This is a genomic window from Pseudomonas sp. 1L-E-NC-VB-C3, from assembly GCF_057291535.1.
Window position 1 is genome coordinate 284,706 of record NZ_JBXAWD010000001.1, and the last position, 56,287, is coordinate 340,992.

The following is a 56,287-nucleotide window of genomic DNA, read 5'->3' on the forward strand; positions in this document are numbered from 1 at the left end:
AGGAATGAAAACGGGCCCGGCCCACGAGCACCATAGACGCCCTGCCAGCGTTCGACCACTTGCACTTGGCATCCCAGCGTCTGCTCGGCGAGTTCGAGCATCCAGTTATCGACCTGCTCGGCGTTGAACGGTGACGCATCGCTGCCGTAATGATGCGAATCGCCGATGATCAGTTCGCCATACGGTGTCGGGCTGATCAGCAAGTGAATGCCGTTGGCGTGCAGGTGCGGTTGTTCACGGAGGATCTGCGCCTGCACCGCTGCGGCTTGCGGCAAATCGGCGAAAGCGCCGTAGTGCACGCAGCTCAGTCCGGTGAGCACGGCGTGTTGCAGATCGAGATCGACCTGCGGTTTGGCCCGCAGCATTTGCAGACGACAGATCTGCGGATTGAGCGCGGCAATCGGCTCGGCCAGTAGGGTCTGATAGTCGTGGCCGGAGCAGACGATGATCTGCTTGCCGGTAAAACTGCCAGCGGTGCTGTGCAGATGCCCCGGCTCGACACCGCGCACCAGCGTGGAAAAGTGAAACTCGACGCCGAGGTCACGGCGCAAATAATCGATCAGCGCCGGAATCGCTTCGCGCGAATACAACTGCTGATCATCGATACCGTGCAACACAGCACGGTGATGGCTGAACTGGCCGCCGTAGAGATCACGCAACGCCGCGCCGCGCAGCAGCTCGACGTTGTAGCCGTGCTCGATCGCGCGGCCGGCGCAGAAGACTTCGAGCAGGTGTTCTTCGGCCTCGTTACGGGCGAACAGGTATGAGCCGTTGCGTTTGATCTGCAGGCCGGCAAGTTGCGCCCAGTCGCCCCAGATTTCGCGGCTGGCCCTGGCCAGGTCGAGCATGGTGCCGGGCGGCTGACCGGTGACCAGTGCCTGGCCGAAATTGCGCACCGAAGCGCCAAGGGGCGTGGCTGTGCGTTCGAATACCGCGACTTTCAGGCCGCGTTTGGCGGCGGCATAGGCGTGGGACAGACCGAGAATGCCGGCGCCGATGATGAGCAGGTCTTGGTGTTGTGTCATGTAGAGGTGCTCTGAATGAGAAACCGCTTTCGCGAGCAGGCTCGCTCCCACAGGGGACAGCATTGCAACTGTGGGAGCGAGCCTGCTCGCGAAGGGGCCTTGTCAGTCGATAAAGATCTTACTTGGCGACAACTTTCTCGGACTTGCCGTCATACCGCTTGCGCCATTCAGCCAGGATCTCGTCGCGATTCTTCGAGGCCCAGGCAAAGTCGTTCTTGATCAGGCGCTGCTCATAGTCGGCTGGCAATTCGGTCTGCGGCTTGGCAATCCCCGGCTGGGCGAGCACGGCGAAGTTCTCCTTGTAAAGATCCATCGCCTCGGCGCTGGCGGAGAAGTCGGCGAGTTTTTTCGCTGCCTCTTCATGCGGCGTGCCCTTGATCACCGCCGTCGCTTCGATCTCCCAGCCCAGACCTTCCTTCGGCAGGATGATGTCCAGTGGCGCGCCCTGGCGTTTCAACTGTACGGCTGGATATTCAAAGGAAATCCCGATCGGAAACTCCCCCGCCGCCGCCAGTTTGCACGGCTTGGAACCGGAGTGAACGTACTGGCCGATGTTCTGGTGCAAGCCGTCCATGTAGGCCCAGCCCTGCTTCTCGCCGAAGGTTTGCAGCCAGGCGCTGACGTCGAGGAAACCGGTGCCGGAAGACGCCGGGTTGGGCATGACGATCTTGCCCTTGTACTCAGGCTTGGTCAGGTCCTGCCAACTGACCGGTTTGCTCAGCCCCTGCTTCTCGGCTTCGACGGTGTTGAAGCAAATGGTCGCGGCCCACACATCCATGCCTACCCAGGCTGGCGGGTTGGCGGCGTCGCGGTAATTCGCGCCGATCTTGGCCAGATCCTTCGGTGCATAGCTTTGCAGCATGCCTTGCTGATCGAGAATCGCCAGGCTCGACGCGGCCAGGCCCCACACCGCGTCAGCCTGCGGACGAGCCTTTTCGGCGAGCAGTTTGGCGGTGATGATCCCGGTGGAATCGCGCACCCATTTGATCTCGACGTCCGGGTTGGCTTTTTCGAACGCGTCCTTGTAGGACTTCAGTTGCTCGGCTTCGAGTGCGGTGTACACCGTCAACTCGGTTTTTGCCGCGAAGGCATTCAGGCTGAAAGTCGCGAGCACAGCAGCGGCCAGGGCCATAGGCTTGAACATGAGCGTTTTCCTGTAGATGAGTTGAACGGAGTTGCAATCAGTGACCGGGCGCGGTTTGCCGCCAGGCCTGGGAACGGCGCAGCAAACCGCGCGAAGCCCACGCCAGCAGCAAGGACACGCCGGCCGAAGTGAACAGAATCAGGGTCGACATCGCCGCCGCGCCGCCGACGTTGCCGGCATCGTCCATGTTCAGCACCGCCACCGCCGCGAGGATGGTGTCGGGGCTGTAGAGGAAGATCGCGGCGGAAACCGTGGTCATTGCCGAGACGAACAGGTAGCGCACGATGTCCAGCAGCGCCGGCAGGCAGATCGGCACGGTCACGCGCAGGTAATGCCGGTACAGCGGCGCCTTCAGCGACAGCGCCGCAGCCTCGAACTCAGCATCGAGCTGGCGCAGCGCGGTGGTCGCGGTCATTTGTGCGGTGGTCAGGTAGTGCGCAATGGTGCAGACGATCAGCAGCGTCATCGTCCCGTAGAGCACGTGCAGCGGATTGCCGCTGAGGTTGAAGAAGAAGACATAGCCGAGACCCAGCACCAATCCCGGCACCGCCATCGGCACGAAGCTGAGCATGCGCAAAGCCAGGTTCAGCCCGCGCTGAGTGCGGGTTTTCTCCATCAGATAGGCGCCGGTAAAAATCAGCACGCTGCCAATCAGCGCCGTGCCCAGCGCCATCTTCAGACTGTTGCCGTAGGCGAGCCAGCCACCGCCAGCGGTTTCGTTGAACTGATAGTGGTTGAGCGACAGCGACAGGTTGTACGGCCAGAACTTCACCAGCGACGAAAACACCGCCATGCCGAACACCAGCATCAACGCCGCGCTGATCAGCAAAACAATGGCCAGATAGCAGCCGTCGCGCAGCTTGCACGGTAGCGGTTTGAACACCTGCGCGCGCCCGCTCATGGAGTCACCATGGCGGCGACGCAACCAGGCATCGACACCGAAACTGAACAGCGCCGGCAGCAACAGCACCATGCCGATCAACGCGCCGCGACCGAATTGCTGCTGACCGACCACGGCTTTGTAGGCCTCCAGCGCCAGCACTTGATAGTCGCCACCGACCACCACCGGCACACCAAAATCGGTAATGGTCAGGGTGAACACCAGACAGAACGCGGCGAACACCGCCTGGCGGGTCGCCGGCCAGGTAATGCTGCGAAACGCCTTGGCCGGACTGGCGCCCATGCTCGATGCGGCATCGAACAGCCGCGCATCGGCCAGCGACAATGCCGAGAGCAAAATCATCAGCGCATGGGGAAAGGTGTAGATCACCTCACCCAGCACAATGCCCCAGAACCCGTAGATATTGTCCGAGAGCAGCCCACGCAGCATGCCCTGATTGCCGAACAGATAGACCAGCGCAATTCCCGGCAGCATCGACGGCGCCATCAGCGGCAGCAGGGAGATCCCGCGCCAGATGCCTTTGCCCGGAATCAGCGTGCGTTGCAGCGCGTAGGCAAACAGGTAGGCCAGCGGTACGACAATGGCCGCCACGCTGAGGGACACTTTCAGGCTGTTGCCGAGCAACCAGTGGAAATTGGCGCTGGTCACCAACTCCTTCGCCGCGAGCCAGCCACCGCCCTGCCCGGCGTCATTGCTGAAGCCGCGCCAGAAGATCGCCAGCAAGGGCAGCAGCACTGCAAGGCCGAGCAACACCAGCAGGAGGATTTTCCCGCCGACCACGAACAGGCGATCACCGATCTCGGCTTCCGAGGACTGTCGCACCTGCTTGTGCGGTAGCGGCAGCGCGAGGTTGCTGTTCATCAGGCGAACACCTGCAAACTGCGCGGCGGCAAGGCGACCATGATCTGCTGGGCGCCGAGGCGCGGCATGGCTTCTGGCGCGATTTCGGCGAGCAGTGCGTGGCCCGGCAATTGATCAAGTTCGAAGCTCATCCGGCAGCGATTGCCGAGGAAAGTGATTTCGCGAACCCTGGCCGGGAAAAGGTTCTCTTCGTGCACCAGCGGATTGACGTTGATCGCCTCCGGGCGGCAGAACAGTCGACCCGAAGCGCCGTGTACGCTGCCCTCGGCCAGGCGCAGATTCATCCCGCCGACCCGGGCGTGACTGTCGCTGCTGCGCTGAAACGGCAGCCAGTTGCCCTGGCCGACAAACTCGGCCACGAACGGCGTGGCCGGACGGTTGTAAATTTCCTGCGGCGTGGCGTACTGCTCGACGCGGCCGTTGTTCATCACGGCGATGCGATCGGCCATCAACATCGCTTCGTCCTGATTGTGCGTGACCATCAGCGTGGTGATGCCGAGGTTGCGTTGCAGCTGACGCAGCTCGGTGCACAGATGCTCGCGCACCCGCGCGTCGAGGGCCGACATCGGTTCGTCGAGCAACAGCAGCGACGGGGCCGGCGCCAATGCGCGAGCCAGCGCGACCCGCTGTTGCTGACCGCCGGACAGTTGGCCGGGGTATTTTTTCTCACTGCCAGTGAGGCCGACCAGTTCCAGCATCTGGCCGACACGACGACGCACTTCATCGCGACCGCTGCCGGCGAGGCCGTAGGCAATGTTCGCCTCGACCGTCAGGTTGGGGAACAGCGCGTAGGACTGGAACAGAATCCCGTAATCCCGCGCTTGCGGGGCGAGGTGCGAGACATCGCGATCGCCCAGGTACAGCTCGCCACTGTCCTGCTGCTCCAGCCCGGCGATGCAGCGCAACAACGTGGTCTTGCCACAGCCCGACGGGCCGAGCAGACACACCAGTTCGCCGGCGGCGACGTCGAGGGAGACGTTGTCCAGCGCAGTGAACGCACCGAAACGCTTGTGCACGCCGCGCACTTTCATTGGCGCGCCGGGGTTGGTCAGGGCAGTTGCGATGGCAGGATTCATGGACAGGCCTCATCAAACGGATGAGGCCAATCCTAGAGTTGTAATGCGTCCGTCATGTGGCAGCGAGGCAAAAACGGCTGATAGTGGTATTCGGGGATTTTGGTTCAGATTGTGTTTTGCCTGGGCTGACGCCTTCGCGAGCAGGCTCGCTCCCACAGGGGATCGTGTTCACAACCCAAATCCAATGTGGGAGCGAGCCTGCTCGCGAAGAGGCCTTCTCAGACATTGAAGGTCTCATGCCGGAGACATCTCTTGTGCCAAGCCGAGGAACGCCGCCGGCAGACGCGCACCCTTGCGCTCTTTGAGGCAATACAGATACTCCGGAATCTGCGGCGCATTCTCGATGGTCAGCACGCGCAACTGCGGATCATGCGGCACTTCCTGGCGGGCGATGATGCTGATGCCGATATTGCGCAGCACCGCTTCGCGGATCGACTCGCGGCTGCCGATCTCCAGCAACGGCCCGAAACTGACCCCGGCGCTGGCCAGCAACTCTTCGGTCAACCGCCGCGTGGTCGAACCCGGCTCGCGCATCAACAACGTATGCCCGGCCAGCGCGTTCAGCGTCACATGTTCCTGCGCCGCCAACGGATGACTGCGATGCACCGCCAGCACCAGCGGATCGGTGCCGAGCACCCGGCGAATCAACCGTGCATCGTCGAGCAACTGCGACGATGCCGCGACATCCACGCGGTAATCCTCCAGCGCTTCGAGCACTTGCTGCGAATTGCCGATCTCCACCGACACTTCCACCTGCGGCAAACGCTCGCGGAAGGTCTTCACCAGATCGAGGATGTAATACGGCGCCGTCGCGGCAACGCGCAGCGTGCCCTGCACCTGGCCGCTGTTGCGCAGGAAAAACTCGATGTCCGCCTCTTGCTGCAACAGGGTCTTGACCATCGGCAGCAAGCGCGCGCCTTCGTCACTGACGCTTAAGCGGCGCCCGCCACGGTAGAACAGTTCCACCGAATACTGACTCTCCAGATTGCGGATCTGCGTGGTCACGGTCGGTTGGCTGAGGCCGAGTTTTTTCGCCGCCAGCGTGATGCTGCCCAGGCGGGCGACCATGTAAAACGCTTTCAGCTCGGCACTCAGCACAACCATCCCTCACGTTTATTTGCGCAGCAGGCGCAAACCGTTGAACACCACCAGCAGGCTCACGCCCATATCGGCAAACACCGCCATCCACATGGTGGCAAGCCCGGCAAAGGTTACCGCAAGAAAGATCGCCTTGATCACCAGCGCCAGTGCGATGTTCTGTTTCAGGATGCTCGCGGTATTGCGCGACAGGCTGATGAACGCAGGGATCTTGCGCAGATCGTCGTCCATCAGGGCGACATCGGCGGTTTCGATCGCGGTGTCGGTGCCGGCGGCGGCCATGGCGAACCCGATCTCGGCGCGGGCCAGTGCCGGCGCGTCGTTGATGCCATCGCCGACCATACCGACCCGGTGGCCCTGCTTGTACAGATCTTCAATGGCTTGCAGCTTGTCGGTCGGCAGCAAATCGCCGCGCGCCTCGTCGATGCCGACCTGGGCGGCAATCGCTTGCGCGGTGTGGACGTTGTCGCCGGTCAGCATCAGGGTTTTCACGCCGAGTTCATGCAACTGACGAATCGCTTCGCGGCTGGTTTCCTTGACCGTGTCGGCCACGGCGAACAGCGCCAGCGGGCCTGATTTGTCGAGCAGCAACACCACGGATTTGCCCTGTTTTTCCAGCGCGAACAGCTTTTCTTCCAGCTGCGGCGAGCACAGGCCCAAATCTTCAACCAGACGATGATTGCCCAGGTGATAGGTCTTGCCGTTGATATCACCTTTGACGCCCCGCCCGCCCAGCGCGGCGAAGTTATCCACAGTCAGCGCGGCGAAGTTTTTATCCACAGCGGCGTTGGCAATCGCCAGCGACACCGGGTGATCGGAGCGCCCGGCCAGCGCGGCGGCGATTGCCGGTGCGCTGGCATCGGCCGTCGGGTCGAGTGACAGGTAATCGGTCTGCACCGGTTTGCCGTGGGTGATCGTGCCGGTCTTGTCCAGCGCCAGATAATCAAGCTTGAAGCCGCCCTCCAGATACACGCCGCCCTTGACCAGAATGCCCTTGCGCGCGGCTGCCGCGAGGCCGCTGACGATGGTCACCGGGGTGGAAATCACCAGTGCGCACGGACAAGCCACCACCAGCAGCACCAGCGCGCGGTAGATCCAGTCGAACCACGCCGCGCCCATGAACAATGGCGGGATGATCGCCACGGCCAAGGCGAAGACGAAGACCGCCGGGGTGTAGATTTTCGAGAATTGGTCAACGAAACGCTGCGTCGGCGCCCGCGCGCCCTGGGCCTGTTCGACGGCGTGAATGATCCGCGCCAGGGTCGAATTGTTCGCCGCAGCGGTCACCGTATATTCCAGCGAACCGGCCTGATTGATGGTGCCAGCGAAGACCTTGTCACCGACGGTTTTTTCCACCGGCAGGCTTTCGCCGGTGATCGGCGCCTGGTCGATGGTCGAGCTGCCGCTGACCACCGCGCCGTCCAGCGCGATGCGCTCGCCGGGTTTCACCCGCACGCGGGCGCCCAGTTCGACGCTTTTCACCTCTTGTTCGCGCCAGTTGCCGTCGGCCTGCAAGACCGTGGCTTGCTCGGGGGTCATCTGCATCAAGCCGCTGATCGCATTGCGTGCACGATCCAGCGAGCGTGCCTCAATCAGCTCGGCGACGGTGAAGAGGAACATCACCATCGCCGCTTCCGGCCACTGGCCGATGAGGATCGCGCCGGTTACGGCGATGCTCATCAGCGCATTGATGTTGAGGTTGCGGTTCTTCAGGGCGATCCAGCCCTTTTTATAAGTGCCGAGGCCGCCGCTGAGGATCGACACCAGCGCAACGACTGCCACCACCCAGTCCGGCGCGGCGCTGGTGAAATGAATGACTTCGGCGCCCAGCGCGGTCAAGCCGGACAGCGCCAATGGCCACCAGTGTTTTTTTACCGCTGCCGGTGCCGGCGCGTCGACACCCGCCTCGAGCGGCTCGGCGTGCATGCCGAGGGACTTGATCGCCTCAGTAATCGGCTCGGTGCCCGGCAGATTGTGGGTCACGCCAAGCACGCGGTTGATCAGATTGAATTCCAGTTGCTGCACCCCGGCCAGTTTGCCGAGTTTGTTCTGGATCAGCGTCTGCTCGGTCGGGCAGTCCATTGCCTCGATGCGGAAGCTGCTCAGGCGCGCGTCGGCGCTGGTCTTTTCGCTCAGTTGCACCCGCGCAGGTGCGGCGGCTTTTGACGAGCAGCAGGAATCGCCGCCATGCGCATGTTTATGCACGGGCTGCAATTTATGACTGTGATCGTGACCGTCGCCGGGCTTCTGGGTGTGCAGGGAATCGCTCATTGGTCGCGTCCATGAAGGTGCCTGTTGCCAAGTAAAGACCCTGTAGCCACTATAGGGTCAAGCACCCTTTTGGAGATGGCGGTCATGAAGATCGGCGAACTGGCGAAACTCACCGACTGTGCGGTTGAAACCATCCGCTACTACGAGCGCGAAAACCTCCTGCCGGAACCGGCGCGCAGCGACGGCAACTACCGCGTCTACACCCAGGCCCACGCCGAGCGCCTGACCTTCATCCGCAACTGCCGCACCCTCGACATGACCCTCGAAGAAATCCGCAGCCTCCTCGCCCTGCGCGACAGCCCGCAGGATCAGTGCGAGAGCGTCAATGCGCTGATCGACGAACATATTCAGCATGTGAAGGCGCGGATTGATGGCTTGCTGGCCTTGCAGACACAACTGCTCGACCTGCGCCAACGCTGTGGCGAAGGGCCGGAGGCGGATCAATGCGGGATCTTGCAGCGGCTGGAGGTGAGTGGCGGGGTTGTCGCGACCGAAGTTGAGCATTCCCACGTCGGCCGTAGCCACGGCCACTAAGCACACCGCAAAAACAAATGTGGGAGCGAGCCTGCTCGCGAAAGCGGTGTATCAGTCGACACATCTGTGACTGACACGCCCTCTTCGCGAGCAGGCTCGCTCCCACAGGGATATTGCGGTGTGGTTTAGACCGCCATCGGCGCGGTCATCGGCGGGTGGTGCTCATAGCCTTCCAGCGAGAAATCACCCGGTTCCACCAGTTCCAGCCACTCCGGCTGATACATACCGGTCTTGGCAAACTCCGGCACGCGGTCGGAGATTTTCAGTTTCGGCATGGCAAACGGCTCGCGCTTGAGCTGTTCGTTGAGCATGTCCAGGTGGTTTTCGTAGACGTGCGCATCGCCGATGAAATAGGTGAACCAGCGCGGCGTGTAACCGGTCAGGCGACCGATCAGGCTCAGCAGTGCGGCGCCTTCGGTAAGGTTGAACGGCGTGCCCAGGCCCAGATCGTTGGAACGGATGTAGAGGGTCAGAGAAATCTCTTTGGTCTCGACATTCGGGTGGAACTGGTACAGCAGATGGCATGGCGGCAGGGCCATTTCATCGAGCTGGGCGACGTTCCAGCCGTGGAACAGAATGCGGCGGCTGCCCGGATCGTTGATGATCGTGTCGACGCACTGGCGCACCTGATCGATCGCCTTGTACAGCACGACGTAGGCCTGGCCGTCTTCTTCGCCCTGGGCGATCTGCTTGTAGCCGTTGCTCAGGGTTTGTTCGATGGCGGCGGTATTGCTCAGCGGGATCTGCTTGTACGCCGGCCACTTGCGCCATTGCACGCCGTAGATTTCACCGAGGTCGTCGTCGCCCTGACGGAACGGGTTGGCCAGCCACTGCGCGTTTTCGTTGGCGTTCTGGTCCCAGACCTTGCAGCCCAGCGCGCGGAATTCAGCGGCGTTGTTCACGCCACGCAGAAAGCCGCACATCTCGCCGATGGCCGATTTGAAGGCCATTTTGCGCGTGGTGATCGCCGGGAAGCCTTCCTGCAGATCGAAACGCAGCATCGCTCCCGGGAAACTGATGGTGTTGATACCGGTGCGGTTGGCCTGTTTGGTGCCGTTCTGAATGACGTGCGAGACCAGTTCGAGATATTGCTTCATGAGTTACCTGTGTCCTTGGAGCCCCGGCGTCGCGCGCCGGGGTTCGTAGTTTAAGCCGTCGGCGCGAGCGGCGCTGCCGGGGCGCGACGATAGGCCAGCCAGATCAGCAACAGCCCGCCGACAATCATCGGCACGCAGAGCACCTGGCCCATGGTCAGCCAGTTCCACGCCAAGTAGCCGAGCTGAGCATCCGGGACGCGGACGAACTCGACGATGAAACGGAAGATGCCGTAGAACAGCGCGAACATGCCGGAGACCGCCATGGTCGGACGCGGTTTGCGCGAGAAGATCCACAGGATCAGGAACAGCGCCACGCCTTCGAGGGCGAACTGATACAGCTGCGACGGGTGGCGCGGCAACTGCGCCGGATCGCTGAACGGCGGGAACACCATCGCCCACGGCACGTCGGTGGCCTTACCCCACAACTCGGCGTTGATGAAGTTGCCGATGCGCCCGGCGCCCAGGCCGATCGGCACCATCGGCGCGACGAAGTCCATCAGCTGGAAGAACGACTTGCCATTGCGCTTGCCGAACCACAAGGCCGCGAGCATCACGCCGATGAATCCGCCGTGGAACGACATGCCGCCCTTCCACACTTCGAAAATCAGCGTCGGGTTGGCCAGGTACGCGCTCAGATCATAGAACAGCACGTAACCCAGACGGCCGCCAACGATCACGCCCATCGATAGCCAGAACACCAGATCGGAGAGTTTCTCCTTGGTCCAGGTCGGGTCGAAGCGGTTGAGCCGGCGCGACGCCAACAGCCACGCGCCGCCGATGCCGATCAGGTACATCAGACCGTACCAGTGGATTTTCAGCGGACCGATGGCCAGGGCCACCGGGTCGATCTGCGGGTAAGGCAGCATTGCGACTCCTTGTTAGAGTTGAAAGCAAAATTCCCGGGTGACGCTGCCACCTCAGGATTAAGCCAGGATTGCCACGCGGTCAGAGCAGAAAGCTCAAACCCACGCAGAACAGCAAAGCGGCGAACAGCCTTTTCAGCAAGCGCGGCGACAACCTGTGCGCCAGACGCGCACCGAGCCGAGCGAAGACCATGCTGGTCAGGGCGATGCCCAACAATGCCGGCAGATAAACAAAACCGAGACTATGGGCCGGCAACAACGGATCGTGCCACCCCAGAATCATGAAACTTGCTGCACTGGCCAGAGCGATCGGGAGGCCACAGGCCGATGAGGTCGCCACGGCCTGCTGCATCGGCACGCTGCGCCAGGTCAGAAACGGCACGGTCAGCGAGCCGCCGCCAATACCGAAAATCGCCGAGGCCCAGCCAATCACCGTACCGGCAGCGGTCAGACCGAGTTTGCCCGGTACCGTTCGGCTGGCCTTGGGTTTGACGTCCAGCGCCAGTTGCACGGCGATCACCAGGGCAAATACGCCGATGATCTTTTGCAGGTTCGGCCCGGAGATGGCTTCGGCGGTCAGCGCACCGAAACCGGCGCCGAGCAGAATGCCCACGGTCATCCAGCGAAAAATCGCCCAGCGCACCGCGCCGCGACGGTGATGTTCACGCACGGCGTTGACCGAGGTGAATATGATCGTCGCCAGCGATGTGCCCACCGCCAGGTGCGTAAGAATCGACTGATCGAAGCCCTGCAAAGTGAAGCTGAACACCAGCACCGGGACGATGATGATCCCGCCGCCAACGCCAAACAGCCCGGCGAGCACGCCCGCACAGGCACCGAGCGCCAGGTAGAGCAGAAATTCCATGACCGTCTCCAGCACGCATCGGCAAAACAGGAGCGGCATGTTAACGGATGCGCAGCCTTCTGCTCCACTGGCGATGGATGCACGGACGCCGGATGCGTAGAGTGGGCAAAAAACACACAAGGACCACCTTATGTGCCTGATTGTTTTCGCCTGGCGCCCGGGCCATGCCCAGCCGCTGGTCGTCGCGGCCAACCGCGACGAGTTCTACGCCCGCCCCAGCCTGCCATTGGCACCTTGGCCAGAAGCGCCGCAGGTGCATGCCGGGCGCGACCTTGAAGCCGGCGGCACCTGGCTGGGGATAGGCAGCAACGGACGCTTCGCAGCGCTGACCAATATCCGCGATCCGCAACAGCCGCCCGCGACCAAATCCCGGGGCGAGCTGGTGGCGCGGTTTCTTGCGGGCGATCTGTCGATTGATGATTATTTGAGCGATGTGGTGGGTCGTGCCGCCGAATATGCCGGGTTCAATCTGCTGCTGGGCAATGCCCATGAGTTGTGGCACTTCAATGCGCGGGCGTCAGAGCCGGTGATGTTGCAGCCGGGGGTTTATGGGTTATCCAACGCGGGGCTGGATACGCCGTGGCCGAAACTGCTCAAGGCCAGGGCGGCGTTGAGCGCGGTGCTGGACGATCCGCAGCCTGAGCGCTTGCTGGCCTTGCTGAGCGATGCGCAGACCGCACCCGAGGCGGAGTTGCCGGATACCGGGGTGGGCATGGCAACGGAGTCGTTGCTGTCGAGCGTGTTTATTGCCAGCCAAAGTTACGGAACGCGGGCGAGTACAGCGTTGGTTGTGCAGGCGGACGGAACGCGGCGGATGGTGGAGCGCAGCTTTGGGCCGTATGGCGGGCATTTGGGCGAGGTGGAGATTGTGGTTTAGCGGTGCCTGAACTGGCGCCTTCGCGAGCAGGCTCGCTCCCACCTGGGTTTCGTGATCGATACGAATCCCTGTGGGAGCGAGCCTGCTCCGGGCGGCGTTCCGACGAAGAGGGCATCAGCCTTTTAGAGAGCCTTGGTCACCACCGGCGAATTCATCTTGGCCAACCCGAGATTCTTCAGCGCCAGTTGCAGCGAGCTGTGGATAACCTGCGGGTTATCGATCTTCATCAGTTCCGCCAGCATCTCCTGGGCCTTGCTCAGGTTCACCTGACGCAACATCCACTTCACCTTCGGCAGGTTGGTGGCGTTCATCGACAGGCTGTCGAAACCCATCGCCATCAACAGCACCGCCGCCGCCGGATCACCGGCCATCTCGCCGCAGATGCTCACCGGTTTGCCTTCGGCGTGGGCGTCAGTGACCACGGTTTGCAGGGCTTGCAGCACCGCCGGGTGCAGATAGTCGTAGAGGTCGGCGACGCGCGGGTTGTTGCGGTCTACCGCCAGCAGGTACTGGGTCAGGTCGTTGGAGCCGACCGAAAGGAAATCGACCATCCGCGCCAGTTCCTTGGTCTGGTACACCGCTGCCGGGATCTCGATCATCACGCCGATCGGCGGCATCGGCACGTCGGTGCCTTCGTCGCGCACTTCGCCCCAGGCACGGTGGATCAGGTGCAGGGCCTCTTCGAGTTCGTGAGTGCCGGAGATCATCGGCAGCAGAATCCGCAGGTTGTTCAGGCCTTCGCTGGCCTTGAGCATCGCGCGCGTCTGCACCAGGAAGATTTCCGGGTGGTCGAGGGTGACGCGGATACCGCGCCAGCCGAGGAACGGGTTGTCTTCCTTGATCGGGAAGTACGACAGCGATTTGTCACCGCCGATGTCGAGGCTGCGCATGGTCACCGGTTGCGGGTGGAACGCGGCGAGCTGTTCGCGGTAAATCGCCAGCTGTTCCTTCTCGCTCGGGAAGCGCTGGTTGATCATGAACGGCACTTCGGTGCGGTACAGGCCGACCCCTTCGGCGCCACGCTTCTGCGCCCGCGCCACATCGGCGAGCAGGCCGGTGTTGACCCACAGCGGCATGCGGTGACCATCGAGGGTCACGCACGGCAGGTCGCGCAGGGTGTCGAGGCCCAGCGCCAGTTGTTTCTCTTCTTCGACGACTTCGGCGAACTGCTTGCGCAGCACTTCGCTCGGGTTGGTGTAGACCTCGCCACGGGTGCCGTCGACGATCATTTCGATGCCGTCGACCTTGGCGTACGGCAGATCGACCAGGCCCATCACCGTCGGAATGCCCATGGCCCGGGCGAGAATCGCGACGTGAGAGTTACCCGAACCGAGCACCGAGACCAGACCGACCAGCGTGCCTTCCGGCACCTCGCCGAGCATCGCCGGCGTCAGCTCTTCGCTGACCAGAATGGTTTTTTCCGGGTAGACCAGATTCTGCTGGCGCTCTTCCTGCAGATAGGCGAGCAGACGGCGGCCAAGGTCTTTGACGTCCGAGGCGCGTTCGCGCAGGTAGGCGTCGTCCATCAGTTCGAAACGGTTGACGTGCTCAGTGACCACCTGACGCAGCGCGCCCTGAGCCCACTGCCCCGTCTTGATCACGGTGGTGATTTCGCTGCCCAGCGAGGCATCGTCGAGCATCATCAGGTAGACGTCGAACAACGCGCGCTCTTCCGGGCGCAGTTGGGTCGCGAGTTTGGCGGACAAGGCGCGCATGTCGGCGCGCACGCCTTCGATGGCAGTCTTGAACAGCGCCAGCTCAGCGTCGATGTCGGTGATGGTCTTGTCCGGCACCACGTCCAGGTCCGCCGGCGGCAGCATCACCACGGCGGTACCGACGGCAGCACCCGGCGAACCCGGTACGCCGACGAACTTGGCTTCCTGAATGCCCTTGCCCTGCCGGCCCAGACCACGGATCGAACCGGTGGCCTCGGCGTGGGCGATTACACCAGCAAGCTGCGCGCTCATAGTCACGAGGAAGGCTTCTTCACCTTCGTCGAACTGGCGGCGTTCTTTCTGCTGGATGACCAACACGCCGACGACGCGGCGGTGGTGAATGATCGGTGCACCGAGGAACGAGGCGTAACGCTCTTCACCGGTTTCGGCGAAGTAGCGATAACGCGGGTGAACCGAAGCGTTTTCCAGGTTCAGGGGTTCTTCACGCGTGCCGACCAGACCGACCAGACCCTCGTTGGGGGCCATGCTGACCTTGCCGATCGAGCGCTTGTTCAAGCCCTCGGTGGCCATCAGGACGAAGCGATTGGTTTCCGGATCAAGCAGGTAGACCGAGCAGACCTGGCTGCCCATGGCCTCTTTGACGCGCAACACAATAATCCCCAACGCCGCCTTGAGATCCTTGGCGGAGTTAACTTCCTGGACGATCTTGCGCAGCGTATTGAGCATGGCTCGGGGTCGAACTCCGTCGTCAGTCGCGCGCTAAAAGGCGCGGGGCAAGCTCTTTGAGAGCGCGTCGATACACCTCGCGCTTGAATGTCACCACCTGGCCCAACGGATACCAATAGCTGACCCAGCGCCAGCCATCGAACTCCGGTTTACCGGTCAGATCCATCCGCACCCGCTGCTCGTTGGAGATCAGGCGCAGGAGGAACCATTTCTGTTTCTGGCCGATGCACAGCGGTTGGCTGTGGGTACGCACCAGGCGTTGCGGCAAACGATAGCGCAACCAGCCTCGGGTACAGGCCAGTATTTCAACATCTTCACGTTCCAGGCCAACTTCTTCGTTCAGCTCGCGGTACAAGGCGTCTTCCGGCGTCTCCTCGGGGTTGATCCCCCCTTGCGGAAACTGCCAGGCGTCCTGATTGATACGGCGAGCCCATAGCACCTGGCCGGCGTCATTCGTCAGAATGATCCCGACATTGGGGCGGAAACCATCGGGGTCGATCACGGCAACAACCTCGCAAACGCATGTCGCCGCATTGTTCCACAAAGCTTGATCAGGCGGCAACGAAGGTTCCTACCTTATGTGCACTCTTGTGAAAAGACCGTATTCTTGTCGCCTTTTTACTGACTTTTCAGCGGGTAACTGCAATGCGCCTGGCTTTATTCGATTTGGACAACACCCTTCTGGGCGGCGACAGCGATCACGCTTGGGGCGATTATCTGTGCGAGCGCGGCTTCCTCGACCCGATCGCCTACAAGGCGCGTAACGACGAGTTCTATCAGGATTACCTGGCCGGCAAGCTGGACAACGCCGCCTACCTGAACTTCTGCCTGGAAATTCTCGGCCGCACGGAAATGGCCGTGCTTGAGCAATGGCACAGCGATTACATGCGCGACTGCATCGAGCCGATCGTGCTGCCCAAGGCACTGGAGCTGCTGAAGAAGCACCGCGATGCCGGCGACAAACTGGTGATCATCACCGCCACCAACCGTTTCGTGACGGCACCGATCGCCGTGCGCCTGGGCGTGGAAACCCTGATTGCCACCGAATGCGAAATGATCGACGGCCGCTACAGCGGGCGCAGCACCGACATCCCGTGCTTCCGCGAAGGCAAGGTCACGCGCCTCAATCGCTGGCTGGAAGAGACCGGCTATTCGCTCGAGGACAGCTATTTCTATAGCGATTCGATGAATGATCTGCCGCTGCTGGAGCAGGTGGCGAATCCGGTGGCGGTGGACCCGGATCCGAATCTGCGGGCCGAGGCCGAGAAGCGTGGCTGGCCGGTGATTTCGTTGCGCGACTGATATCGCCTTCGCGAGCAGGCTCGCTCCCACATTGGACCTGTGTCATTCACAAATCCCCTGTGGGAGCGAGCCTGCTCGCGAATGGCCGCAACCGGGCCTCAAGCCTTAAACCGGCTTGGCCCCCATCAACGCCGCGATGGCGACAAATCCGACGCCGCTGACAATCGCCAGCGCCAGATTGAACTTGCGATTGCCCACCCCGCTTGTCCACAGCCGATCCAGCCGGACCAGCAGCCAGACCGCACTGAACGTGGCCACGGCGTAGATCACGCTGGAACCCAGAATCCAAAACTGGCCCAACGGCCAGCCAACCAGATGCACCAACCACCAGCCGGTGAAGGGCATGCTGAGCATGCCGATCAGCATCAGACACCAGATGAACAGCCAGGGACGGCGCATCGTACTGGCCGGCCCTTCACTGCGATTTCGCCAGGTCAGGGCGGCGAGCACCAGCCCGCTCGCGAGGATCACCACGGTCGCCGCGACGTGAAGGACTTTCAGGGTGGTCAGGGTTTCCATGTCGTTCTCATCCGTAGATCCATGCCCATCAGCGTAGCCGCTCAGCCAAGAAACAGCTGATAGGCCGGGTTATCGCTTTCATCCCAGTATGGATAGCCGATTTCCGCCAGCGCCGCCGGCACCAGATGACGCTCGTCATGCGGCACTTGCAAGCCGGCGACCACACGCCCGTCCGCCGCGCCGTGGTTGCGGTAGTGGAACATCGAGATGTTCCAGCGCCCGCCGAGCTTGTTGAGGAAGTTGAACAGCGCGCCCGGGCGCTCCGGGAATTCGAAGCGCAGCACCACTTCATCGACCACCTGCGCGGCGCGGCCACCGACCATGTGGCGAATGTGCAGCTTGGCCAGCTCGTTGTCGGTCAGGTCGAGCACCGGAAACCCCTGCTCGGTCAGGCTCGCCAGCAAGGCGCTGCGCGGATCGTTGTCCGGGTGGGTCTGCACGCCAACAAAGATGTGCGCTTCGCTGCCGGTGTTGTAGCGGTAATTGAATTCAGTGATCTGGCGCTTGCCGATGGCTTCGCAGAACGCCTTGAAGCTGCCGGCCTTTTCCGGAATGGTCACGGCGATGATCGCCTCGCGACCTTCGCCCAGTTCGGCGCGCTCGGCGACGTGGCGCAGGCGGTCAAAATTGACGTTGGCGCCGGAGTCGATGGCGACGAAAGTCTGCCCGCTGACGCCACGTTGCTCGACGTACTTCTTGATTCCGGCCACGCCCAGCGCGCCGGCAGGTTCGGTGATCGAGCGGGTATCGTCGTAGATATCCTTGATTGCTGCGCAGATCTCGTCGGTGCTGACGGTAATCACTTCGTCGACGTAATCCTTGCAGATCTCGAAGGTGTACTGGCCGATCTGCGCCACCGCCACGCCGTCGGCGAAAATGCCCACGGCCGGCAGAACCACGCGCTCGCCCGCTGCCATTGCCGCTTGCAGGCAGTTGGAGTCGTCCGGCTCGACGCCAATTACCTTGATGTCCGGACGCAGGTATTTCACGTAGGCCGCGATACCGGCGATCAGGCCGCCACCGCCGACCGGGACGAAAATCGCATCCAGCGGCTGCGGGTGCTGACGCAGGATTTCCATGGCCACGGTGCCCTGCCCGGCAATGGTGTGCGGATCGTCGTACGGGTGGATGTAGACGTAGCCTTTTTCATCGACCAGTTTCAGCGAATAGGCCAGCGCTTCCGGAAACGAGTCACCGTGCAGCACCACTTTGCCGCCGCGCGAACGCACGCCTTCGACTTTGATTTCCGGGGTGGTCTTGGGCATGACGATGGTGGCTTTGACGCCCAACACTTTCGCCGCCAGAGCCAGACCCTGCGCATGATTGCCCGCCGACGCGGTGACCACGCCACGAGCGCGCTCTTCGTCGCTCAATTGCGTCAGCTTGTTGTAGGCGCCGCGAATCTTGAACGAGAACACTGGCTGCAAGTCTTCGCGCTTGAGCCAGATGTCATTGCCCAGCCGCTCGGAGAGCTGGCGGGCGTTCTGCAGCGGGGTTTCTACGGCAACGTCATAAACGCGCGAGGTGAGGATCTTTTTGACGTACTGTTCGAGCATCGGAAAGCATCACTGGCGATTGGGCGGGACCAGCGAGTCTAACCCGCCTTTTGCCGAGGCGACCACACTAAACAGGTGGTTTTAAGGTCTGGAAACCCAATCTTGAGTGAGCACCGTTGTGGTGAGGGGATCTATCCCCGCTGGAGTGCGAAGCGCTCCCCTGCTTTTTTTCAGTCACACCGCGTTCCTGGGTTTTACGACGACTGCGTCGCCGAACGGGGATAAATCCCCTCGCCACAGCTTGTTTCCCCCTGTACCACCGCGAGGCCTATAATGCCGGCCTTTCTGCCCAACCCTTGCCCGCTTCCGGAGCCCGCATGACCCAGGATCAACTCAAACAGGCCGTGGCCCAGGCCGCCGTCGACTTCATCCTGCCGAAACTCGACGACAAGAGCATCGTCGGCGTCGGCACCGGCTCCACCGCCAATTGCTTCATCGACGCCCTGGCCCAGCACAAGGGCGCGTTCGATGGCGCGGTCGCCAGCTCCGAAGCCACCGCCGCGCGCCTCAAGGGCCATGGGATTCCGGTGTATGAGCTGAATACCGTCAGCGATCTGGAGTTCTACGTCGACGGCGCCGATGAGAGCGATGCGCACCTGAACCTGATCAAGGGCGGCGGCGCGGCCCTGACCCGCGAGAAGATTGTCGCCGCCGTGGCCAAGACTTTCATTTGCATCGCTGACGCCAGCAAACTGGTGCCGGTACTCGGCGAGTTCCCGCTGCCGGTGGAAGTCATCCCGATGGCCCGCAGCCACGTAGCCCGCCAACTGGTGAAACTGGGCGGCGACCCGGTGTACCGCGAAGGCGTGCTGACCGACAACGGCAACATCATCCTCGACGTGTTCAACCTGCAGATCACCAACCCGGTGGAGCTGGAAGCACAGATCAATGCCATCGTCGGCGTGGTCACCAACGGCCTGTTCGCCGCGCGTCCGGCGGATCTGTTGTTGCTGGGCACCAGTGAAGGCGTGAAAACCCTGAAGGCTGAGTAACAGACTGCCCACTTGCCATGGGCTGATAAGTAACCTGTGGGAGCGAGCCTGCTCGCGAAAGCGTCGGGTCAGTCAACATATTCAGAGACTGATCAACCGCCTTCGCGAGCAGGCTCGCTCCCACAGTGTTTTGTGATGTCAGTTAGTTTGGTGTGGGTTTTTTGAAGACGTAAAACAGATTCGGCTCGCTCACCAGGTACAACGTGCCGTCATCATCCATTGCAATTCCCTCCGCCTGCGGCACGGTTTTCTGCAAACCCTGGCGCCCGCCGCTGATCGACATGGTGCTCAACGGGCGCCCGTCGACATCCAGTTCGATGATCAAGCGCGACTCGTCCGACAGCGCCAGCAAGTGCCCGCTGCGCTCGTCGTACTGCAGACTCGAAAGATCACGCACAAACATTCCGGCATCGCGCTTGGGGTTGTTGATCACGTGCACCGCGTAGGTCTTGTCCGGTTTGAAATGCGGGAAGCCGTGGACTTCGTAGATCAGCATCGGGTCGCGTTCTTTCGCCACGAACAGCCGCTTGCCCACAGAATCATAAGCAAGCCCTTCGAAACCCTTGTTGCCGGACATGTGCACGCCAAGGGTCATTTGCTCGGCATCTTCGGCATCGAGAAAAGTGGTGTCGGCCTCGAGGTGGATCTTGATGAGGCGTTGCTGACGCTCGTCGGTGATCACGTAGGTGTCGGCACTGATGTACTCGACGGCTTCCGGATCGCCAAACCCCACCAGAGCGATGCGCCGCAAAATCTTGCCTTCCAGGGACAATTCGACCAGTTCGGAATTCTTGTTGGTCACGGTGAACAGGCTTTTACGCACCGGATCGTAGGTCAGCGCCGAGACGTCATCGTCGAGCCCCTCGATCGGCCGCGCCTCGATCGTCACCCGATACTGGTCGAGCCCGATCGCCTCGCTGCTCACCGGTTGCCACAGCGTGTGCAGGTTGAACCAGGCGCGCTCGAACAGACGCAGGTATTGGCCGATCGCGATCAACGCAATCAGGACAATCATCAACAGGACGAGAATCAGCGGTTTGGGGCGGGCAAGTCGACGCATTCAGGCAGGCTCGGATTCATGACAGGCCGATGAAATATCACGCCCGTCTGAATTGAAGCTTAATGGCCACTTGCCTCAGATCACAAGCCAAGCGCCGTAGGAGCTGCCGAAGGCTGCGATTTTTTGACTTTCATAAGCAAGATCAAAAGATCGCAGCCTGCGGCAGCTCCAGGGAAGGCATCACCGGTGTTTTTCGAATCGGTAGAACAGGTTCGGCTCGCTGACCATGTACAGCGTGCCGTCCGCATCCATGGTCATGCCTTCGGCGCGGGGGATGGTGTCTTTCAGACCGTTGAAATTCCCAAGCAACGTCATGAAGCTGACTTGCTTGCCATCCTCGTCGAGTTCAAGCAACAGGTGTGAATCCGCCGACAGCACCAGCAGATGGCCAGTGCGCGGATCGACAGCCAGCGCCGACAGGTTGCGCAGATCCAGCTGATCGCTGGCCAGCTTCTGCTTGTCGCCCTGCAGGGTCTGGCCGCCATCGCTTTTCCAGGTGAACAGCGCCGGTGGGCGTTCCTCCCCCAGAATCAATCGCTGATTGCGCGGATCCCACGTGATGGCCTCAAACGCCTTGTTCTGATCTTTCGACGGCCCGAGGTCGTATTTCGGGAAATCGGCGATGTTCAGCTCACGAGTCGCGGCGTCGATCTTGACGATCGACAAGGTATGCTCACGCTCATCGACAATGGCCAGCAAGCCGTTTTCCATGACCGTCAGGCCTTCCGGATTGCTCCAGCCTACCAGCGGCATCTTGCGCAACACGTCGCCCTCGAGCGTCAGCTCGACCAGGAAGGCATTCTTGCCCATCACCGCAAACAGGGTCTTGGTCTGCGGGTTATAGGCCAGATCCGAAGCTTCGTCCTTTTCCATACCCGGCAGCGGCTTGGCATCGATGACCACCTGATAATCCGGCAGCCACACACTCTCCTTTTGCTCGGCCTTGCTCTCGAAGCGCTCCAGCACCCACAGCACGCCGCGATCATCCCAATGCATGGCGAACGCCAGTCCATAGGCTGCGGCGATGACCAGCAACAGCCAGACATACCAGCGCAGGACGAAGCGCGAACGGGAGGGGGATTTCTGCTGAGTTCGAGATGCCATCGAGGGATGCGTTCCGTTAATTCAGGCCAAGGGTAATAGCACAAAGAGGCCGGCTGAGACGCCAGAATCGCGGGAATTATCCAGAGAGGATGTGAAAAAAACGGGAAATGGCGGGATTGGCGTGTGCATTTGCCAGCAGCACACTTGTGGCGAGGGGATTCATCCCCGTTGGCGCGCGAAGCGCGCCCCTCTTGATCTTGAAGAGGGGCCTGCTGCGCAGTCCAACGGGGATAAATCCCCTCACCACAAAGCTCACCCCCTGCAAGGGCTTCTGCGGTTAGCGCACGCTGCTGCTGAAGCTGCTCGCCCCCGGCAGTTCGAGGACGATTTCATCGCCGACATTCAGCGGGCCGACGCCCACTGGCGTGCCGGTGAGGATCACGTCGCCGGCCTGCAGCGAGAAGCAGCCGGCCATGTGCTGGATCATCGGCACGATCGGGTTGAGCATCGCGCTGCTGTTGCCGTCCTGGCGCACTTCGCCGTTGATGGTCAGGCGGATGCCGATGTCGGTCAGGTCAGCGAAGGTGCTGCCGACCACGAACGGCGCGATCACCGCCGCGCCGTCGAACGACTTGGCGATTTCCCACGGTAGGCCCTTGGATTTGAGCTCGGCCTGCTTGTCGCGCAGGGTCAGGTCCAGCGCCGGGGCGAAACCGGAGATCGCATCGAGGACTTCTTCGCGGCTTGGTTTGGTCGACAGCGGTTTGCCGATCAACACAGCGATTTCCGCTTCGTAGTGCACCGAACCGCGCTCGGTCGGAATGCTGAAACCGCCTTCCAGCGGCACCACGCAACTGCCCGGCTTGATGAACAGCAGCGGCTCGGTCGGCACCGGGTTATCCAGTTCCTTGGCGTGCTCGGCGTAATTGCGGCCAATGCACACGACTTTCCCGATCGGGAAGTGAATGCGCGTGCCGTCGACGTACTGGTGCTGATAGCTCATTTACCGACTCCTGCCTTTATTGATTCAACAGAGATTACCGATCAAACCGGGAAAATCTTGCCCGGGTTCATGATGCCGTTCGGGTCGAACACTGCCTTGACCGCTTTCATGTACTCGATCTCGGCCGGCGAGCGGCTGTAGGTCAGGTAATCACGCTTGGTCATACCGACGCCGTGCTCGGCCGAGATCGAGCCGTTGTATTTCTCGACGGTTTCGAACACCCACTTGTTGACGGTGGCGCACTTGGCGAAGAACTCGTCCTTGCTCAGATTTTCCGGCTTGAGGATGTTCAGGTGCAGATTGCCGTCGCCGATGTGGCCGAACCAGACGATTTCGAAATCCGGGTAGTGCTCGCCAACGATCGCGTCGATTTCGCGCAGGAACGCCGGCACTTTCGAGACGGTAACCGAAATGTCGTTCTTGTACGGCGTCCAGTGGGAGATGGTTTCGGAGATGTACTCGCGCAGCTTCCACAGATTGTGCAGCTGGGTTTCGCTCTGGCTCATCACGCCGTCGAGCACCCAGCCCTGTTCAACGCAGTGTTCGAAGGTTTCCAGCGCGCTGTTCGCCACTTCTTCGGTGGTCGCTTCGAATTCCAGCAGGGCGTAGAACGGGCACTCGGTGTCGAATGGCGCCGGCACGTCGCCACGGCCCATGACCTTGGCCAGGGCCTTGTCGGAGAAGAATTCGAACGCGGTCAGGTCGAGCTTGCCCTGGAAGGCATGCAGCACCGGCATGATCGAATCGAAATCGGCGGTACCGAGGACCATCGCCGTGAGGTTTTTCGGCGCGCGATCAAGGCGCATGGTCGCTTCGACGACGAAACCGAGGGTGCCTTCGGCGCCGATGAACAGCTGACGCAGGTCGTAACCGGTGGCGTTCTTGATCAGGTCCTTGTTCAGTTCCAGCACATCGCCCTTGCCGGTGACGACCTTCATGCCGGCCACCCAGTTGCGGGTCATGCCGTAGCGAATCACTTTGATCCCGCCGGCATTGGTGCCGATATTGCCGCCAATCTGGCTGGAACCTGCCGAGGCGAAATCGACCGGATAGTACAGGCCGTTTTCTTCGGCGACGTTCTGCAGATGCTCAGTGACCACGCCCGGTTGGCACACGGCAGTGCGGTCGGTGAGGTTGACGTCGAGAATCTGGTTCATGTAATCGAACGAAACCACCACTTCGCCATTGGCCGCCACCGCAGCGGCGGACAACCCGGTGCGCCCGCCGGATGGCACCAGCGCAACCTTGTGAGTGTTGGCCCAACGCACCACGGCCTGCACTTGCTCGATGGTCTTGGGAAACACGATGGCGCTCGGTGCCGGGGCAAAGTGTTTGGTCCAATCCTTGCCGTAAGTGTTCAGGGAGTCGGCGTCAGTGAGGACTTTGCCAGGCTCAACCAGGGTCTTCAGTTCATCAATCAGCGCAGGATTGGTCATCGACAGAACTCTCGAACAATTCATGGTCATCCTGAGAACGCTTCACGTCGCAGGAATGAGTGTTTAGCGGGGTGGCTATGCTAGCATACCGACCCCGCAGGACAGTGCCCAAGGCCAGATCCGCGGTGACGGCTTTGTTGCCGTGCGGGTCAGCTCCAGGCTGCTCCCTCCCTGCCATTTTTCTCCGGGATACAGGTTTACGCAGATGAGCAAGACTTCTCTCGATAAGAGCAAGATCAAGTTCCTTCTTCTCGAAGGCGTCCACCAATCGGCTGTCGACGTCCTCAAGGCGGCGGGCTACACCAGCATCGAATACCTGACTGGTTCCTTGCCGGAAGCCCAGCTCAAGGAAAAGATTGCTGACGCTCACTTCATCGGCATCCGCTCGCGCACGCAACTGACCGAAGAGATCTTCGATCACGCGAAGAAACTGGTCGCGGTCGGCTGTTTCTGCATCGGCACGAACCAGGTTGACCTCAGTGCGGCCCGCGAGCGCGGTATTGCCGTGTTCAACGCGCCGTACTCCAACACCCGTTCCGTAGCGGAACTGGTACTGGCCGAAGCGATCCTGCTGCTGCGCGGCATCCCTGAGAAAAATGCCTCCTGCCACCGTGGCGGCTGGATCAAGTCCGCTGCCAACTCGTTCGAGATCCGTGGCAAGAAACTGGGCATCGTCGGTTACGGCTCGATCGGCACGCAGCTGTCGGTGCTGGCTGAAGGTCTGGGCATGCAAGTGTTCTTCTATGACACCGTGACCAAGCTGCCGCTGGGCAACGCCACACAGGTCAACAACCTGCACGAGCTGCTGGGCATGTCCGACATCGTCACCCTGCACGTACCGGAAACCGCCGCCACTCAGTGGATGATCGGCGAGAAGGAAATCCGCGCCATCAAGAAGGGCGGCATCCTGATCAACGCTGCACGTGGCACCGTGGTCGAGCTCGACGCCCTGGCGGACGCGATCAAGGACAAGCACCTGATCGGCGCGGCCATCGACGTGTTCCCGGTGGAGCCCCGCTCCAACGACGAAGAGTTCGAAAGCCCGCTGCGTGGCCTCGACAACGTGATCCTGACCCCGCACATCGGCGGCTCGACCGCCGAAGCGCAAGCCAACATCGGTCTGGAAGTGGCGGAGAAACTGGTCAAGTACAGCGACAACGGTACTTCGGTGTCGTCGGTCAACTTCCCGGAAGTGGCCCTGCCGGCTCACCCTGGCAAGCACCGCCTGCTGCACATCCACGAGAACATCCCGGGTGTGATGAGCGAGATCAACAAGGTCTTCGCCGAAAACGGCATCAACATCTCCGGTCAGTTCCTACAGACCAACGAGAAGGTCGGTTACGTGGTGATCGACGTCGATGCCGAATACTCGGAGCTGGCGCAAGAGAAGCTGCAACACGTCAACGGTACTATCCGTAGTCGGGTGCTTTTCTAAAAGCCTACAAGCGGCAAGTGAAAGCGCTTTGCCTTTACTTGCCGCTTGCAGCTAGCCACTTGAAGCTGAATAAAAAAGGGAGCCCCGAAAGGCTCCCTTTTTTTATTTCACGTTGACCGTGATTTTTTCCGAAACGATCGATGGGTCGAACGGCATGTGGCCGCTGTCGCCGAGGATCAGTTGCAAGGTGTGCTTGCCCGGGGCCAGTTTGATCGTGGCTTCGGTCTGCGCCTTGCCGAAATGCATGTGGTGAGCGTCAGTCGGAATCGGCGCGCCTTCGGCCGGCAGGTCGTCGACGTCGATCAGCAGGTGATGGTGGCCGGTGTTCTTGGTGGTGTCACCCGCCGGGGCCAGCGCGATGTTCTTGACGCCGAACTTGACCTTGAATTCCTGCGAGACGGTGGCGCCGTCCTCGGGAGAAACGATGAACACTTCAGCATCCTTCGGCGCCGGTGTCGCCGCACTGGCCAGCACCGAAACACCCATCAGCACACCGGCCAACGCTGCACGAGACATAAAGCTTTTCATTTTCTTCTCCAGTTTTTCCGTAAAATCCGCACGGTCATGACAACTTCATGACCATTCGTTGTCGAAGGCACTCGACAACCATAGCAAAGCGAGCCTGAATCAGAGCGTCGCGATAATGATTTCAAAGGAGTGACCATGCGCTTGCTGCCTGGCCTGATCTGCCTGCTACCCCTTCTGAGCCCGCTGGCTCACGCCGAACTGATTGATGACGTCAACGACCGTGGCGAGCTGCGCATAGCCCTTGAGGCTAATACACCGCCCTTCAATTACAAGGAAGGCGACACCCTCACGGGGTTCGAGGTCGAGCTTGGGCAACTTCTGGCCCAGGAGCTGGATGTACGCGCCGACTTCATCGTCACCGACGAGGGCGACCTGCTCCAGGGCGTTGAAAGCGGCAAATACGATGTCGCGCTCAACCACATAGCACTGACACCCGAACTCAAGGATCGTTTCGACTTCAGCGAGCCGTACGGCGAGGTCGACGGGCAGTTGCTGGCAAAGAAGGACGAGACGCCGCGGCCGCTGGTGCTGGTGCAGGCGTTGACCGAAGCGAAGCCGAAAGCGGCAGCGCCGGTCGAGTTGGCGATCCCGTTTCAGAAGGGTAATCCGGCATTTCAGGCCAGCCTCAAGAGCGCGCTGGAACGGATCAAGGCGGATGGGCGGTTGGCGGCGCTGTCCGAGAAGTGGTTGAAACCGTAAGAGCCCCTCACCCTAACCCTCTCCCGGAGGGAGAGGGAACTGATCCGGGGATGCTTTAGAGGTACGCCGACTTGGGATTGCTATAACGAATCCGAAATCGACTGATCATGGCTTTGTCGAATCTCTGGTCGCCAAGGTCTTTCAGGTCGATGGACAGCGCCAGACACCTCGGTCGGCCCCCTCTCCCCCCGGGAGAGGGCTGGGGTGAGGGCAACGATGGCGGATCAGTCCAAAGCCGCCAGAGTCACCGCCGCCTCAACCAGCTCAAGTTCACTGAAAACCCGAACCCCATGACGCTTGAGCAACGCCGCCGTCACCCCTTCGCCACTGACTTTGACCCCACTGAACGTGCCGTCATACGTCAACAGATTCCCGCAAGAGGGGCTGTTGGCCTTGAGCACCGCCACCCGAATGCCGTGCTTTTGCACCAGTTCCAGCGCTTGCCGCGCCCCCTCGAGAAATTGCGCACTGACATCCTCGCCATCGGTAGTGATCACAGCAGCAGTGCCATCCAGCACCTCACCGCCCTGCCCGCCAGGAATCTCCGCCGCCGCCCGCGGCGTCGGCAATCCACCGGCCACCTCCGGACACAACGGCACTATCCGCCCTTCTTCGATCCACTGCTCAAGCAGATCAAACGGCCCGCTCGCGCCACCGTCATAACGCACGCGATGGCCCAGCAGGCAGCGGCTGACCAGGATCTTTTCCATGTTCAGAACGGCTCGTTGCCACGGCGGCGGAACCAGCCGGTCAGCGACAGCCGTTCGCGCTGGGCCGGCAATACTTCGTGAGGCACTTCGCCGGAGAGAAACACCACCAGGCAGCCGCCGGTAGGCTGCACGTCGTGCACGCGCTCATCGCCCAGGTACATGCGCAACTGTCCGCCGTCCTCCGGCAGCCAGGCGTCGTTGAGGTAGATCACCGCCGACACCATGCGCCGGTCATCATCGCGAAAACGGTCGAGGTGCTTGAGGTAGAACGCGCCGGGCGGGTACAGGGCGAAATGGCATTCGAAATCCTCAAGTCCCAGAAACAAGCCGCGATTGAGCGCCTCGCGCAGACTGTCCATCAGGCTCAGGTAGCGGTCAGTGGCGTCGGCCTGACCCGGGTCGATCCACTGGATGTGATCGCCGCGAATACCCTCGCGAATCTCGGAAAACGGCCCGCGTCCGACCGCCGCCGGCGCCAGCTCACCCTCGGCTTCACGTTTACGGCACTCGGCCGCCAGCGCCCGGGTCAGATCGGCGGGCAGGAAGATGTTCTGCTGCGACCAGCCGTGTTCGGCCAGGTCGTCGACAATGCGTAACAGCAGCGGGTGTTCAGAGGATATCGGCATGGCGCGCATAGTATGCCGACGGCAACAAATCCGACAGAGCCACGCAGCGCCTTGCTACGAATTCTCGACAAGTACCGGCACCGCACGGACAATAGTCCGCTGCTGACAGGAGTCCCTATGCGCCGTTTGCTTTTTTCACTGTTGATGTTCTGCGTATTGCCCACCTGGGCGGACGGCCACGATCAGTTGTACAAGGTCGCCGGCTGGCCAGAACAACGCGCGCATTTCAACGATGCCCTGAGCGCCGCCCAGCAGCGCTATCAGAACAGCCTGCCGCCTGCGGTATTTCAGGCGCTGGTCAACAACAGCAATCAGCGCTTCGCCGCGCAGGCCATGGATCAGCGTGCCGAAGCGCAACTGCGGCAGAAACTCGCCGACCCGAAACCGGCGCTGACCTTCTTCCAGTCGCCACTGGGCAAGAAAATCGTCGCCGCCGAATTGCTCGCAACCCGTCGCGATCAACTGGCAAAAAACGCCCAGGGCCTGCCGAAGATGCAGGCCAGCGACAGTCGCTTGCTGATCATCGGCCATCTCGCCCAGGCCCTGCCGGCCCGTGAGGCTGGCGCCGAGGTCAGTCTGGCGATTGCCGGCGTAGCGGCGGACAGCTTGAGTTCGATGATCCCGGGATTGCTCGGCGGCGGACAGGCACAGGGCATGTTGAACGGTCAGCGCCAGCGGCTGATGGATCAGATCGGCGCCGATCTGAACAACACGCTGCTCTATGTCTATCGCGACTTGTCGGATGAAGAGCTGGAAGAGTTTGCGACATTTGCCGAGTCGACCGAGGGCAAGGCTTACTACCAGGCGGCACTGGCGGCGATTCGGGCGGGGTTGGCGGTCGGCCAGTGATGTTCGTTACCTGAAAGATCGCATTCGCGAGCAGGCTCGCTCCCACAGTTGTAACGCATTCCCCTGTGGGAGCGAGCCTGCTCGCGAAGAGGCCCTCCCAGGCACTAGAGATTCCGGCCCCTGATCCGCTTGCTCAAGAATTCGAAATACTCCTCACGCATCTCCGCCGTTTCATTGGCCAGGTGATGCCGTGCCTCGGCCAACAGCAGAATCTGCGGCCGGTCGAACTTCCATTTCAACACCTGCAGATTGTGCTGCCAGTCGACAGTCATGTCCGCCTGCCCCTGAATGATCAGCGGCCGTCGCGGACTTTTTTTCGCGTGCTCGACGCGGATGATCCAGCGCGACAGCGCGCCCACCCATTTCGTCGGCAGACGTCTTGGCTGCAACGGATCGGCCAGCAGAAACGGCAGAAAATCCGGATCGTTGGAGTTCTCGCTGAAGCGTCGCGCCACACCGCGTACAAACGGCCGCAGCAGGTTATAACTCAGCTGCGACCAGCCCCACGCCCTTGGTCGCACCAACGGCGCCAGCAGAATCACCTGCCCCTGCGCCGGGCTGTTCTCGCCATGATTGAGCAGATGATCGACGACAATCGCGCCACCGGTGCTTTGCCCGCACAAATGCCAAGGCTGCGGCAGCGCGATCGAGTTCGCTTCAGCGAACAGCGCCTGCAACACGTCCTGGTATTCAGAGAAATCACGAATGCTTGCCCGTGGCCCGCTCGACAGACCATGGCCCGGCAAGTCGCAGGCGATCACGGCGAAATCCTGATCCAGCGCCCACTCGATCACATGCCGGTACAGGCCGATGTGATCGTAGTAACCGTGGAGCAGAAACAGCGTCGCCTTGACCTTCTCCGGCCACCAGCAATGGCTGACCAGCTCGTAGCCATCGACTTCGAAACGACCCATGCCGCGCCAGACATCGCGCTCGGCGAAGTCGGTCTTGTAGAAGCGCTGATAAGCCTTCGCCTCATCCGATAACGGCTGCCACTCGGCCAATGGCTTGAGGCTCGCGCGTAAATGATCGGGGTCGAAAGTATCAGGCATGCGGACATTCCAGAGCGGGAAACGGACTTTATCGGCCTGCGATATTCATCTCTAGAGGCAGACATGGCAAGCTAGCCGGCCTTTCGAGGATCGAAAACCATGCGTTCGCCCTACCGCACCGCACTGTTCGCCAGCCTGCTCGCGCTGATCTGCGCCGGGGTGCTATGGGCGGCGTATGACTGGTTTCAGGGCCGCTATCTGCGCGCGTTCAGCGAACATACGGCGGTATTTTCCGGTGACCCGCTGCGCCTGCCGGACAACCTCGCCGGGCCGGGAAATATCCGCCTCGTGCACTTCTGGGACCCGGCCTGTCCGTGCAATGTCGGCAATCAACAGCACCTGAGCGAGATGGTCGAACAGTTCGGCGCGCGTGGAGTGGAGTTCTTCGCCGTGCAAAAGCCCGGCAGCCACGGCCAGTTGCCCGCCACCCTCGCCAGCCTGAAAACCATCATCGTCCTGCCCGGCGCCGAACAGATCCCCGCCAGCCCTGCCGTGGCGATCTGGGATCGCAGCGGCAAACTCGCCTACTTCGGCCCGTACAGCGAAGGCTTGACCTGCAACTCCAGCAACAGCTTTATCGAACCGATCCTGCATGCCCTGACGGAAGATCGCCCGGTCAATGCTACTCACACCTTGGCGGTGGGTTGTTATTGCCCATGGCCGGCGGACGCGAAGTAAGGCATTCCGGACTTTTCAAGGACAGCGCTGCACCACACAGATGCTCTGTGCTAAATGTTTGCAGCCCGACGGGCGGCCTTCCCGCCTGCACAAGGAGTCACCATGAAGCGTGCGTTGATCGTCGTTGCCTTGCTCATCGTTGTCCTGCTCGGCGCCGCCGGCGGGTATATCTACAGCAAGCAGCCGACGCGCCAGGGCCAGGTCGAGCTGCGCAACCTGCAAGGCTCGGTGACCGTGCGCTATGACGAGCGCGGTGTGCCGCATATCCGCGCCGAGAACGAAACCGACCTCTATCGCGCCCTCGGTTATGTGCACGCGCAGGATCGTCTGTTCCAGATGGAAGCCATGCGCCGCCTCGCCCGGGGCGAGCTGGCCGAAGTGCTAGGGCCGAAACTGCTCGACACCGACAAACTGTTTCGCAGCCTGCGCATTCGCGAGCGCGCGACCAGTTACGTCGCCAGCCTCGACAAGCAGTCGCCGGCATGGAAGGGCCTGCAAGCCTATCTGGATGGCATCAACCAATATCAGGACGCCCACGCCGCGCCGATCGAGTTCGACGTGCTGGGCATCCCCAAGCGGCCGTTCACTGCCGAAGACAGCATCAGCGTCGCCGGCTACATGGCCTACAGCTTTGCTGCTGCGTTTCGCACCGAGCCGCTGCTGACCTACGTGCGCGATCAGCTCGGCGCCGATTACCTCAATGTCTTCGATCTCGACTGGCAGGCCAAAGGCGTTCTGGCCACCGATCACACCCGGCACGCACCGGCCCTCGCCGCCGGCGACTGGCAGGACCTCACCGCCCTCGCCCGCCTCAGCGAACAGGCGCTGCTCGACAACGGCCTGCCGCAGTTCGAGGGCAGCAACGCCTGGGTGATTGCCGGCAGCCGCAGTCAGAGTGGCAAGCCATTGCTGGCCGGCGATCCGCATATCCGTTTCTCGGTGCCGTCGGTATGGTACGAGGCGCAGTTGTCGGCGCCGGGTTTCGAGTTGTACGGCCATCATCAGGCACTGGTGCCGTTCGCGTTTCTGGGACACAACCTCGATTTCGGCTGGAGCCTGACCATGTTCCAGAACGATGACCTCGATCTGATCGCCGAGAAGGTCAACCCGGACAATCCCAATCAGGTCTGGTATCGCGGCCAGTGGACCGAGATGCTCGTCAGCGAACAACAGATCAATGTAAAGGGTCAGGCGCCGGTGACTCTCACCTTGCGCCAGTCCCCGCACGGGCCAATCGTCAACGATGCTCTTGGCAGCGCCGCCGGCAAGACCCCGATCGCGATGTGGTGGGCCTTCCTCGAAACACCTAACCCGATCCTCGACGGCTTCTACCAGCTCAACCGCGCCGACACCTTGGCCAAGGCCCGCGCGGCAGCGGCCAAGGTGCAGGCGCCGGGCCTGAATCTGGTGTACGCCAACGCCAAAGGCGATATCGCCTGGTGGGCCTCGGCCTTGCTGCCCAAACGTCCGGCCGGGGTGCAACCGGGCTTCATCCTCGACGGCAGCACGCCCGAAGCGGACAAGGACGGCTACTACCCGTTCAGCGCCAACCCGCAGGAAGAAAACCCGGCGCGCGGCTATATCGTCTCGGCCAACTTCCAGCCCGTGTCGCCGACCGGCATGGAGATCCCCGGTTACTACAACCTTGCCGATCGCGGTCAGCAGCTTGACCGTCAGCTCAGCGACAACCGGGTGAAGTGGAGCAACGAGGCCAACCAGCAACTGCAACTGGGCACCGCGACCGGTTACGGCCCGCGTCTGTTGGCGCCGCTGTTGCCGGTGTTGCGTGAGGTGGTGAGTGATCCGGCGCAGCTGAAACTGGTCGAGCAATTGGCGCAATGGCCCGGCGACTATCCGCTGAATTCCGTCAGCGCGACGCTGTTCAACCAATTCCTCTACGACCTTGCCGATGCGGCGATGCGCGATGAGTTGGGCAACGACTTCTTCGAAACACTGCTGTCGACGCGGGTGATCGACTCCGCGCTGCCACGCCTGGCGGCCAAGGCGGACTCACCGTGGTGGGACAATCGCAGCACGCCGGCCAGAGAAACCCGCGCCGATGTCGTGCGCACGGCGTGGGCGGCAAGCATGGCGCATCTGAAACTGACCCTCGGCGATAACGTGGCCGGTTGGCAGTGGGGCGCGGCGCACACCCTGACTCACGGCCATCCGCTGGGGCAGCAGAAGCCGCTGGATCGCCTGTTCAACGTCGGCCCGTTCGCGGCGCCAGGCAGCCACGAAGTGCCAAACAACCTCTCGGCGAAGATCGGCCCGGCGCCATGGCCGGTGACCTATGGACCGTCGACCCGACGCCTGGTGGACTTCGCCGATCCGGTACATGGCCTGACGATCAATCCGGTCGGCCAGAGTGGCGTGCCGCTGGACAGTCACTATGACGACCAGGCCGAGGCGTATGTGGAGGGGATTTATGTGCAGGCGCATTTCAGCGAGGAAGAGGTGCTGGCGAATACGCGCAGTACGTTGAAGCTGTTGCCTGCGCGGGCTGCGCAATAGATTGATGCCGTCTCGACCGGCCCTTTCGCGAGCAAGCTCGCTCCCACAGGAGATTGCATTCCAAATGTGGGAGCGAGCCTGCTCGCGAAAGCGCTGTGTCAGCCGGCATCGGAGTCGACTGACACTCCGTCTTCGCGAGCAGGCTCGCTCCCACATTTACAACCGGGTTGGCCGCAGGGTTGAGGCCAACCTGATATTGCTTAGGCCGCTTCCGGCGCTGGCGCGCGGCGTGCGTCCGGTTGTTTCCACGAATCGGCGGCGCTTTCTTCGATGGCTTGCTGGATGGCTTTCTTGCGTGCTTCTTCGGCGCGGCGGCTGAAGAACCAGACGAGGAAGGTCACCAGCGACACCGCCAGCAGAATCAGACTGGCCACGGCGTTGATCTCCGGCTTCACGCCCAGGCGCACGGCCGAGAACACTTCCATCGGCAGCGTCGTCGAACCCGGGCCGGAAACGAAGCTCGCCAGCACCAGGTCATCCAGCGACAGCGCGAACGACATCATCCCGCCCGCCGCCAGCGACGGCGCGATCATCGGGATGGTGATCAGGAAGAACACCTTCCACGGCCGCGCGCCCAAGTCCATCGCCGCCTCTTCGATCGACAGGTCCAGCTCACGCAAGCGCGCTGACACCACCACCGCCACATACGCGGCGCAGAACGTGGTGTGGGCGATCCAGATGGTGACGATGCCGCGCTCCTGCGGCCAGCCGATCATTTGGGCCATGGCCACGAACAGCAGCAACAGCGACAGACCGGTGATCACTTCCGGCATCACCAACGGCGCAGTCACCAGGCCACCGAACAGCGTACGGCCCTTGAAGCGCGTGATACGGGTCAGCACGAACGCTGCCAGGGTACCCAGTGCCACCGCCGCCACGGCGGTGTAACAGGCGATTTCCAGCGAGCGCAGCACCGAGCCCATCAGTTGCGAGTTGTCGAGCAGGCCGACATACCACTTGATCGACCAGCCGCCCCACACCGTCACCAGTTTCGAGGCGTTGAACGAGTAGATCACCAGAATCAGCATCGGCAGATAGATGAAGATCAGACCCAGTACCAGCATCAGGCTGGAGAAACGGAAGCGCTTCATTCTTTACCCTCCATTTCCTTGGCCTGACTGCGGTTGAACAGAATGATCGGCACAATCAGGATCGCCAGCATCACCACCGCCAGCGCGGACGCCACCGGCCAGTCGCGGTTGTTGAAGAATTCTTGCCACAGCACCTTACCGATCATCAGGGTTTCCGGGCCGCCGAGCAGTTCCGGGATCACGAACTCGCCGACCACCGGAATGAACACCAGCATGCAGCCGGCAATGATGCCGTTCTTGGACAGCGGAATGGTGATTTTCCAGAAGCTGTTGAAGGTGCTCGAACCCAGATCCGACGCGGCTTCCAGCAGACTCTGATCATGCTTCACCAAGTTGGCGTACAGCGGCAGGATCATGAACGGCAGGTACGAATAGACAATCCCGATGTACACCGCCAGGTTGGTGTTGAGGATCTGCAGCGGCTCGTCGATCAGGCCCATGCTCATCAGGAAGCCGTTGAGCAGGCCGTTGTTGCTGAGGATGCCCATCCACGCGTACACGCGGATCAGGATCGCGGTCCAGGTCGGCATCATGATCAGCAGCACCAGCACCGTTTGCAGCTCCTTGCGCGCGCTGGCGATGGCGTAGGCCATCGGGTAACCGATCAGCAGGCAGAGCACGGTGCTGATAAAGGCCATTTTCAGCGAGCCGAGATAGGCGGCGATGTACAGTTCGTCGTCGCCAAGCAACGCGTAGTTGCCCAGGTTCAGCAGCAGTTGCAGCTTCTGCTCGGCGTAGGTGTAGATCTCGGTGTACGGCGGGATCGCCACGTCGGCTTCGGCGAAGCTGATCTTCAGAACGATGAAGAACGGCAGCATGAAGAACAGGAACAGCCAGATGAACGGCACCCCGATGACCAGCTGCCGGCCATTGGGGATGATTCGGTTTATACGGCGTTTGAATTTGCGCATGTTCATGAGCGAAGTACCACGCCGCTATCGTCTTCCCACCACACGTAGACCTGATCGCCCCAGGTCGGACGCGCGCCGCGACGTTCGGCGTTGGCGACGAACGACTGCACCAGTTTGCCGCTCGGCAATTCGACGTAGAACACCGAGTGCCCGCCCAGATAAGCGATGTCGTGGACCTTGCCGCTCGACCAGTTGTACTCGCAGGTCGGCATGTCGGCGGTGACCAGCAGTTTTTCCGGGCGAATCGCGTAGGTGACCGACTTGTCCTGCACCGAGGTACTGATGCCGTGGCCGACGTAGATCTGCCGGTCGAGGTCCTTGCAGGTGATGGTCGCGTGGCCTTCGGCGTCGTCGATCACTTCGCCTTCGAAGATGTTGACGTTGCCGATGAATTCGCAGACCAGACGGCTGGTCGGGGTTTCGTAGATATCGATCGGGCTACCGATCTGCGCGATCCAGCCCAGGTGCATGATGGCGATGCGCTCGGCCATGGTCATGGCCTCTTCCTGGTCGTGAGTCACCATCACGCAGGTCACACCGACGCGCTCGATGATTTCCACCAGTTCCAGCTGCATCTGCGAACGCAGCTTCTTGTCCAGTGCGCCCATCGGTTCGTCGAGCAGCAACAGCTTCGGCCGCTTGGCCAGCGAACGGGCCAGGGCCACACGCTGGCGCTGGCCGCCGGACAGTTGATGCGGCTTGCGCTTGGCGTACTGGCTCATCTGCACCAGCTTGAGCATCTCGGCCACGCGGGCGTCGATCTCGGCCTTGGGGATCTTGTCCTGCTGCAAGCCGAAGGCAATGTTCTGCGCCACGGTCATGTGCGGGAACAAAGCGTAGGACTGGAACATCATGTTGATCGGCCGGTCGTACGGCGGCATGTCGGTGATGTCGACGCCGTCGAGGAAAATCCGCCCTTCCGTGGGCCGTTCGAAGCCTGCCAGCATCCGTAGCAAGGTGGATTTGCCCGATCCCGAACCGCCGAGCAGGGCAAAGATCTCGCCCTTCTTGATTTCCAGGGACACGTCGTCCACGGCAATCGTCTCGTCGAACTTCTTCGTGACCCGGTCGATTTTGACCAGCACCTGTTTCGGTGTCTGGTCGCCCTCGAGGGCTTTCTTGTAGGCGCCGGAGGCAACTGCCATTTACGAAACTCCCAACAGAAGCAGCAGTTCGCCCCGCAAGACGAACCCTGGATAGTTTGTGCGTTATTTGCCCGACTTGACCTTGGTCCAGCTACGGGTCATCAAACGCTGAATATTGGCTGGCAACTCGGTCGACACGTAGGTCTTGTCGAGGACTGCTTGCGGTGGGTAAACCGCTTCATCGGTGCGAATGGATTGTTCCATCAGCTTGTCCGAACCCGGATTGGGGTTGGCGTAACCGACGTAATCACTGACCTGGGCGATCACCTCAGGTTTCAGCAAATAGTTGATGAAGGCGTGGGCCTGTTTGACGTTGGACGAATCCTTGGGGATCGCCAGCATGTCGAACCACAGCGCGCCGCCCTCTTTCGGGATCGAGTAGGCGATGTTGACGCCCTTCTTGGCTTCCTCAGCACGGTTCTTCGCCTGGAAGATATCGCCGGAGAAACCGATGGCCACGCAGATGTCGCCGTTGGCCAGATCGCCGATGTACTTCGACGAATGGAAATAGGTCACGTAGGGACGCACCGCGAGCAGCTTGGCGGTGGCCTTTTCGTAGTCCTTGGTGTTGGTGCTGTTGGCGTTCAGGCCCAGGTAATTGAGCATGGTCGGCATCATTTCGTCAGCCGAATCGAGGAACGCGACACCGCAGCTGTGCAGCTTCTTGATGTTTTCCGGCTCGAACAGCACGGCCCAGGAATCGATCTTGTCGATGCCCAGCACAGCTTTGACCTTGTCGACGTTGTAGCCGATGCCGTTGGTGCCCCACAGATACGGTACGGCGTAGAGGTTGCCGGGATCGTTCTGCTCCAGGCGCTTGAGCAGCACCGGGTCGAGGTTGGAATAATTCGGCAACTGCGCCTTGTCGAGCTTCTGGAACGCGCCCGCCTTGATCTGCTTGCCAAGGAAGTGGTTCGACGGCACGACCACGTCGTAACCGGTGCGCCCGGCGAGCAGCTTGCCTTCCAGGGTTTCGTTGGAGTCGAAAACGTCGTAGACCGGTTTGATCCCGGTCTCTTTCTCGAAGTCGGCCAGGGTCGATTCGCCGATGTAATCGGACCAGTTATAAATATGCACCGTACCGGCGGCCTGGGCTCCGACAGCGATTGTCAGGCCGGCAGCGGCCAGCAGGGCTTTGCGCAAAGAAGAAAATACAGGCAAGTGGAGGTCCTCTAAATTGATTGGGCCCAAGTTGCCCCGCGCTGCATGACAGCCATGGCTGCCCGACAACAAAACCGGCGCGCAACTTACCCTCGAAAAACCGATCCAGCAAAACTTTCTGTCATTTAATTATCCGCTGGCCGCCGTCGCGACGACGACGGCCAGTGGTTGTGGCGACAAACCGGCTTATTTGCCCGATTTGATCTTGGTCCAGCTGCGGGTGATCAGACGCAGTGTGGCGGCGTCCAGATCGCTGATCGCATAGAGCTGCTTCTTCACTTCAGCCGAAGGATAGATGCTCGGGTCGCTGGTGATGTCCTTGTCCACCAGAGGCGTTGCCGCCTTGTTGCCGTTCGGGAAACGCACGGCGTTGGTGATGCCGGCCATCACTTGCGGCTCCAGCAGGTAGTTCATGAACTTGTAGGCGGCTTCGACGTTTTCGGCATCCTTGGGAATGGCGACCATGTCGTAGAAAGTACCGGCGCCTTCTTTCGGAATGGTGTAGGCCAGCTTGACCTTGTCACCGGCCTCCTGGGCGCGGGTCTTGGATTGCTCCAGGTCACCCGAGTAACCGACGGCGACGCAGATGTTGCCGTTGGCCAAATCCGAGATGTACTTGGACGAGTGGAAGTAGGCGACCGAAGGACGGATCTTCAGGAACAGGTCTTCGGCGGCCTTCAGATCAGCCTTGTCCTTGCTGTTGGTCGGCTTGCCCAGATAGTGCAATGCCGCCGGAATCATTTCGGTCGGCGCATCGAGGAAGCTCACGCCGCAGCTTTTGAGCTTCTCGATGTTTTCCGGCTTGAACACCACGTCCCACGAATCGATCTTGTCGATGCCCAGCGCAGCCTTGACCTTGGCCGGGTTGTAGCCGATGCCGATCGAGCCCCACATGTACGGGAAGGCGTGTTTGTTGCCCTGGTCGCTGGCATCGCCAACGGCCTTGAGCAGGTCTTCGTCGAGGTTTTTCCAGTTTGGCAGCTTGGACTTGTCCAGCTCCTGGTAAACGCCGGCCTTGATCTGCTTGGCGAGGAAGTTGTTGGAAGGCACCACGATGTCGTAACCGGACTTGCCGGCCAGCAGCTTGGCTTCCAGGGTTTCGTTACTGTCGAAGACGTCGTAGACGACTTTGATCCCGGTGGCTTTTTCGAAGTTGGCCACGGTGTCCGGCGCGATGTAGTCGGACCAGTTGTAGACGTGCAGCACCTTGTCGTCCGCGTGCACCGCACCCGCCATCATGCCCGCCATGGACAGCGCGAGCAGAGTCTTGCCAGCTAGCTTTTTACCTAATGCCTTCATGCGTCATGCTCCAAATTTTTCTTTTTTGAACCACTTTGTTCAGCGGCCGAACCCGGACAACTGGAACCGCGGCTAGTCTGGCAAGATCCGAGGCGGTCTTTCAACAAAAGACCAGCCTTTCTGACAGCTTTGAGCGAGTGCGCCGCAGCTCCCCCGCCCAAAGCCTAGCACCTAGGCCTGCAGCGCATTGAGGGTCAGGTCCAGACACTTGCGTGCTTTTGTAACCAGCTCATCGATCTCGGCTTTGCTGATCACCAGCGGCGGCGCGATGATCATGGTGTCGCCGACTGCGCGCATGATCAGGCCGTTGTCGAAGCAGAACTGCCGGCAGATCATGCCCACGCCCTTGCCTTCGTAACGCTTGCGCGTGGCCTTGTCCTGCACCAGCTCGATCGCCCCCAGCAGACCGACGCCGCGAACTTCACCCACCAACGGGTGATCGTTCAGCTCACGCAGACGTTTCTGCAAATACGGTGCCGTTTCGTTGTGGGCGTTCTCGATAATTTTTTCGTCGCGCAGGATGCGGATGTTTTCCAGGCCCACCGCGGCTGCCACCGGGTGCCCGGAGTAAGTGAAGCCGTGGTTGAAATCGCCGCCTTCGTTGAGCACGGCCACCACCGAGTCACGCACGATCAACCCGCCCATCGGGATGTAGCCGGAGGTCAGGCCCTTGGCGATGGTCATCATGTCAGGCGCAAGGTCGTAGAAATCGCTACCGAACCACTCACCGGTACGGCCGAAACCGCAGATCACTTCATCGGCAACGAAGAGGATGTCGTACTTGGCGAGGATTTCCTTGATGCGCGGCCAGTAGGTGTCGGGCGGAATGATCACGCCGCCGGCACCCTGAATAGGCTCGGCAATAAAGGCACCGACGTTGTCGACGCCGACTTCGAGAATCTTTTCTTCGAGCTGATTGGCCGCCCAGATGCCGAACTCTTCCGGCGACATGTCACCGCCTTCGGCAAACCAGTACGGCTGCGCGATGTGGACGATGCCCGGAATCGGCAGGTCGCCCTGCTCGTGCATATAAGTCATGCCGCCGAGGCTCGCGCCGGCCACGGTCGAACCGTGATAACCGTTCTTGCGGCTGATGATGACTTTCTTGTTCGGCTGGCCTTTGATCGCCCAGTAGTGACGGACCATGCGCAGCATGGTGTCGTTGCCTTCGGAGCCGGAGCCGGTGAAGAACACGTGGTTCATGCCTTCTGGCGCCACTTCGGCGATCGCCTTGGCCAGTTCCAGCGCCGGCGGGTGGGCAGTCTGGAAGAACAGGTTGTAATACGGCAGCTCGCGCATCTGTTTGGCGGCGGCATCGGCCAGTTCATCGCGACCGTAACCGATCGCCACGCACCAGAGGCCAGCCATGCCGTCGAGGATCTTGTTGCCTTCGCTGTCCCACAGGTAAACGCCCTTGGCGTTGGTGATGATCCGCGGGCCCTTCTCTTTCAGTTGCTTGAAGTCGCTGAACGGGGCCAGGTGGTGATCGCTGCTCAGCGCTTGCCACTCACGGGTTTGCGGGTTGTTGCTGGTCATGCCAATTCTCCTTGTTATCGGTGAAGGCGCGACGGCTGGCCGCCGCGCCCGGCGTATCAGACGGCGAAGAGCAGGTACTCACGCTCCCAGGAACTGATCACGCGCTTGAAGTTTTCATGCTCGGCCCGCTTGACCGCGACGTAGCCGGTGATGAAGGTCTTGCCGAGATACTTCTCGATGGTCGCGCTGTTTTCCATACGCTCCAGCGCGTCTTCGATGGTCAGCGGCAGGCGCAGGTTGCGGCGCTCGTAACCACGGCCGACCACAGGCGCGCTCGGGTTCAGGCCCTCGACCATGCCGATGTAACCGCAGAGCAGGCTCGCGGCGATCGCCAGGTACGGGTTGGCGTCGGCGCCCGGCAGGCGGTTTTCCACGCGCCGGTTCTGCGGGCCGGCATCCGGTACACGCAGGCCGACGGTGCGGTTTTCTTCACCCCACTCGACGTTCACCGGTGCCGAAGTGTCCGGGAGGAAGCGGCGGAACGAGTTGACGTTCGGCGCGAACAGCGGCAACAGCTCGGGGATCAGTTTCTGCAAGCCACCGATGTGGTGCAGGAACAGCTGGCTCATGGTCCCGTCTTCGTTGGAGAAAACGTTCTTGCCGGTCTGAATGTCGATGATGCTCTGGTGCAGGTGCATGGCGCTGCCCGGCTCGCCGGTCATCGGCTTGGCCATGAATGTCGCAGCGACATCGTGCTTGAGCGCGGCCTCGCGCATGGTGCGCTTGAACACCAGAATCTGATCGGCCAGCGACAGGGCATCACCGTGACGGAAGTTGATTTCCATCTGCGCGGTGCCGTCTTCGTGGATCAGCGTGTCGAGGTCCAGCTCCTGCAATTCGCACCAGTCGTAGACGTCTTCGAACAGCGGGTCGAATTCGTTGGCCGCTTCAATGGAGAACGACTGCCGACCGATTTCCGGACGGCCCGAGCGGCCGATCGGCGGCTGCAACGGATAGTCGGGGTCGTCGCTGCGCTTGGTCAGGTAGAACTCCATTTCCGGCGCCACGATCGGCTGCCAGCCCTTGTCGGCATACAGCTTCAAGACTTTCTTGAGGACGTTGCGTGGCGACAGCTCGATCGGGTTGCCTTGCTTGTCGTAGGTGTCGTGGATCACCTGCGCGGTCGGCTCGATCGCCCACGGCACCAGGTACACGGCGTTCTGGTCGGGACGGCAGATCATGTCGATGTCGGCCGGGTCGAGCAGTTCGTAATAGATGTCGTCTTCGACGTAGTCGCCGGTCACGGTCTGCAGCAGCACGCTCTCCGGCAGACGCATGCCTTTCTCGGCGATGAACTTGTTGGTCGGCGAAATCTTGCCCCGGGTGATCCCGGTCAAGTCGCCGATCATGCATTCGACTTCTGTGATCTTGCGGTCTTTCAACCAATCGGTGAGCTGGTCGAGGTTGTTACTCATAAATGCCTCTGGGCTGAGTCTCCTGACGCGATGTCAGGCAATTTTGACGCTTGCGGCGTCGCGTTAAAGGGGGCTTGCTCGCGCAGTGCCGGCTTACGCCTGGCACCGCGCATAGACAATGAAAGAGGAGCTTACCTGCCCTTGACGCTGGCGTTGCATTTCCCGTGCACTTTGCAAACGTGCAGAATCAAAAGCACGGCGCCAAGTGCGGCACGGGCTTTGAGCGGGAAAGAGTTCTATAGTGGAAGGAGACGCCATAAAGCGGATGCTGTGCCCGACGTCCAGAATATCGGACGCTGCCGTTTTGCCGGATGTTGACGAGAGTCTCGTCAACAGGCTGCGCGCCTTGCTGGCTGCGCTACGGACGGATTGATCGCCACTGATGTGATGAGCATGCAGACCGGACTGTTGCGAGCAGTCGGTGAGGCCGATTAACGGCAGGCGAGACATGAAGCACCCCGGTATTATTGCTGTTATGGGTTTGACCGGAGCTTAGCCTTGTTCATTTTTTTACACAACACCCCCGTAAAAAATACAACACGGCCTGCTCAAGCCCGCAGCTGAGCAACGTTCAAGGTTGGAAAAAACGCCCCAAAGTGCCCCATAAATGCCCTTCAAGCGCTTTTTCGGGGCAAAAAAGGCCTCGCTTGACTTCGGCAGGCCGTTCGGGTTGACTGAAACCAGAAAAGATCAATGATTGATATTTTTAACAACAAAGGTGTTGCATCATGTCGGTACCCCCGCGTGCCGTTCAGCTTAACGAAGCGAACGCGTTCCTTAAGGAACATCCTGAGGTTCTGTACGTTGACCTTCTGATTGCGGATATGAATGGTGTGGTGCGCGGCAAGCGCATCGAACGCACCAGCCTCCACAAGGTTTACGAGAAAGGCATCAACCTGCCGGCCTCTCTATTTGCTCTGGATATCAACGGCTCCACGGTGGAAAGCACCGGTCTGGGCCTGGACATCGGCGACGCCGATCGTATCTGCTATCCGATCCCCGATACCCTGTGCAACGAGCCATGGCAGAAGCGCCCGACCGCGCAGCTGTTGATGACCATGCACGAACTCGAAGGCGATCCGTTCTTCGCCGATCCCCGTGAAGTGCTGCGCCAGGTGGTGACCAAGTTCGACGAGCTCGGCCTGACCATTTGCGCCGCCTTCGAACTCGAGTTCTACCTGATTGACCAGGAAAACGTGAACGGCCGTCCACAGCCGCCACGCTCGCCGATCTCCGGCAAACGCCCGCACTCGACTCAGGTCTACCTGATCGACGACCTCGACGAATACGTCGACTGCCTCCAGGACATTCTGGAAGGTGCCAAAGAGCAAGGCATCCCGGCCGACGCGATCGTCAAGGAAAGTGCCCCGGCGCAGTTCGAAGTGAACCTGCACCACGTCGCCGACCCGATCAAGGCCTGCGACTACGCGGTCCTGCTCAAGCGTCTGATCAAGAACATCGCCTACGACCATGAAATGGACACCACCTTCATGGCCAAGCCGTATCCGGGCCAGGCGGGCAATGGTCTGCACGTACACATTTCGATTCTGGACAAAGCCGGCAAAAACATTTTTGCCAGCGAGGATCCCGAGCAGAACGCCGCGCTGCGTCACGCGATCGGCGGTGTGCTCGAGACCCTGCCGGCGCAGATGGCTTTCCTCTGCCCGAACGTCAACTCCTACCGTCGCTTCGGCGCGCAGTTCTACGTACCGAACTCGCCGTGCTGGGGCCTGGACAACCGCACCGTGGCGATTCGCGTACCGACCGGCTCTGCCGATGCCGTACGTATCGAGCACCGCGTGGCCGGCGCCGACGCCAACCCGTACCTGCTGATGGCTTCGGTACTGGCCGGCGTGCACCACGGCCTGGTCAACAAGATCGAACCGGGCGCGCCTGTCGAAGGCAACAGCTACGAGCAGAACGAACAGAGCCTGCCGAACAACTTGCGCGATGCCCTGCGCGAGCTGGACGACAGCGAGGTGATGGCCAAGTACATCGATCCGAAGTACATCGATATCTTCGTTGCCTGCAAGGAAAGCGAGCTGGAGGAGTTCGAACACTCCATCTCCGACCTTGAATACAACTGGTATCTGCATACTGTTTAAGCGTTGTAACGTCCAAAGAAACGCCGTTGGCTTCGCGCCCACGGCGTTTTTTTTATGGCCGAACACAAAACCTGTGGCGAGGGGATTTATCCCCGCTGGGTTGCGAAGCAGCCCCAAATCCATCCCACTCGGTGTGTCAGGAATACCCGGCTCTCAGGGTTTACGACTGCTGCGCAGCCGAACGGGGCGGTGCGACGTTTCGCTAAATCCCCTCGCCACAGGGTACTGGCAGACAACACCTGAACCGCCTCGTACAATGCCCGCTGCCCCGCAGGAGACTTCCATGACGCGTCCCGCCACCGTTCGCAAACCCCGTGCCCGCAGTCAGGCGCGGATCGATTCGATCCTCGATGCCGCGCGCACGTTGCTGGCGGCCGAGGGCGTGGCCAGTCTGTCGATCTACAGCGTCGCCGAACGCGCGCAGATTCCGCCCTCTTCCGTGTATCACTTTTTCGCCAGCGTCCCGGCGCTGCTCGAAGCGCTGACCGCCGATGTCCACGCAGCCTTCCGCGCTTGCCTGCAAGCACCGATCGATCATGATGCCTTGCGCGACTGGCGAGATCTGTCGCGACTGGTCGAACAGCGCATGCTCGAGATCTACGACGAAGACGCAGCCGCGCGGCAATTGATCCTGGCGCAACATGGCCTGACCGAAGTCACCCAGGCCGACCGCCAGCACGACCTCGAACTGGGCGACCTGATGCACAAGCTGTTCGACCAGCATTTCGAGTTGCCGAGGCTGCCGGACGATGTCGATGTGTTTGCCCTGGCGATGGAACTGGGCGACCGGGTTTATGCACGTTCGGTGCAGCAGCACGGGCAGATCACCCCGCGCATGGCCGAGGAAGGGATGCGCGTGTTTGATGCCTATATCGGGTTGTACCTTCCGCCGTATCTACCCAAAAGAAATCTCTAGCGCATGCACCGGCCCTTTCGCGAGCAGGCTCGCTCCCACATTTGAAATGCGTTCCCCTGTGGGAGCGAGCCTGCTCGCGAAAGCCGCGCCGCCGAATCCGCGACAGGCACAAAAAACCCCGCAGGGCTCACACCCTCCGGGGTTGTTTTTTGCTCACCGGCTCACAACTTGGCGATGGACACCTCGGTGGATTTCACAAAGGCGATCACCTCACTGCCGACCACCAGCTCCAACTCTTTCACAGAACGGGTGGTGATCACCGAAGTGACGATGCCCGAAGCGGTCTGCACGTCGATTTCCGACAGCACGTCGCCGAGGACGATTTCCTTGATCGAGCCTTTGAACTGGTTGCGCACGTTGATGGCTTTGATAGTCATGGCATTGATTCCTGTCGTTGATAAAGGTGTTATTGCGCCCAGCGCAATTGCGTAGGCAGGGGTGAAACGGGTTCCGGCGCCGGCGGTTCGCCGGGCAGGGACAGAACACGGTTGAGCACTTCGGTTTCCAGTGCGGCGAGGCGATGCGAGCCACGCACCCTGGGGCGCGGCAGTTCGACGTGCAGGTCGAGGCCAACTTCGCCGTCCTCGATCAGGATCACCCGATCGGCGATCGCCACCGCTTCACTGACGTCATGGGTCACCAGCAGCACGGTAAAACCGTGTTGCTGCCAGAGCCGTTCGATCAGTTGCTGCATCTCGATGCGGGTCAGGGCATCCAGTGCGCCGAGCGGTTCGTCGAGCAGCAGCAGACGCGGCTGGTGAATCAGCGCCCGGGCCAGCGCGACACGCTGCTTCTGGCCGCCGGACAACGCCGCCGGCCATTCATTGGCGCGATCGGCCAGGCCCACTGCTTCCAATGCATCCAGCGCTTGCTGGCGCCAGTTGCCCTTGAGGCCAAGACCGACGTTGTCGATGATCTTTTTCCACGGCAGCAGCCGCGCTTCCTGGAACATCAGCCGCGTATCGTCGCGCGCCTGGCTGAGCGGTGCGGAGCCGGCCAGCAGCTCGCCGCCAGAGGGTTGATCGAGGCCGGCGAGCAAGCGCAAGAACGTGCTCTTGCCACAACCGCTGCGCCCGACCACGGCGACAAACTGCCCCGCCGGAATGTGCAGATCGATGTCGCGCAACACCTGGCGTGAGCCGAAGGTCTTCTGCAGGTTGCGCACTGCCAACGGAATCCCGCGCAACAGGCGTGGAGGTTGTTGAGCAGTCATGCCGCACCTCCCTTGGCAACCTGATAGGCCGGGTGCCAGCGGAGCCACACACGTTCAAGACCACGGGCGGCGAGGTCGGCGAGTTTGCCGAGCACCGCGTAAAGCAGGATCGCCAGCACCACCACATCGGTCTGCAGGAACTCGCGGGCGTTCATCGCCAGATAGCCGATACCGGAGCTGGCCGAGATGGTTTCAGCGACGATCAGCGTCAGCCACATAAAGCCCAGGGCGAAGCGCACGCCAACCAGAATCGACGGCAACGCACCCGGCAGAATCACCTGCCAGAACAGGCTGAAACCGCTCAGACCATAACTGCGCGCCATCTCCACCAACGCCGGGTCGACGTTGCGGATGCCGTGGTAAGTATTGAGGTAAATCGGGAACAAAGTGCCCAGCGCCACGAGGAAAATCTTCGCTGACTCGTCAATGCCGAACCACAGGATCACCAGCGGAATCAGCGCCAGGTGCGGCACGTTGCGGATCATCTGCACCGAGCTGTCGAGCAGGCGTTCGCCCCACTTCGACAGGCCGGTGATGAAACCCAGCACCAGACCGATGCTGCCGCCGATGGTGAAACCGAGTGCTGCGCGCCAGCCGCTGATCGCCAGGTGTGTCCAGATCTCGCCGCTGCGCACCAGACTGACACCGGCTTCGATCACCGCCACCGGTGCCGGCAGAATCCGCGTCGACAACCAACCGGCCGACACCGACAACTGCCACACCGCCAGCAGCAACACCGGCAACGCCCAGGGCGCGAGGCTGTGGATAAATTTGTTCATGGCCGCGCCTCAGCTCTGCGACGCGGCTTTGGGCAGGATGTCGTTGGCGACCATCTCGCCGAACGGGCTGACATAACCGGCGCTCTTCGGCAGTTCCGGGCGTTCAACGTCAAGATGCGGGAACAGCAGCTCGGCTACCCGATACGATTCTTCGAGGTGTGGATAACCGGAGAAGATGAAGGTATCGATGCCCAGATCCGCATATTCCTTGACCCGCGCTGCCACGGTCGGGCCATCGCCGACCAGTGCGGTACCGGCACCGCCGCGCACCAGACCGACGCCAGCCCAGAGATTCGGGCTGACTTCGAGGTTGTCGCGGCTGCCACCGTGCAGCGCGGCCATGCGTTGCTGGCCGACCGAATCGAAGCGCGCCAGCGAAGCCTGCGCACGTTGGATGGTGTCATCGTCCAGATGCGAAATCAGCCGATCCGCCGCTTGCCAGGCTTCGGCATTGGTTTCGCGGACGATCACATGCAGGCGAATGCCGAAGCGTACGGTGCGGCCGAGCCTGGCAGCTTTGGCGCGCACTTGTGCGATCTTCTCGGCCACCGCTGCCGGCGGCTCGCCCCAGGTCAGGACCATTTCCACTTGCTCGGCGGCCAGATCTTGCGCCGCTTCCGAAGAGCCACCGAAATACAGCGGCGGACGCGGTTGCTGGATCGGCGGATAGAGCAGCTTCGCGCCCTTCACGCTTATGTGCTCGCCGTCATAATCGACGGTTTCGCCTTCCAGCACGCGACGCCAGATGCGGGTGAATTCCACTGAGGCCTGATAGCGCTCTTCGTGGTTGAGGAACAGCCCGTCACCGGCCAGTTCTTCCGGGTCACCACCGGTGACCAGATTGAACAGGGCACGCCCGCCGGACAGACGATCCAGCGTCGCAGCCTGGCGCGCCGCGACCGTCGGGGAAATGATCCCGGGGCGCAGGGCGACGAGGAATTTCAGACGCTGGGTCACCGGAATCAGCGAGGCCGCGACCAGCCATGAGTCTTCGCAGGAACGCCCGGTGGGTATCAGCACACCGCCAAACCCCAGACGATCCGCCGCTTGCGCGACCTGTTGCAGATAACCGTGATCAACCGCGCGGGCGCCTTCGGCGGTGCCAAGGTAATGGCCGTCGCCGTGGGTCGGCAGGAACCAGAAGATATTGAGGCTCATGGAGTGGTCTCCTTGTGGATTCGAATTACTGGGCTTGGGAGCTTTGGGCCACAGCGGCCGGCGGGGTCCAGATCACATCCTTGATGCTCAACGGCTTGGGAATCAGCTTGAGCTGGAAGAACGTGTCGGCGATTTTCTGTTGCGCAGCGACCACTTCCGGGGTCAGGAACAGCGCGCCGTAGCCCTGGCGTTTCACCGAGGTCAGGGTGATGTCCGCCGGCAGGCCGAGCAGCGGCGCGACCTGTTGCGTCACGTCTTCGGGATTGGCTTTCGACCATTCACCAACCGCGCGCACCTCTTCGACGAGGGTCTTGATCACCTCGGGATTTTTCTGCGCGTAAGGTTTTGTGGCCAGATAGAACTGATGGTTGTCGACGATGCCTTTGCCGTCGCGCAGGGTGTGCGCTTGCAGTTGTTTCTCGGCAGCGGCCTGATACGGATCCCAGATGACCCAGGCGTCGACACTGCCACGTTCGAACGCAGCGCGAGCATCGGCCGGCGGCAGGAACACGGTCTGAATATCGCTGTACTTGAGGCCGGCGTCTTCCAGTGCACGCACCAGCAGGTAGTGCACGTTGGAGCCTTTGTTCAGGGCGACTTTCTTGCCTTTGAGGTCGGCCACCGATTTGATCGGCGAGTCTTTCGGCACGAGGATCGCTTCGCTGTTCGGCGCTGGCGGTTCATAGGCGACGTAGAGCAGATCCGCGCCAGCGGCCTGGGCGAAAACCGGTGGAGTTTCGCCGGTCACGCCGAAATCGATCGAGCCGACGTTGAGGCCTTCGAGCAGCTGCGGGCCGCCGGGGAATTCCGTCCATTGCACGTCGACGCCTTGCGCCGCCAGACGTTTTTCGAGCGTGCCTTTGGCTTTCAGCAGCACCAGCGTGCCGTACTTCTGATAACCGATCCGCAATGTCTCGGCTTGAGCTTGGGTGATGGCGCCGAAGGTGACAGCCGCAGCAAACAGAGCGACCAGACCACGACGCAAAAATACAGTGCGCATAGCGCTCTCCTTTTTGCTGTTGGGTTGTGGCTGCACCTGCTTGCCCGTTGGCGGGCGAGTAAGGCCAGTACTTCAAGTTTCGATAAGGCTTAAATGCTCCAGCGAGCACTCAACAAACGTTCGTTCAGCAGGCCTGGCTCCAGCGGTTTCGGCCGGCGCGCCATGGCGCCGATGAACTGATCCAGGGCCTCGTGCAAGCGCTGCTCCAGGGCCGGCGCCAGTTGCGCGGCGGCACTGCCTTCGCCGTAAGCGATCTGGCTGTCCTCGGCGAAAATGCCCTGAAGCATCTCTTGGGCCTTGAGTGCCGACAGCACAGGCTTGAGGGCGTAATCGACCACCAGCATGTGGGCGATGCTGCCGCCCGTGGCCATCGGCAAGACAATCTTGTGGTTCAAGGCACGCTCGGGGAGCAGATCCAGCAGGGTCTTCAGCGCACCGGAAAACGAGGCCTTGTACACCGGCGTGGCGATCAGCAGGCCATCGGCGTTTGCGATCTGTTGCAACAGGTCGAGGACCTTCGGACTGTCGAAGCGCGCGTGGAGCAGATCCTCGGCCGGGAAGTCCCGCACCTGATAACTCACCACTTCCACCCCTTGCTGTTGCAACCAGCGTTGCGAACGCTCCAGCAGCACCCCGGAACGGGAGCGCAGGCTGGGGCTGCCACCGAGTGAGACGACCAGCATTGCAGATTCCTTTAAGCGTTACAGGCGATTCGCAGGCTGCGATCTCGCTTCAATGGCAGTGACCTTACCAGCTGATTTATATATCCATAAATCATATTTATTCATTTGGTTATGCATTTAAGAGATATATCGCGGAGCAGAATCCAGGCGAAAAAAAAGGCCGTCGAAACGGCCGAAATTCCCCTGCGTTGTGATTCTGGATTCTCAAGTGCCTGGACTGACGCCTTCGCGAGCAGGCTCGCTCCCACAGGGGAATGCATTGCAAATGTGGGAGCGAGCCTGCTCGCGAAAGCGGCGGTGACTGCACCACAAATCTTATTTGTTCGGCTGCGGCGTCAGGCGCAGGTACGGCTTCACCGCGCGATAGCCTTTAGGGAAGCGCTGCTTGATCTCGTCTTCGTCCTTGAGCGACGGCACGATCACCACCTCTTCACCGTCCTGCCAGTTGGCCGGTGTGGCGACTTTGTAGTTGTCGGTGAGTTGCAGCGAGTCGATCACCCGCAGAATCTCGTGGAAATTACGCCCGGTGCTCGCCGGGTAGGTGATGGTCAGGCGGATCTTCTTGTTCGGGTCGATGACGAACAGCGAACGCACGGTCAGCGTGTCATTGGCGTTCGGGTGGATCAGGTCGTAGAGATCGGAGACCTTGCGATCGGCATCGGCCAGGATCGGGAAATTGACGATGGTGTTCTGGGTTTCGTTAATGTCTTCGATCCACTTGTGGTGCGAGTCCACCGGGTCGACCGACAGCGCGATGGCCTTGACGCCGCGTCGGCTGAATTCATCCTTGAGCTTGGCGGTGAAACCCAGCTCGGTGGTGCACACAGGAGTGAAGTCCGCCGGATGGGAAAACAGCACACCCCAGCTATCGCCCAGCCATTCGTGGAAACGAATCTTGCCGGCGCTGGAGTCTTGTTCGAAATCGGGGGCGATGTCGCCGAGTCTGAGGCTCATGGTGCTGCTCCTGATGAGGGATGGGAGGCAACAACTGTAGCTCGGGATCGATCAGCGTGAAAAAGAATAAATAACTAGATATCTAGATCATTAATGAATATTAAACATCTGTTCATTGGACACCGACCCGCATCGCGACGAACATCCAACGCAAGGTTCGAGAAGGCCTTGAGTTGCAGCAAAGAGGGAAATCGAGAAGGGCTTACGGGGGTGAGCCTGACTCGAAACGCAAAAGCCCCGTCCGGCGCGATGCCGGACGGGGCTTTTTTTTGCTTCAGTTGCTCGAGTGCTATTACAACAGCGGGATCGAGTAGCTGAGGATCAGGCGGTTTTCGTCCTGGTCGCGTTGACCGGCGATGTCGGTGCGCCACGAAGCGTTTTTCCACATGAAGCCGACGTTCTTCAACGGGCCTTCCGGAACCACGTACGCCACGGTCAGATCGCGTTCCCACTCGGAAGCGCCATTGGAGGTTTGCACACGACTCGCGTAGGTATCGACATTGTCGCCACGCAGGTAAACCATGCCTGCGGTCAGGCCAGGCACGCCAACCTTGGCGAAGTCATAGGAGTAACGTGCTTGCCAAGTGCGCTCGCCGGCACGGTTGAACTTCTGGATCTGCATGTCGGTGATGGTGTAGTTCGACGAACCGTCGCCCTGGTTCAGCCAAGGGAAGTCGCTGCTGCCGTTGCTCACCTGATAGCCGCCACCAAAGGTGTGACCGGCAACGGTGTACAGGAACAGGCCGCTGTACAGATTGTTGTCGACCTTGCCTTTGCCGTTACCCAGCGAACTGTTGCCGTAGGCACCGTTGCTGAAATAGGCAGATTCATCGCCATTACGGCCGTCGTCGGAGCTATTGAAGTAACGGAAGTCGGACTTCAACACACCTGGACCGATCGACCAGTTATGCACCAGACCCAGGAAATGCTGCTTGTAGAAGTTTTCCAGATTGCCGTAGTAGTACTGGGCAGTCAGGTCCTTGGTGATTTTGTAATCACCACCGGCGTAGATGAACTTGTTGCTGTTCGCGGTGCGTGCGTTTGCACCACCGATCGACAGCTGTTCATTGTTGCTGGAGTTACGACCTTTCACGTGCTCGATCTGGCCACCGACCAGAGTCAGGTCCTTGATCTCGCCGGAAGTGATCTGGCCACCCTGCCAGGTTTGCGGCAGCAAACGACCGTCGTTGGTGACGATGACCGGGTTCTTCGGCTGCAGGGTACCCAGCTTCAGTTCGGTCTGGGAGATCTTCGCTTTGGCTGTCAGGCCCAGGCTGGAGAAGTTATCAACTGCCTGACCGTTGGATTCGCTTGGGAAAACAGTGCCGCCGTAAGCAGTGCCTGGGGTGCCGTTGGAGGCAACGTTACCGTTGGTGCCGCCGCCCGAATCCAGACGTACGCCCAACAGGCCGATGGCATCGATACCGAAGCCGACAGTGCCTTGGGTGTAACCGGAAATGAAACGCAGATCGAAGCCTTGGCCCCACTCTTCGTTGCGGCTTGGTTCGGCAGTGCCGTTACGGTTGTCAGTGTTGATATAGAAGTTACGCAGACCCAGAGTAGCCTTGCTGTCTTCGATGAAACCGGCGGCGCCTGCCTGCTGCGCCATAACCCCAACGGCCACAGCCAGGGCCAAGGTGGACTTGTTCATGTATCGCTCCTCTCGTTCTAATTCTTGTGTTCCTGGTTCGGGGTCGATTTGCCCTGAATCCTAAGATTCGCGATTAGCGCCAGACCGTGACTGCCAAGTCAATCGTAACCTTGTATGTCTACGACCATCGTCTAATCGCGAGTGATTTGGTCCCTGCAGCGTAAAGACTTCCTGATAATCCCAAAAAGAATTTATTCGTCCTTTTTCATGCCATTCAGGTATATGGCCCATTAATGGCCATCCGCGCCGGGAAACAGCGTATCGGCGCCTAAGCTCATTCCTAAATGGTATTTGTTGACCTTTTTTTAGATCGATTAGCTTTGCCGTGCTCCCAACACGGCAAATCCCATCGAAAAGGCGACGCATCATGGCGAAACGCGCACTATCAAGTCAATTTGTTACAGTTTGTGTGTCGGCACTGTTTTCTTTTTCCACACATGCCGCCGGTCTGACGGTCGGTTACCAGACCGGGATCGATCCGAGCAAAGTGCCGCAGGCCGATGGTGTCTATGAAAAAACCATCGGCGAGAAGATCGACTGGCGTCGTTTCAACAGCGGCCCGGAAGTAGTGACAGCCATTGCTTCTGGCGACGTACAGATAGGCAACCTTGGCTCGAGTCCCTTGGCTGCAGCGGCCTCGCGCAATTTGCCGATCGTGGCGTTTATCGTTTCGGCGCAGATTAATGCCGCAGAAGCCTTGGTGGTGCGCAACGGCAGCGGCATCGACAAACCGCAGGATCTGGTCGGCAAGACCATCGCCACACCGTTCGTGTCGACCTCGCACTACAGTCTGCTTGGGGCGCTGAAGCACTGGGGCCTGAATACTTCGCAAGTCAAAGTGGTCAACCTGCAACCGGCGGAAATCGCCGCCGCGTGGAAGCGTGGCGACATTGATGGTGCGTTTGTCTGGTCGCCGGCGCTGGGCGAGATCCGCAAGACCGGCAAGACCCTGACCGACGCCGCCCAGGTCGGCCAGTGGGGTGCGCCAACCTTCGAGGTGTGGGTGGCGCGCAAGGACTTTGCCGAGAAGCATCCCGAGGTCGTGGCGAAATTCGCCAAGGTCACCCTGGATTCGTTCGCTGATTACGCCGCACACAAAGACAGCTGGACGGCCGACTCGGTGCCTGTGCAGAAAATCGCCAAATTGACCGGTGCCAACGCAGCAGATGTGCCGGAACTGCTGGCCGGATCGGCGTTCCCGGATGCCAAGGCGCAGCAAACCACGGCGCTGCTGGACGGCGGCACCGCCAAGGCCATTGCCGAAACGGCGAAATTCCTGAAGGAACAGGGCAAGGTCGAGACGGTGCTGCCTGATTATTCGCCGTACGTCAGCGCCAAATTCATCACTGACTGAATGCAGAAAGTGGCGAGGGGATTTATCCCCGTTGGGCTGCACAGCAGTCCCCCAGCGATTCCAAGTGAAAACACAGGGGGCCGCTACGCGACCCAGCGGGGATAAATCCCCTCGCCACAGACCTCGCTGTTGTTCAGAGGGTCTTTTCGAAGATCTTCGAATTACGCTGATAGTTGTACAGCGACGCCCGCGCCGCTGGCAGGCGTTCGACGCTGCTTGGCTCGAAACCGCGCTCGCGGAACCAGTGCGCGGTGCGCGTGGTGAGTACGAACAGGGTTTTCAAACCCTGCGCCCGCGCGCGGGTTTCGATGCGTTCGAGCAACTCGTCGCCGCGTCCGCCGTGGCGGTATTCCGGATTCACCGCCAGACACGCCAGTTCGCCAGCATCGGAATCGGCAATCTGATACAGCGCCGCACAGGCGATGATCATGCCTTCGCGCTCGACCACGCTGAACTGCTCGATCTCGCGCTCCAGCACTTCCCGCGAGCGGCGTACCAGAATGCCCTGCTCTTCCAGCGGACTGATCAGGTCGAGCAAACCGCCGACGTCTTCAATCGCCGCTTCGCGCACCAGTTCGAACTGCTCCTGCGCCACCAGCGTACCGCCACCGTCACGGGTGAACAGCTCGGTCAGCAGCGCACCATCTTCGGCGTAACTGACGATATGGCTGCGCGCAACGCCGCCTCGACAGGCTTCGGCGGCGGCATCGAGCAATTCCGCTTGATAGTTGCTCATGCCCAGACGCTGCAAATGTGCCGGCACTTGTTGCGGGCGCAGTTCGCGCACCAGTTTGCCGTTTTCGTCGATCAGGCCGAGCTCGGCGCCAAACAACAGCAGCTTGTCCGCGCCCAGATCAATCGCAGCGCGGGTGGCGACGTCTTCGCAGGCAAGGTTGAAGATCTCGCCGGTCGGCGAATAGCCCAGCGGCGACAACAGCACGATCGAGCGCTCATCGAGCAGGCGATTGATGCCCTTGCGGTCGACCCGACGCACTTCGCCGGTGTGGTGATAGTCGACACCTTCCAGCACACCGATCGGCCGCGCGGTGACGAGGTTGCCGCTGGCCACGCGCAGACGCGAGCCCTGCATCGGCGACGAGGCCATGTCCATCGACAGCCGTGCTTCGATGGCGATGCGCAACTGGCCGACCGCATCGATCACACACTCAAGCGTCGCGGCATCGGTGATGCGCATGCCGTGATGGTAATGCGGGGTCAGGCCACGGGCGGCGAGGCGGGTTTCGATCTGCGGGCGCGAGCCGTGCACCAGCACCAGACGCACGCCCAGACTGTGCAGCAAGACCAGGTCGTGGACGATATTGCCGAAATTCGGATGCTCGACGCCGTCGCCGGGAAGCATGACGACGAAGGTGCAATCGCGGTGGGCATTGATGTAAGGAGACGCGTGGCGAAGCCAATTGACGTATTCGGGCATGAACCTGGGCCTGTAATAAAGAGCAGCCGAAAAAAGGGGCGAAACGAAAAACGCACAGCGGGCTGATGGTTATCGTCGGAACAGGCTTGGCGACACGCGCGCTCTCCTCATGAATACGGGTTGTGGTGCAGGCAATTTACCGGGTTGATGCAAGACATTTAACCCTGTGGGAGCGAGCCTGCTCGCGAAAGCGGTGGATCAGGTTCATCAATGGCGACTGACAAAACGCTTTCGCGAGCAGGCTCGCTCCCACACAGGGCCGTCATCGTTCGTCTGTCGTCAGGCAGTAATGTTCAATCAACTGCCGAATCAGATGCACGGTAGGCTGCAAACGTGACATTTCAAGGTACTCGCCGGGTTGATGCGCGCAGGCAATGTCGCCGGGGCCGAGGACGATGGTTTCGCAGCCGAGGCGCTGAAGATAAGGCGCTTCGGTGCCGAACGCTACTGCTTCGGCGCGATGGCCGGTGAGCTTTTCAGCGATGCGCACCAGTTCGGCATCTTCGGACTGCTCGAACGGCGGCACTTCCGGGAACAGCGGTTTGTAATCGATTTTCACCTTATGCCGCTCGGCCACCGGGTTGAGCTTGCGCAGGATTTCCGCGCGCAGCAGGCTCGGGTCCATGCCCGGCAGCGGCCGCAGGTCGAATTCCAGCGAGCACTGGCCGCAGATGCGATTGGGATTGTCGCCGCCATGAATGCAGCCGAAGTTCATCGTCGGTTGCGGCACGCTGAACTGTGGGTTGCTGAATTCACGCTGCCACAACAGACGCAGACCGCGCAGTTCGCCGATGGCATCGTGCATCGCTTCAAGGGCGCTGTGGCCCAGGCGCGGATCCGACGAATGGCCGCTCTGCCCGAGGATGTCGATGCGCTCCATCATGATGCCTTTGTGCATGCGAACCGGCTTGAGCCCGGTCGGCTCGCCGATCACCGCCGCGCGGCCCAGCGGCTGCCCGGCCTCGGCCAGTGCGCGGGCGCCGGACATCGAGCTTTCTTCGTCGCAGGTGGCGAGGATCAGCAGCGGTTGCTTGAACGGCTGATCGAGCAGCGGCCGCACGGCTTCGATGATCAGCGCGAAGAAGCCCTTCATGTCACAACTGCCCAGCCCGACCCAGCGACCGTCGACTTCGGTGAGCTTCAGCGGGTCGGTCTGCCACAACGCGTCGTCATAAGGTACGGTGTCGCTGTGCCCGGCCAGCACCAGGCCGCCGGGGCCGCTGCCGATACTGGCAAGCAGATTGAATTTGCCGGGGCTGACCTGCTGTATATCGCAGCTGAAACCCAGGTCACCGAGCCAGCACGCCAGCAGATCGATGACGGCGCGGTTGGACTGGTCCAGGTTCGGTTGGGTACAGCTGACCGATGGCGCGGCAATCAGCGCGGCGAACTGGTCTTGCATGGACGGCAATGGCATCACTGACTCCAGGTCCCGGATTGAGGCCCACTATAGAACCATCCGGC

50 protein-coding genes (1 of these 50 running past the window's edge) are annotated in these 56,287 nt (G+C 61.0%); 12 read left to right on the plus strand and 38 right to left on the minus strand.

What is annotated here, in order from left to right; all coding sequences use genetic code 11:
• The 6 genes from AC0Z5Z_RS01265 to AC0Z5Z_RS01290 form a co-directional block, all read right to left on the minus strand.
• Positions 1-1,025: the 5' portion of a TIGR03364 family FAD-dependent oxidoreductase gene (locus AC0Z5Z_RS01265; protein ID WP_485610613.1), read on the minus strand. It extends 124 nt beyond the left edge of the window; 1,025 of the gene's 1,149 nt are visible here — the first part of the coding sequence; it begins with the start codon at positions 1,023-1,025; its stop codon lies off the left edge, out of view.
• Between the two features lie 118 nt (positions 1,026-1,143).
• Positions 1,144-2,169 carry a putative 2-aminoethylphosphonate ABC transporter substrate-binding protein gene (locus tag AC0Z5Z_RS01270; protein ID WP_122698613.1) on the minus strand — a complete coding sequence of 342 codons (1,026 nt, stop codon included), beginning with the start codon at positions 2,167-2,169 and terminating at the stop codon, positions 1,144-1,146.
• 37 nt (positions 2,170-2,206) lie between these two features.
• Positions 2,207-3,931, minus strand: a complete 1,725-nt coding sequence (locus AC0Z5Z_RS01275) for a putative 2-aminoethylphosphonate ABC transporter permease subunit (RefSeq protein WP_485610614.1) — start codon at positions 3,929-3,931, stop codon at positions 2,207-2,209.
• Positions 3,931-5,007, minus strand: a complete 1,077-nt coding sequence (locus AC0Z5Z_RS01280) for a putative 2-aminoethylphosphonate ABC transporter ATP-binding protein (protein ID WP_460094524.1) — start codon at positions 5,005-5,007, stop codon at positions 3,931-3,933. Before AC0Z5Z_RS01280 ends, AC0Z5Z_RS01275 begins: the two co-directional genes overlap by 1 nt.
• Before the next feature lie 234 nt (positions 5,008-5,241).
• Positions 5,242-6,105 carry a LysR family transcriptional regulator gene (locus tag AC0Z5Z_RS01285; RefSeq protein ID WP_485610694.1) on the minus strand — a complete coding sequence of 288 codons (864 nt, stop codon included), beginning with the start codon at positions 6,103-6,105 and terminating at the stop codon, positions 5,242-5,244.
• A gap of 15 nt (positions 6,106-6,120) precedes the next feature.
• Positions 6,121-8,376 carry a heavy metal translocating P-type ATPase gene (locus AC0Z5Z_RS01290; protein WP_485610615.1) on the minus strand — a complete coding sequence of 752 codons (2,256 nt, stop codon included), beginning with the start codon at positions 8,374-8,376 and terminating at the stop codon, positions 6,121-6,123.
• Between the two features lie 84 nt (positions 8,377-8,460).
• On the opposite strand from AC0Z5Z_RS01290, the gene cadR reads away from it, so the two are divergent.
• Positions 8,461-8,910 (plus strand): Cd(II)/Pb(II)-responsive transcriptional regulator, encoded by a 450-nt coding sequence (cadR, locus tag AC0Z5Z_RS01295; protein WP_016772685.1) that lies wholly within the window; start codon positions 8,461-8,463, stop codon positions 8,908-8,910.
• Between the two features lie 125 nt (positions 8,911-9,035).
• On the opposite strand, the gene AC0Z5Z_RS01300 is transcribed toward cadR, so the two are convergent.
• The 3 genes from AC0Z5Z_RS01300 to AC0Z5Z_RS01310 form a co-directional block, all read right to left on the minus strand.
• On the minus strand, positions 9,036-10,007 hold the full coding sequence (locus AC0Z5Z_RS01300) for a thymidylate synthase (protein ID WP_485610616.1): 972 nt from the start codon (positions 10,005-10,007) through the stop codon (positions 9,036-9,038).
• A gap of 50 nt (positions 10,008-10,057) precedes the next feature.
• Positions 10,058-10,873: a prolipoprotein diacylglyceryl transferase gene (lgt, locus tag AC0Z5Z_RS01305; protein WP_016772683.1), complete on the minus strand. Its 816-nt coding sequence runs from the start codon at positions 10,871-10,873 to the stop codon at positions 10,058-10,060.
• A gap of 79 nt (positions 10,874-10,952) precedes the next feature.
• Positions 10,953-11,735 carry a sulfite exporter TauE/SafE family protein gene (locus AC0Z5Z_RS01310; RefSeq protein ID WP_016772682.1) on the minus strand — a complete coding sequence of 261 codons (783 nt, stop codon included), beginning with the start codon at positions 11,733-11,735 and terminating at the stop codon, positions 10,953-10,955.
• Between the two features lie 130 nt (positions 11,736-11,865).
• On the opposite strand from AC0Z5Z_RS01310, the gene AC0Z5Z_RS01315 reads away from it, so the two are divergent.
• Complete coding sequence (locus tag AC0Z5Z_RS01315) at positions 11,866-12,612, plus strand: NRDE family protein (protein WP_485610617.1); 747 nt, start codon at positions 11,866-11,868, stop codon at positions 12,610-12,612.
• 122 nt (positions 12,613-12,734) lie between these two features.
• On the opposite strand, the gene ptsP is transcribed toward AC0Z5Z_RS01315, so the two are convergent.
• Together ptsP and AC0Z5Z_RS01325 are read right to left on the minus strand one after the other, a co-directional pair.
• Positions 12,735-15,014, minus strand: coding sequence for a phosphoenolpyruvate--protein phosphotransferase (gene ptsP, locus AC0Z5Z_RS01320; protein WP_041476855.1), 2,280 nt, complete (start codon positions 15,012-15,014; stop codon positions 12,735-12,737).
• Positions 15,015-15,036: 22 nt separating this feature from the next.
• The gene (locus AC0Z5Z_RS01325) at positions 15,037-15,516 is read right to left on the minus strand and encodes an RNA pyrophosphohydrolase (RefSeq protein ID WP_003229203.1); all 480 of its coding nucleotides are present in this window, start codon (positions 15,514-15,516) and stop codon (positions 15,037-15,039) included.
• A 143-nt stretch (positions 15,517-15,659) separates the two neighbouring features.
• Between AC0Z5Z_RS01325 and AC0Z5Z_RS01330 the strand changes: the two genes are divergently transcribed.
• The gene (locus AC0Z5Z_RS01330) at positions 15,660-16,316 is read left to right on the plus strand and encodes a histidinol-phosphatase (protein WP_041476856.1); all 657 of its coding nucleotides are present in this window, start codon (positions 15,660-15,662) and stop codon (positions 16,314-16,316) included.
• A gap of 105 nt (positions 16,317-16,421) precedes the next feature.
• Here AC0Z5Z_RS01330 and AC0Z5Z_RS01335 read toward each other — a convergent pair whose 3' ends face one another.
• On the minus strand, positions 16,422-16,835 hold the full coding sequence (locus tag AC0Z5Z_RS01335; protein WP_252886951.1) for a DUF2269 family protein: 414 nt from the start codon (positions 16,833-16,835) through the stop codon (positions 16,422-16,424).
• A 41-nt stretch (positions 16,836-16,876) separates the two neighbouring features.
• Entirely contained in the window at positions 16,877-18,391 is a 1,515-nt protein-coding gene (ilvA, locus tag AC0Z5Z_RS01340; protein ID WP_150637035.1) for a threonine ammonia-lyase, biosynthetic, read from the minus strand.
• Positions 18,392-18,708: 317 nt separating this feature from the next.
• Here ilvA and rpiA point away from each other — a divergent pair, with 317 nt between their 5' ends.
• The gene (gene rpiA / locus AC0Z5Z_RS01345) at positions 18,709-19,383 is read left to right on the plus strand and encodes a ribose-5-phosphate isomerase RpiA (protein WP_007913886.1); all 675 of its coding nucleotides are present in this window, start codon (positions 18,709-18,711) and stop codon (positions 19,381-19,383) included.
• A gap of 142 nt (positions 19,384-19,525) precedes the next feature.
• On the opposite strand, the gene AC0Z5Z_RS01350 is transcribed toward rpiA, so the two are convergent.
• From AC0Z5Z_RS01350 to AC0Z5Z_RS01365, 4 genes are all read right to left on the minus strand, one after another.
• A complete protein-coding gene (locus AC0Z5Z_RS01350) occupies positions 19,526-20,443 on the minus strand; it encodes an SdiA-regulated domain-containing protein (protein ID WP_056786260.1) in 918 nt (305 codons plus the stop codon).
• A gap of 180 nt (positions 20,444-20,623) precedes the next feature.
• Positions 20,624-21,547 carry an SdiA-regulated domain-containing protein gene (locus tag AC0Z5Z_RS01355; protein WP_252877073.1) on the minus strand — a complete coding sequence of 308 codons (924 nt, stop codon included), beginning with the start codon at positions 21,545-21,547 and terminating at the stop codon, positions 20,624-20,626.
• Between the two features lie 277 nt (positions 21,548-21,824).
• Positions 21,825-22,490, minus strand: a complete 666-nt coding sequence (locus AC0Z5Z_RS01360; protein WP_252877074.1) for a fumarylacetoacetate hydrolase family protein — start codon at positions 22,488-22,490, stop codon at positions 21,825-21,827.
• Positions 22,491-22,531: 41 nt separating this feature from the next.
• A complete protein-coding gene (locus tag AC0Z5Z_RS01365; RefSeq protein WP_024014706.1) occupies positions 22,532-23,926 on the minus strand; it encodes an FAD-binding oxidoreductase in 1,395 nt (464 codons plus the stop codon).
• Positions 23,927-24,131: 205 nt separating this feature from the next.
• Here AC0Z5Z_RS01365 and serA point away from each other — a divergent pair, with 205 nt between their 5' ends.
• Entirely contained in the window at positions 24,132-25,361 is a 1,230-nt protein-coding gene (gene serA / locus AC0Z5Z_RS01370; protein WP_024014707.1) for a phosphoglycerate dehydrogenase, read from the plus strand.
• Between the two features lie 102 nt (positions 25,362-25,463).
• Here the strand turns inward: serA and AC0Z5Z_RS01375 are convergent, their stop codons facing one another.
• Positions 25,464-25,889 (minus strand): DUF4399 domain-containing protein, encoded by a 426-nt coding sequence (locus AC0Z5Z_RS01375; protein WP_039757489.1) that lies wholly within the window; start codon positions 25,887-25,889, stop codon positions 25,464-25,466.
• A gap of 135 nt (positions 25,890-26,024) precedes the next feature.
• On the opposite strand from AC0Z5Z_RS01375, the gene AC0Z5Z_RS01380 reads away from it, so the two are divergent.
• Complete coding sequence (locus AC0Z5Z_RS01380; protein WP_095181303.1) at positions 26,025-26,588, plus strand: transporter substrate-binding domain-containing protein; 564 nt, start codon at positions 26,025-26,027, stop codon at positions 26,586-26,588.
• A gap of 224 nt (positions 26,589-26,812) precedes the next feature.
• Here the strand turns inward: AC0Z5Z_RS01380 and AC0Z5Z_RS01385 are convergent, their stop codons facing one another.
• Both AC0Z5Z_RS01385 and AC0Z5Z_RS01390 read right to left on the minus strand, forming a co-directional pair.
• Positions 26,813-27,298 (minus strand): 2-thiouracil desulfurase family protein, encoded by a 486-nt coding sequence (locus AC0Z5Z_RS01385; protein ID WP_485610618.1) that lies wholly within the window; start codon positions 27,296-27,298, stop codon positions 26,813-26,815.
• A 2-nt stretch (positions 27,299-27,300) separates the two neighbouring features.
• Entirely contained in the window at positions 27,301-27,933 is a 633-nt protein-coding gene (locus tag AC0Z5Z_RS01390) for a 2OG-Fe(II) oxygenase (protein ID WP_252868443.1), read from the minus strand.
• 108 nt (positions 27,934-28,041) lie between these two features.
• On the opposite strand from AC0Z5Z_RS01390, the gene AC0Z5Z_RS01395 reads away from it, so the two are divergent.
• A complete protein-coding gene (locus AC0Z5Z_RS01395) occupies positions 28,042-28,773 on the plus strand; it encodes a DUF2059 domain-containing protein (RefSeq protein ID WP_263216117.1) in 732 nt (243 codons plus the stop codon).
• Between the two features lie 104 nt (positions 28,774-28,877).
• Here AC0Z5Z_RS01395 and bipL read toward each other — a convergent pair whose 3' ends face one another.
• Positions 28,878-29,825, minus strand: a complete 948-nt coding sequence (gene bipL, locus AC0Z5Z_RS01400; RefSeq protein ID WP_485610619.1) for a phospholipase BipL — start codon at positions 29,823-29,825, stop codon at positions 28,878-28,880.
• 99 nt (positions 29,826-29,924) lie between these two features.
• Between bipL and AC0Z5Z_RS01405 the strand changes: the two genes are divergently transcribed.
• Together AC0Z5Z_RS01405 and AC0Z5Z_RS01410 are read left to right on the plus strand one after the other, a co-directional pair.
• A complete protein-coding gene (locus tag AC0Z5Z_RS01405; protein ID WP_056786241.1) occupies positions 29,925-30,503 on the plus strand; it encodes a DUF6436 domain-containing protein in 579 nt (192 codons plus the stop codon).
• Positions 30,504-30,605: 102 nt separating this feature from the next.
• Positions 30,606-33,017 carry a penicillin acylase family protein gene (locus tag AC0Z5Z_RS01410; protein WP_485610620.1) on the plus strand — a complete coding sequence of 804 codons (2,412 nt, stop codon included), beginning with the start codon at positions 30,606-30,608 and terminating at the stop codon, positions 33,015-33,017.
• A gap of 200 nt (positions 33,018-33,217) precedes the next feature.
• Here AC0Z5Z_RS01410 and AC0Z5Z_RS01415 read toward each other — a convergent pair whose 3' ends face one another.
• The 7 genes from AC0Z5Z_RS01415 to AC0Z5Z_RS01445 all read right to left on the minus strand — a co-directional run bounded on the left by AC0Z5Z_RS01415 (position 33,218) and on the right by AC0Z5Z_RS01445 (position 41,575).
• On the minus strand, positions 33,218-34,108 hold the full coding sequence (locus AC0Z5Z_RS01415; protein WP_056786237.1) for an ABC transporter permease subunit: 891 nt from the start codon (positions 34,106-34,108) through the stop codon (positions 33,218-33,220).
• On the minus strand, positions 34,105-34,986 hold the full coding sequence (locus AC0Z5Z_RS01420) for an ABC transporter permease subunit (protein WP_177327003.1): 882 nt from the start codon (positions 34,984-34,986) through the stop codon (positions 34,105-34,107). Before AC0Z5Z_RS01420 ends, AC0Z5Z_RS01415 begins: the two co-directional genes overlap by 4 nt.
• 35 nt (positions 34,987-35,021) lie before the next feature.
• On the minus strand, positions 35,022-36,164 hold the full coding sequence (locus AC0Z5Z_RS01425; RefSeq protein ID WP_016772662.1) for an ABC transporter ATP-binding protein: 1,143 nt from the start codon (positions 36,162-36,164) through the stop codon (positions 35,022-35,024).
• Positions 36,165-36,227: 63 nt separating this feature from the next.
• A complete protein-coding gene (locus tag AC0Z5Z_RS01430) occupies positions 36,228-37,325 on the minus strand; it encodes a polyamine ABC transporter substrate-binding protein (protein ID WP_305381719.1) in 1,098 nt (365 codons plus the stop codon).
• 186 nt (positions 37,326-37,511) lie between these two features.
• Positions 37,512-38,624 carry a polyamine ABC transporter substrate-binding protein gene (locus tag AC0Z5Z_RS01435; RefSeq protein ID WP_039757472.1) on the minus strand — a complete coding sequence of 371 codons (1,113 nt, stop codon included), beginning with the start codon at positions 38,622-38,624 and terminating at the stop codon, positions 37,512-37,514.
• Between the two features lie 171 nt (positions 38,625-38,795).
• Complete coding sequence (locus AC0Z5Z_RS01440) at positions 38,796-40,160, minus strand: aspartate aminotransferase family protein (protein WP_056786233.1); 1,365 nt, start codon at positions 40,158-40,160, stop codon at positions 38,796-38,798.
• 56 nt (positions 40,161-40,216) lie between these two features.
• Positions 40,217-41,575, minus strand: a complete 1,359-nt coding sequence (locus AC0Z5Z_RS01445) for a glutamine synthetase family protein (RefSeq protein ID WP_016772658.1) — start codon at positions 41,573-41,575, stop codon at positions 40,217-40,219.
• A gap of 728 nt (positions 41,576-42,303) precedes the next feature.
• On the opposite strand from AC0Z5Z_RS01445, the gene AC0Z5Z_RS01450 reads away from it, so the two are divergent.
• Complete coding sequence (locus AC0Z5Z_RS01450; RefSeq protein ID WP_016772657.1) at positions 42,304-43,680, plus strand: glutamine synthetase family protein; 1,377 nt, start codon at positions 42,304-42,306, stop codon at positions 43,678-43,680.
• 283 nt (positions 43,681-43,963) lie between these two features.
• Positions 43,964-44,596: a TetR/AcrR family transcriptional regulator gene (locus AC0Z5Z_RS01455; RefSeq protein ID WP_041476873.1), complete on the plus strand. Its 633-nt coding sequence runs from the start codon at positions 43,964-43,966 to the stop codon at positions 44,594-44,596.
• A 161-nt stretch (positions 44,597-44,757) separates the two neighbouring features.
• Here the strand turns inward: AC0Z5Z_RS01455 and AC0Z5Z_RS01460 are convergent, their stop codons facing one another.
• The 8 genes from AC0Z5Z_RS01460 to AC0Z5Z_RS01495 form a co-directional block, all read right to left on the minus strand.
• Entirely contained in the window at positions 44,758-44,973 is a 216-nt protein-coding gene (locus AC0Z5Z_RS01460) for a TOBE domain-containing protein (protein WP_003229256.1), read from the minus strand.
• A gap of 29 nt (positions 44,974-45,002) precedes the next feature.
• Complete coding sequence (gene ssuB, locus AC0Z5Z_RS01465) at positions 45,003-45,809, minus strand: aliphatic sulfonates ABC transporter ATP-binding protein (RefSeq protein WP_150637055.1); 807 nt, start codon at positions 45,807-45,809, stop codon at positions 45,003-45,005.
• Positions 45,806-46,588: an aliphatic sulfonate ABC transporter permease SsuC gene (ssuC, locus tag AC0Z5Z_RS01470; protein WP_027610511.1), complete on the minus strand. Its 783-nt coding sequence runs from the start codon at positions 46,586-46,588 to the stop codon at positions 45,806-45,808. The genes ssuB and ssuC overlap by 4 nt, the downstream gene beginning before the upstream one ends.
• Positions 46,589-46,597: 9 nt before the next feature.
• The gene (gene ssuD / locus AC0Z5Z_RS01475) at positions 46,598-47,746 is read right to left on the minus strand and encodes an FMNH2-dependent alkanesulfonate monooxygenase (RefSeq protein ID WP_133335804.1); all 1,149 of its coding nucleotides are present in this window, start codon (positions 47,744-47,746) and stop codon (positions 46,598-46,600) included.
• A gap of 25 nt (positions 47,747-47,771) precedes the next feature.
• A complete protein-coding gene (locus AC0Z5Z_RS01480) occupies positions 47,772-48,746 on the minus strand; it encodes a sulfonate ABC transporter substrate-binding protein (protein ID WP_041476876.1) in 975 nt (324 codons plus the stop codon).
• 89 nt (positions 48,747-48,835) lie between these two features.
• Positions 48,836-49,429, minus strand: a complete 594-nt coding sequence (gene ssuE / locus AC0Z5Z_RS01485; RefSeq protein ID WP_041476877.1) for an NADPH-dependent FMN reductase — start codon at positions 49,427-49,429, stop codon at positions 48,836-48,838.
• A gap of 315 nt (positions 49,430-49,744) precedes the next feature.
• The gene (locus tag AC0Z5Z_RS01490) at positions 49,745-50,383 is read right to left on the minus strand and encodes a peroxiredoxin (protein ID WP_041476878.1); all 639 of its coding nucleotides are present in this window, start codon (positions 50,381-50,383) and stop codon (positions 49,745-49,747) included.
• A 292-nt stretch (positions 50,384-50,675) separates the two neighbouring features.
• The gene (locus AC0Z5Z_RS01495; protein ID WP_095181290.1) at positions 50,676-52,034 is read right to left on the minus strand and encodes an OprD family porin; all 1,359 of its coding nucleotides are present in this window, start codon (positions 52,032-52,034) and stop codon (positions 50,676-50,678) included.
• Between the two features lie 364 nt (positions 52,035-52,398).
• On the opposite strand from AC0Z5Z_RS01495, the gene tauA reads away from it, so the two are divergent.
• A complete protein-coding gene (tauA, locus tag AC0Z5Z_RS01500) occupies positions 52,399-53,388 on the plus strand; it encodes a taurine ABC transporter substrate-binding protein (protein WP_485610695.1) in 990 nt (329 codons plus the stop codon).
• Positions 53,389-53,521: 133 nt separating this feature from the next.
• Here the strand turns inward: tauA and argA are convergent, their stop codons facing one another.
• Positions 53,522-54,823: an amino-acid N-acetyltransferase gene (gene argA / locus AC0Z5Z_RS01505; RefSeq protein ID WP_016772647.1), complete on the minus strand. Its 1,302-nt coding sequence runs from the start codon at positions 54,821-54,823 to the stop codon at positions 53,522-53,524.
• Between the two features lie 262 nt (positions 54,824-55,085).
• Entirely contained in the window at positions 55,086-56,240 is a 1,155-nt protein-coding gene (gene argE / locus AC0Z5Z_RS01510) for an acetylornithine deacetylase (RefSeq protein WP_095181289.1), read from the minus strand.
• Positions 56,241-56,287: the final 47 nt, after the last annotated feature.

What these genes read in the sequence shown, in the direction of transcription:
- AC0Z5Z_RS01270 (WP_122698613.1), bottom strand. Translation starts at nt 2,169, where the DNA reads ATGTTCAAGCCTATGGCCCTGGCCGCTGCTGTGCTCGCGACTTTCAGC.
- AC0Z5Z_RS01275 (WP_485610614.1), bottom strand. Translation starts at nt 3,931, where the DNA reads ATGAACAGCAACCTCGCGCTGCCGCTACCGCACAAGCAGGTGCGACAG.
- AC0Z5Z_RS01280 (WP_460094524.1), bottom strand. Translation starts at nt 5,007, where the DNA reads ATGAATCCTGCCATCGCAACTGCCCTGACCAACCCCGGCGCGCCAATG.
- AC0Z5Z_RS01290 (WP_485610615.1), bottom strand. Translation starts at nt 8,376, where the DNA reads ATGAGCGATTCCCTGCACACCCAGAAGCCCGGCGACGGTCACGATCAC.
- cadR (WP_016772685.1), top strand. Translation starts at nt 8,461, where the DNA reads ATGAAGATCGGCGAACTGGCGAAACTCACCGACTGTGCGGTTGAAACC.
- AC0Z5Z_RS01300 (WP_485610616.1), bottom strand. Translation starts at nt 10,007, where the DNA reads ATGAAGCAATATCTCGAACTGGTCTCGCACGTCATTCAGAACGGCACC.
- lgt (WP_016772683.1), bottom strand. Translation starts at nt 10,873, where the DNA reads ATGCTGCCTTACCCGCAGATCGACCCGGTGGCCCTGGCCATCGGTCCG.
- AC0Z5Z_RS01310 (WP_016772682.1), bottom strand. Translation starts at nt 11,735, where the DNA reads ATGGAATTTCTGCTCTACCTGGCGCTCGGTGCCTGTGCGGGCGTGCTC.
- AC0Z5Z_RS01315 (WP_485610617.1), top strand. Translation starts at nt 11,866, where the DNA reads ATGTGCCTGATTGTTTTCGCCTGGCGCCCGGGCCATGCCCAGCCGCTG.
- ptsP (WP_041476855.1), bottom strand. Translation starts at nt 15,014, where the DNA reads ATGCTCAATACGCTGCGCAAGATCGTCCAGGAAGTTAACTCCGCCAAG.
- AC0Z5Z_RS01330 (WP_041476856.1), top strand. Translation starts at nt 15,660, where the DNA reads ATGCGCCTGGCTTTATTCGATTTGGACAACACCCTTCTGGGCGGCGAC.
- AC0Z5Z_RS01335 (WP_252886951.1), bottom strand. Translation starts at nt 16,835, where the DNA reads ATGGAAACCCTGACCACCCTGAAAGTCCTTCACGTCGCGGCGACCGTG.
- ilvA (WP_150637035.1), bottom strand. Translation starts at nt 18,391, where the DNA reads ATGCTCGAACAGTACGTCAAAAAGATCCTCACCTCGCGCGTTTATGAC.
- rpiA (WP_007913886.1), top strand. Translation starts at nt 18,709, where the DNA reads ATGACCCAGGATCAACTCAAACAGGCCGTGGCCCAGGCCGCCGTCGAC.
- AC0Z5Z_RS01350 (WP_056786260.1), bottom strand. Translation starts at nt 20,443, where the DNA reads ATGCGTCGACTTGCCCGCCCCAAACCGCTGATTCTCGTCCTGTTGATG.
- AC0Z5Z_RS01355 (WP_252877073.1), bottom strand. Translation starts at nt 21,547, where the DNA reads ATGGCATCTCGAACTCAGCAGAAATCCCCCTCCCGTTCGCGCTTCGTC.
- AC0Z5Z_RS01360 (WP_252877074.1), bottom strand. Translation starts at nt 22,490, where the DNA reads ATGAGCTATCAGCACCAGTACGTCGACGGCACGCGCATTCACTTCCCG.
- AC0Z5Z_RS01365 (WP_024014706.1), bottom strand. Translation starts at nt 23,926, where the DNA reads ATGACCAATCCTGCGCTGATTGATGAACTGAAGACCCTGGTTGAGCCT.
- serA (WP_024014707.1), top strand. Translation starts at nt 24,132, where the DNA reads ATGAGCAAGACTTCTCTCGATAAGAGCAAGATCAAGTTCCTTCTTCTC.
- AC0Z5Z_RS01375 (WP_039757489.1), bottom strand. Translation starts at nt 25,889, where the DNA reads ATGAAAAGCTTTATGTCTCGTGCAGCGTTGGCCGGTGTGCTGATGGGT.
- AC0Z5Z_RS01380 (WP_095181303.1), top strand. Translation starts at nt 26,025, where the DNA reads ATGCGCTTGCTGCCTGGCCTGATCTGCCTGCTACCCCTTCTGAGCCCG.
- AC0Z5Z_RS01385 (WP_485610618.1), bottom strand. Translation starts at nt 27,298, where the DNA reads ATGGAAAAGATCCTGGTCAGCCGCTGCCTGCTGGGCCATCGCGTGCGT.
- AC0Z5Z_RS01390 (WP_252868443.1), bottom strand. Translation starts at nt 27,933, where the DNA reads ATGCGCGCCATGCCGATATCCTCTGAACACCCGCTGCTGTTACGCATT.
- AC0Z5Z_RS01395 (WP_263216117.1), top strand. Translation starts at nt 28,042, where the DNA reads ATGCGCCGTTTGCTTTTTTCACTGTTGATGTTCTGCGTATTGCCCACC.
- bipL (WP_485610619.1), bottom strand. Translation starts at nt 29,825, where the DNA reads ATGCCTGATACTTTCGACCCCGATCATTTACGCGCGAGCCTCAAGCCA.
- AC0Z5Z_RS01405 (WP_056786241.1), top strand. Translation starts at nt 29,925, where the DNA reads ATGCGTTCGCCCTACCGCACCGCACTGTTCGCCAGCCTGCTCGCGCTG.
- AC0Z5Z_RS01410 (WP_485610620.1), top strand. Translation starts at nt 30,606, where the DNA reads ATGAAGCGTGCGTTGATCGTCGTTGCCTTGCTCATCGTTGTCCTGCTC.
- AC0Z5Z_RS01415 (WP_056786237.1), bottom strand. Translation starts at nt 34,108, where the DNA reads ATGAAGCGCTTCCGTTTCTCCAGCCTGATGCTGGTACTGGGTCTGATC.
- AC0Z5Z_RS01425 (WP_016772662.1), bottom strand. Translation starts at nt 36,164, where the DNA reads ATGGCAGTTGCCTCCGGCGCCTACAAGAAAGCCCTCGAGGGCGACCAG.
- AC0Z5Z_RS01435 (WP_039757472.1), bottom strand. Translation starts at nt 38,624, where the DNA reads ATGAAGGCATTAGGTAAAAAGCTAGCTGGCAAGACTCTGCTCGCGCTG.
- AC0Z5Z_RS01440 (WP_056786233.1), bottom strand. Translation starts at nt 40,160, where the DNA reads ATGACCAGCAACAACCCGCAAACCCGTGAGTGGCAAGCGCTGAGCAGC.
- AC0Z5Z_RS01445 (WP_016772658.1), bottom strand. Translation starts at nt 41,575, where the DNA reads ATGAGTAACAACCTCGACCAGCTCACCGATTGGTTGAAAGACCGCAAG.
- AC0Z5Z_RS01450 (WP_016772657.1), top strand. Translation starts at nt 42,304, where the DNA reads ATGTCGGTACCCCCGCGTGCCGTTCAGCTTAACGAAGCGAACGCGTTC.
- AC0Z5Z_RS01455 (WP_041476873.1), top strand. Translation starts at nt 43,964, where the DNA reads ATGACGCGTCCCGCCACCGTTCGCAAACCCCGTGCCCGCAGTCAGGCG.
- AC0Z5Z_RS01460 (WP_003229256.1), bottom strand. Translation starts at nt 44,973, where the DNA reads ATGACTATCAAAGCCATCAACGTGCGCAACCAGTTCAAAGGCTCGATC.
- ssuB (WP_150637055.1), bottom strand. Translation starts at nt 45,809, where the DNA reads ATGACTGCTCAACAACCTCCACGCCTGTTGCGCGGGATTCCGTTGGCA.
- ssuC (WP_027610511.1), bottom strand. Translation starts at nt 46,588, where the DNA reads ATGAACAAATTTATCCACAGCCTCGCGCCCTGGGCGTTGCCGGTGTTG.
- ssuD (WP_133335804.1), bottom strand. Translation starts at nt 47,746, where the DNA reads ATGAGCCTCAATATCTTCTGGTTCCTGCCGACCCACGGCGACGGCCAT.
- AC0Z5Z_RS01480 (WP_041476876.1), bottom strand. Translation starts at nt 48,746, where the DNA reads ATGCGCACTGTATTTTTGCGTCGTGGTCTGGTCGCTCTGTTTGCTGCG.
- ssuE (WP_041476877.1), bottom strand. Translation starts at nt 49,429, where the DNA reads ATGCTGGTCGTCTCACTCGGTGGCAGCCCCAGCCTGCGCTCCCGTTCC.
- AC0Z5Z_RS01490 (WP_041476878.1), bottom strand. Translation starts at nt 50,383, where the DNA reads ATGAGCCTCAGACTCGGCGACATCGCCCCCGATTTCGAACAAGACTCC.
- AC0Z5Z_RS01495 (WP_095181290.1), bottom strand. Translation starts at nt 52,034, where the DNA reads ATGAACAAGTCCACCTTGGCCCTGGCTGTGGCCGTTGGGGTTATGGCG.
- argA (WP_016772647.1), bottom strand. Translation starts at nt 54,823, where the DNA reads ATGCCCGAATACGTCAATTGGCTTCGCCACGCGTCTCCTTACATCAAT.
- argE (WP_095181289.1), bottom strand. Translation starts at nt 56,240, where the DNA reads ATGCCATTGCCGTCCATGCAAGACCAGTTCGCCGCGCTGATTGCCGCG.